Origin of the sequence: Salinirubellus salinus, from assembly GCF_025231485.1 — an archaeon.
Lineage (GTDB): Archaea > Halobacteriota > Halobacteria > Halobacteriales > Haloarculaceae > Salinirubellus > Salinirubellus salinus.
In genome coordinates, this window is record NZ_CP104003.1 from 1,365,436 (window position 1) to 1,420,788 (window position 55,353).

Consider the following 55,353-nt stretch of genomic DNA (forward strand, 5'->3'; position numbering starts at 1 on the left):
GCCGCGGGGTCGGCGTCCAGCACGGACGCCGCGCGGGCGTAGACGTCCGGGTCGGGTTTCCCCCGCTCCACGTGTTCGGCGCTCACGACGGCGTCGAAGGCCCCCCGGAGGTCGAACCGGTCGAGGACCCGGTCGATCCAGCGCACCGGCGAGGAGGAGACCAGCGCCACCCGTACGTCCGGGGCCTCCTCGAGCCTCGCCAGCAGCCCGTCGAGTCCCTCGAGCAGGGTCACCTGCTCGTCGTACACCGTCACGGCCGCCCGGTCGTACCGCTCGACGAACGCCGCCTCGTCGACCGTGGTGCCGTACTCGGCGGACAGGTGGTGGTAGAGGTCGTTGACGTTCATCCCCGTGACCTCCTCCGGGTCGACGTCGGTCGCGACCGTCGACGGGAATATCGACTCTCGCTCCAGTTCCAGCCAGTAGCGCTCCGAGTCGACCAGCACACCGTCCATGTCGAACGCGAGGACCCGCATCGATACCGGGGTTGGGCACCCCCGCAGGTGAATCTGGTGGGTCGCCGTCTCGCCCGGCACGCGACCGCCCGGTGGCGCCGCTCGGTGTCCCGGTGCCGTGCGGTGGAGCGTGTGGTGGAGGGCGAGTGGGGGTGCGCTGGTGTGGGGCTCTCGGTGCCGACCTCAGGCCGGGACGGGGACGCCGTCCTCGAACACAGGCTGGACGACCAGCGTGTGCCAGCAATCGGGACACTGGTAGACCCGGTGGCGGTCGCCGCCGAGTTCGTACTCCGTGACGGCCCAGTCGCCGTCGACGTGGGCCTCGCGGTCGCAGTCCCGACAGACGAGGACGGCCTTGCCGACCGGTCCGTCGTGACCGCCGCGTTTCGTCGTGCTCATCGTCTGTTCTAGGTGTTCGAGCCGAATAGCGTTGCTGGCCGTATTAGCCGGTGTGTTCAAGAGGCGGTTCGAGACCGGCGTGGGCGGGGGTCGACCCGCCCACGCTCACATGTCGGGGAACGCCTTCGCGGCCGCGACGGGGCCGGCCACGCTGTTGATCCAGCGGGCGGCGACGGTCTTCTTCAGCATCTCGGCGGCCGGGCCGCCGAACGTCTCGACGACGCTCTTCAGCCCGACGACGTTGTGCGCGACGGCGTCGTCGCCGACGGAGATGAGCGTCCCCTTGTCCTCGTGGGTCCACTCCTGCAGCGGCTGCCCGCGGATGCTGCGAGCGACGTTCTCGCCGACGACCTCGGCGGCCTGCCACGCGGCCTGCGCCGTGGGCGGGGCCATCGCGTCGTCGGGCTGTTCGACGAGCGCGGCGTCGCCGAGCGCGAAGATGCGGTCGTCGCTCGTCTGGAACGTCGACGCCGAGTTGATGCGGTGGCTCCGTTCGTCCTGCTCGACCTCGGTCTCGGCGGCGGCGTCCTGGCCGGTGATACCGCCGGTCCAGAGGAGGACGTCGTAGTCCAGTTCCGTGTCGTCGCCGATGTAGACCGTCTCCTCGTCCACCTCACCGATGAACTCGCCGGTCATGATGTTGACGCCAGCGTCCTCCAGCAGTTTCGTCAACTTCGCCTGGACGACCGGGTCGTTGTTCGGGAAGACGTTGTCCAACCCCTCGACGAGGTGGATGTCGATGGGTGCGCGGTGCTTGTCGCGGAACCTGGCGATCTCGCCAGCGCTCTGGATGCCCGAGAGGCCAGCCCCACCGACGACGACCTGCGCCGGCTCGGAGCGCGAGGCCTCGCGGGCGGCTTGCTTGACCGTGTCGTGGATCTCGAGCGCGTCCTCGAGGCTCTTGAGCGTCAGCGAGTACTCCTCGAGCCCCTCGATACCGAAGAAGGCCGTCTGCGAGCCGAAGCCGACCACCAGATAGTCGTAGGAGATCTCGCTCTCGTCCTCGAGTTCCACGACACGCTCGGCGGGGTCGACGTCGGCGACCCGACCCTGCACGAACCGGGTGTCCGGCGCCTTCACCTGTGTCGTGGGGAAGGTGATCTTCTCCTGGATGGAGGGGTCGCGGATGCAGCGGTGGGCCTCGTGGAGCACGAGGTGGTGGTCCACGTCCGAGACCCACGTGATGTCCGCCTCCCCGTTCAACTCGTCTTGCAGACTGAGTATCGCCCCGGTCCCGGCGTAGCCGGAACCGAGTACGACGACGTCCTCGGTCATTGCAGGGAGTGGGTGGGGCTCCGATACAAAGGTGTTGGAATCGCCGGCAGACGGCGGCAATGCTTGCTGATTCGGCCTGTCAAAAGCCGGCCGGCAATACAGGGCTTCGGGCCCGACCGGCGCTGGCTGCCGGCGCTACTTCGCGGGCTCGTGGCCCTCCTCGGGGGCCCGCATGTACTCGATGGTGATGATGAGCGTGTTGTTGGTGTCGTCCTTCCCCTCGAGGGTCCCCTCGATGACGAGCTTCGACAGGGGGGTCGGCCCGACGCGGATGGTGTCACCCTCGTGGAAGTCCGAGATGGACCCCTGCAGGCGTATCTCCGCCCGGCAGAGTTCGGGGTGGTGGACGCTCGTGAGGTCGATCTCCTGGACGTTCGCCCCTTCGATGGTCTCGTCGTTGTGTGCGAACGGGACGTCCGCTGCCTGCTCCATGTCCTGTATCTCCAGTGCGTCGTAGGCCGCCGCGGTCGGCTTGTACCCACCCTTCGGCCCCGGTACGCCCTCGACCAGCTGCAGCGCCTTGAGCGACTGCATCTGGTTGCGGATGGTGCCGGGGTTCCGGTCGACCTCCTGTGCGATGTCCTCGCCCTTCACCGCCCGCTCGGATTCACGGTAGAGGTTGACCAACTCCTGCAGAATGGACTTCTGGCTCGGAGTGAGTTCGATGGATGACATGGCGGAGGGTTCGGTAACGTTTCGTATAAACCCGACGGTGGTCTGCGCCCTCGGGCAGCCCTCACTGGACTCGCTTCGCTTCGTCCAGCGGCGGTGAACAGCGCCGCAGGCGCTGCGAGCGAATGTCCGACCGCCAGCGAGGACGGGAGTGCCACACCGACACCGCTTTCCCCCCTCCCCGCGGCCCCGTGAGGTATGCAGGGCAAGCGCGTACTCGTCACGGGTGGGGCGGGGTTCATCGGGTCGAACCTCGCGAACCACCTCGCGAGGGCGAACGACGTGGTGGCACTCGACGACCTCTACCTCGGTACCCCCGAGAACCTCTCGGACGACGTGACGTTCGTCGATGGGAGCGTCCTCGACGAGGACCTCCCGACCGACGTCGACGTGCTGTTTCACCTCGCGGCACTGTCCTCCCGGCCGATGCACGAGGACGACCCCGCCCACGGCGCCCGCGTCAACGTCGAGGGGTTCGTCAACACCGTCGAACAGGCCCGCCGCGACGGGTGTGAGACCGTCGTCTACGCGTCGACCTCCTCCATCTACGGCGACCAGACCGACCCCTCCCCGGAGTCGATGCCCGTCGAGGCGCGAACGGGCTACGAGGCCTCGAAACTCGCCCGCGAGCGCTACGGCGAGTACTACTCGAACTTCCACGGGCTGACGATGGCCGGGATGCGCTTCTTCTCGGTCTACCAGGGGTTCGCGGGCGCCGAGGCACACAAGGGCGAGTTCGCCAACCTCATCGCCCAGTTCGCCGACGAGGTGGCCAACGGCGAGTCGCCCGTCCTCTGGGGCGACGGCACGCAGACCCGCGATTTCACGCACGTCGACGACATCGTCCGCGGGCTCGAACTCGCCGCCGACCACGAACTCGACGGCATCTACAACCTCGGGACCGGGGAGTCCTACTCGCTGAACGAACTGGTCGAGCGACTCAACGAGGTGCTCGGGACGGACGTCGACCCCGAGTACGAACCGCTGACGATGAAGAACTACGTCCACGACACCATGGCCGAGGTCTCGAAGATGCGCGAGGCGACGGGCTGGGAGCCCGAGATACCGTTCGACGAGGGGCTCGAACGTGTCTGTGCGCCCTACCTCGACTGAGCGGGAACGACCGTGCGCCCGGCACGGAGCCGTGTCGCCGCGTCCCCGCGCTCGTAGCGCCGCTGGTCGACGAACTCCACCGTGACGCTGACCGGGCTGTTCGTCCGGGCGTCGATCCGTTCGCCCACTGTCGTCGCGAGGTCCGGATACGGCGTGTCCGCGGGGCGACTCACCACGAACGTCACGTCGGTGGGGCCGGTGGGGCGACCGAACGCCGTGAACTCCGCCCGGACCGAGATGAGCGAGAGGTCGCGGTACTCCGGCCGCTCGAGCGTGTCCTGGACGACCTCGTTGGCCGTGGTCTCGAGCGAGACGTGTTCTGCCATCGCCACACCGGGGAGTGCGAGGGCCCCGAGCAGTACGAGCAGGGTCACGAGCAGGCGGACCGTCTCGCCCTGCTTCAGCCGGGCGAGCGAGTCGCTCGTCTCCCACCCCTCCGGCCGGTAGCCGAGGTACCAGAGGGTCGCGCCCGCGGACAGCAGGATGGAGACGGTGTTGACGAACAGGAGCGTGGCGGCGCCGACGGTGACGACCGGGATGGCCCAGACCAGCCCGACGCCCACGGCGGCCGCTGCCGGGACGACGGCCGCGGCGATGGCGACGCCCACCAGCGAGAGCGGGAGGTCGGTCGCCACGCCGAAGCCGGCGGCCGACCCCGCACAGAGCCCCAGCAGCAACGAGAGCACGCCGGGCGAGATACGGGAGGACACCTGCTGGACGGTGGTCACATCCAGCGCGCTGGGGAACACCCCGCTCTGGACGAGCAGCCAGCTGACCGCCGTCGCACTCACCACCGCGAACAGGAGCCCGAGGACGAGTGTCCGCAGGCCGTCCAGTAGCATCTGTCGCTCGCCGATGACGGACCCGACGGCGGTGGTGAGCGCGGCCCCCACCTGCGGCGCGATGGCCATCGACCCGATGACGACGGCCGGTGCGTCGAGCAACAGCCCGGCGGTGGCCACGATGGCGCTCAACCCCGTCATCGCGTAGTAGGTGAACCGGTCGGGGAGGAGCGAGCGGGCGGTCGAGCGGATCTCCTCGTGCGCCACACTGTCGTCCTGTTCGGTCCCCTCGACGAACCGGGCCTCCAGGTCCTCGTAGCGCTCCGTGTTCACCGCCTCGGCACTCGTCACGACCGAGTACTGTTCGAGGTCCACGCCCGCCTCGCGCAGCTCGTCGAGGAGTTCGTCCACGGCCTGCACCGGGAGCGGGAACTCCACGAGGACCCGGTCCTCGTCGCTGTACTCCGGGGTGACGACGTGGTCGATCCCCTCCGACTCGAGGACGTCGTCGACCGTCTCGAGCCGGTCGGTGGGCACGTCGAAGCGGACGAGGCGCATGGGCGGTCTACCGGGCGCGCCCCCTTCCGCTCTGGGGTGGACGTGGTGCCGACACCTTCTAACCGGGCGACCCTGAAACGGAGCCATGAGCCGGAACGTACGCGTCGTCGGCGTCCCGATGGACCTCGGGGCTGACCGGCGTGGCGTGGACATGGGACCCTCAGCCATCCGCTACGCGGGACTGGCGGCCGCCGTCGAGGAGACGGACCGCGAGTGTATCGACGCCGGTGACCTGAACGTCCCCCGGCCGGAGACCCGCGCCTCGAAACCACGCCCGGAGGACGGCCGTGCGAAGTACCTCTCGGAGACCCGTGAGGTCTGTGCCTCGCTCGCCGACGTGGTCGGTGACACGCTCGCGGCCGGGGAGTTCCCCCTCGTCCTCGGCGGCGACCACTCCATCGCCATCGGGACGGTCAACGGGGCCGCTCGCGCCGCCGACGTGGGTGTCGTCTGGTTCGACGCCCACGGGGACTTCAACACGCCCAGTACCTCGCCCTCGGGGAACGTCCACGGGATGAGCCTCGCCGCACTCCTCGGCGTGGGGGAGTTCGCAGACACGAGCTGGGCAGCGGCGGGCGTCGACCCCGAGAACGTCGCGCTCGTCGGCATCCGTGACCTCGACCCCGAGGAACGGGTCGCCGTCCGCGAGTCACCGGCGACGGTCTACACCATGAGCGACGTGGACGAGCGGGGCCTCCCGGCCGTCGTCGAGGACGCACTCGCGATCGCCGGCGACGGCACCGACGGTGTCCACGTCTCGCTCGACATGGACTTCCTCGACCCGAACGAGGCCCCCGGCGTCGGGACGCCGGTCCGTGGCGGGGCGACCTACCGCGAGGCCCACGCCGCGATGGAACGGGTCGCCGACCTCGGCGACGACCTCCGGACGATGGAGGTCGTCGAGGTCAACCCCATCCTCGACTCACTCAACGGGACCTCCGAACTCGCCGTCGAACTGGTGGCGAGCGCGCTCGGCAAGCGAATCCTCCGCTGAGCGGCTCAGTCCGACGTCTCCGCCACGCTCACGAACGTCGTCCCGCCGAGGAACACCTCGGTGTCGACGGCGTCGAACGACGACTCCAGCGCCCCCAGTACGTCCGCGTCGGGGTGCCAGTCGGTCGCCCACGACGAGACGCGGTTCGTGACGGGGTTCAGCAGCGTCCCCGGCCCCGACTGGAACGGCCGCGTGTCGAACACGACGAACCGCCCGTCTGGTCCGAGGACGCGCTCGACCTCCGCGACGGCCGCCGCCGCGTCGGCCACGGCACTCAGCGCGAGCGTGCTGTACGCCCGGTCGAACGACCCGTCCGGGAACGGCAGGGTCGCGGCGTCGGCACGGACCGCCTCGCAATCCACGGTGAGGGTCCGGGCACGCGCACCCGCCCTTCGGACCATCCCGGCGCTGTGGTCGACGCCGACGACCCGGCCGTCCGGGCCGACGTCGACCGCCAGCGGTTTGAACGACCGGCCCGGCCCACACCCGACCTCGAGGACCCGGTCGCCCGGTCCGGCGAGGAGTCGGGCGCGAGCGAGCGACCGGAGTTCGGCCTCACGCCCCCCGAAGACGAGCCACGAGAGCGCACGGAACAGCCGCTGGTGCCCGCTCCACCAGTCGTAGACGCTGCCGTCATCGTTCACACCTCGGCTTCGACCGGTCCCCACCTCGGTGTTTCGACCGACGGCACCTCGCGGCCGCCCCCGACGGACCTTTCAGGGACTACCCCTAACCGCCGCTCGTGACGCGAGACGCGAGACTCCCGCTGGGCAAGCGCACGATCGCGGCGCTCTTCCTCGTCGCAGTAGCGGTCACGCTGGCGGGATTCTGGGCGCTCGCTGCGGGCTACGGCACCTCCACGCTGGTGCTGGTGGCGCTCGTCGTACCGCTGCTCGTCGTCCTCGGACCGCTGTTCTACATCGGGACGAAGGTGGCCTCGCAGGCCGACGATCCCGACGAGGTAGAGGCACGGCTGGCGGAGTCGCTGGGCATGTCGAAGACGGAGTTCGACCGGCGACGCGAAGGGGACGGTCGCTACGCACACCCTGCCGAGGAGCAGTTCGACGAGGAGTGACTCAGGCCGGCCGGGGGGCGGGCCGGGCGGTCCAGACGAGTTCGACGAGCAACCAGAGCGCCGCCCACGACGCGGCGAACAGGAACACCATCGCCGTCGTCGAGAGGAGACCCATCGGCCGCGTGGTCGCCACCACCGTCGCGTAGGTGAGGCCCATCGACAGCAGGACGAACGCGAACGTCGCGACGGCCACGGTCACGTGCCCCTGCGTGTCGGTGGTCCGGGTGAGTGCTGCGTGGTTCATACCAGCGTTACGCCGTCGTCGAACGTATATCGTGGGACTGGTTCTCACTCGGAGAGAACGAGCGACTGGACCGCCTCGACCGGCCCCCGGAGCCGGCTCAGGCGAGGTCGAACAGCTCCGCCGCCTGCTCCATGTCCTTGTCGCCACGGCCGGAGAGGTTGACGAGGATGGAGTCGTGCTCGCCCTCCTCGGCCAGCTGCCGGGCCAGCGCCAGCCCGTGACTCGTCTCCAGCGCGGGGATGATGCCCTCGGCCTCCGAGAGGTCGCGGAACGCGGCCATCGCCTCCTCGTCGGTGATGCCCCGGTACTCGGCCCGGCCGAGTTCGCGGAACATCGCGTGTTCCGGGCCGACGCCGGGGTAGTCGAGGCCCGCCGAGACGCTGTGGACCTCCACGTCGTCGTCGATGACGCGGGTCTTCATCCCGTGGATGACGCCCTCGTGGCCCTCGTCCAGCGGGGCGGCGTGGCGCGTCGAGTCCGCCCCCTCGCCGCCCCCCTCGCCGCCGTAGAACGCCACGTCGTCGTCGCGGAAGGCGTGGAACAGGCCGATGGCGTTCGACCCACCGCCGACGCAGGCGACGCAGGCGTCCGGCAGCTCGCCAGTGGCCTCGAGGAACTGCTCGCGGGCCTCGTGGCCGATGACCGACTGGAACTCGCGGACCATCCGCGGGAACGGGTCCGGGCCGACGACGCTCCCGACGAGGTAGTGGGTGTCCTCCATGTTGGCGGCGAAGTCCTCCAGCGCCACGTCGACGGCGTCCGCGAGGCCGGCGCCGCCCTGCGTCACCTCGTTCACCTCGGCGCCCATCAGCCGCATCCTGAACACGTTCATCCGCTGGCGCTCGACGTCCTTCTTGCCCATGTAGATCTCCGTGGGGATGCCGAACAGCGCACCGACCATCGCCGTCGCCGTCCCGTGCTGGCCCGCCCCCGTCTCGGCGATGAGGCGCTCCTTGCCCGCCTTCTCCGCGAGCAGCGCCTGTCCGACGCAGTTGTTTATTTTGTGTGCCCCGCCGTGGAGCAGGTCCTCCCGCTTGAGGTAGATGTCCGCACCCCACGCCTCGCTCAGGTTCTCGGCGTGGTACAGCGGCGTCGGGCGGCCGGCGTAGGACTCGAGGATGCCGCGGAACTCCTCGTGGAAGGCCTCGGACTTCGCAATCTCGTCGAACGCGTCGGCGAGGTCGTCGAGCGGCTCCAGCAACGGCTCGGGAACGTGTCGGCCGCCGAATCCCCCGAACTCGCCGTCGTCACCCGACGGGAGTTCGGACTCCTGCGAATCTGACATAGCAATCCTTCGCTAGACAGACCCGTACAAGAGTGTACCGGCGTGGGTGAGGACGAAGGGTCGGGAGCGTGGACAGGACCGGCGGTTACTCCGCCGTGGCCGCCGTGTCCTCCAGTTCCGGCTCGTCCTCGGCGGCCGGGACGACGTCGACGCTGGCGACCCAGTCCTCGTCGAGACGCATCACGACGACACCCTTCGTGTTGCGACCCACCTCGCTCACCTCGGCGACCTCGGTCCGCATGATCTGCCCCTTGTCGGACATGATGACGAGGCCGTCGTCCTCGCCCACGGCGTTGATGGCGACCACCTCGCCGTTTCGCTCGTCGGTCTTGATGTCGATGAGACCCTTGCCGTACCGCGACTGCCGGCGGTACTTCGTCAGTGGGGTGCGCTTGCCGTAGCCGTTGCGCGTCACCGTCAGGAGGTCGCGGTCGTCGCCGCCGTGGGTCGCGACGAGCCCGGCGACCCGGTCGTCGCCCTGGAGTTTGATGCCGTTGACCCCGCGAGCGGTCCGCCCCATCGACCGGGCTTCGTTCTCGTCGAAGCGGATGGTCATCCCCTGACGGGTGCCGATGACGAGGTCCATCTCGCCGTCGGTCAGCTCGACGTCGGCGAGGGCGTCACCATCCTCCAGCCTGATGGCGCGGATGCCACCGGAGTGGATGTTCTCGAACGCGTCGACGGCCGTCCGCTTGACGTAGCCACCGCGGGTGGCCATCGCGAGGTAGCGGTCCCCCTCGAGTTCCTCGCAGTTGACGACGGCCGTGATCTCCTCGCCGTCGTCGAGGTCGAGGACGTTCACCGCCGAGGTCCCGCGGGCCGTCCGGCCCATCTCGGGGATCTCGAACACCTTCAGGCGGTAGACCTGCCCGTGGTTGGTGAAACACATGAGGTAGTCGTGGGTGTTGGCCTGGAACGCCGTGGACACCCGGTCTCCCTCCTTCGGTCGGACGCCGATGATTCCCTTGCCGCCACGGTGTTGCGGGTCGAACGCCGAGAGCGGCATCCGCTTGACGTAGTCCGACTCCGTGACGACGACGACCACGTCCTCCTCGGGGATGAGGTCCTCGCGGGTGACGTGGCCGGTGTTCTCGACGAACGAGGTCCGGCGGTCGTCGCCGTACGTCTCCTTCATCTCCTCCAGTTCGGAGACGATGACCCCGTCCAGTCTCTCGGCGCTGTCGAGGATGGCGGTGAGGCGTTCGATCTCGGCCTGCACGTCCTCGTACTCGTCCTCGACCTCCGCCGACTCCATGGAGGTGAGCGAGCCGAGCTGCATCCGGACGATGTGTTCGGACTGCGCCTCGCTCATCTCGAAGCGCGACTGGAGGCCGGCCTTCGCGGCGTCCCGGTCCTCGCTGTCGCGGATGAGCTCGACCACCTCGTCGACGTTCTGGAGCGCCTGCAGCCGCCCCTCGAGGATGTGGGCGCGGTCCTCGGCCTCGTCGAGGTCGTACTGGGTCCGTCGGCGCACCACCTCGCGGCGGTGCTCGACGTACTCCTCCAGCAGTTCCTTGAGGTTCAGGACGCGCGGTTCGCCGTCCACGAGGGCGAGCGAGATGACGCCGAACGTGTTCTCGAGGTGCCGCTCGATGAGCTGGTTCTCGACGACGTCGACGTTCGCACCCCGCTTCATCTCGATGACGACGCGGATGCCGTCGCGGTCGGACTCGTCGCGGATGTCGGAGATGCCCTCGATGCGACCGTCGTTCACGTCGTCGGCGATGCGCTGGATGCGGCGGGCCTTGTTCTCCTGATAGGGCAGTTCCGTGACGACGATACGGGCGTCGTCCGTGCCGCGGTTCTCCACCTCGTACTCGGCCCGGACGCGGAGCTTCCCACGCCCGGTGGTGTAGGCGTCGTAGACGCCCTCGCGGCCGACGATGTTCGCTCCGGTGGGGAAGTCGGGACCCTTGACCGGCCCGTCCCCGTCCGGTCCGTGGATGAGGTCGCGGACCGTACACTCCGGGTTCTCGATGACGTGGATGGCCGCGTCGACGATCTCTCGGAGGTTGTGCGGCGGGATGTTCGTCGACATCCCGACCGCGATACCCGAGGCGCCGTTGAGCAGGAGGTTCGGGACCGCCGCGGGCAGGACGCTCGGCTCGGTCAGGCGGTCGTCGTAGTTTGCCTCGAAGTCGACCGTGTCCTTCCCGATGTCCGACAGCATCTCCTCGGCGATGGACGCCATCCGCGCCTCCGTGTACCGCATCGCGGCCGGCGGGTCCCCGTCGACGCTCCCGAAGTTCCCCTGGCCGTCCACCAGCGGGTAGCGCAGGGAGAAGTCCTGTGCCATCCGCGCCAGCGCGTCGTAGATGGAGGCGTCACCGTGGGGGTGGTAGTTACCCATCGTCTCGCCGACGATGTTCGAGGACTTGCGGTGGCCCGCGTTGGAGGTGACGCCCATGTCGTGCATCGCGTAGAGCAGGCGACGCTGGACCGGCTTCAGCCCGTCACGCGCGTCCGGCAGCGCCCGGCCCACGATGACCGACATCGCGTAGTCGATGTACGACTGCTCCATCTCGTCCTCGATGCGGACGTTCCGGACTCGCTGGGCCACCTCGTCGGGCGTCGGCTCCGGCTCCGAACTCATATGTCCACCCACTCGGCGTCCTCGGCGTGGTCCTTGATGAACTGCTTTCGCGGGCCGACGGCGTCACCCATCAGCACGGAGAACATCCGGTCGGCCGCGGCGGCGTCCTCGACACCGATGCGCTTGAGGATGCGGTTCTCCGGGTTCATCGTCGTCTCCCAGAGCTGTTCCGGGTTCATCTCGCCGAGCCCCTTGAACCGCTGGACCTGGTCGGGCTTGCCGTCACAGACCTCCTCGATGATCTCCTCGCGCTCGGCTTCGGTCATCGCGTCGTACGTCTCGCCCTTGTGCCGGATGCGGTAGAGCGGCGGCTGGGCGGCGTAGACGAACCCGTTCTCCAGCAGCGCGGGCATGTGCCGGTAGAGGAACGTGAGGTAGAGCGTCCGGATGTGCGCGCCGTCGACGTCGGCGTCGGTCATCAGGATGATCTTGTGGTAGCGCGCGTCCTCGATGTCGAACTCCTCGCCGATGCCCGTGCCGATGGCGGTGATGAGGTTGCGGATCTTCTCGTTCTCCAGCACCCGGTCCAGCCGGTGTTTCTCCGCGTTCAGCACCTTGCCGAACAGCGGGAGGATAGCCTGGAACTCGGGGTTTCGGGCCTGTTTGGCGCTTCCCCCCGCGGAGTCTCCCTCCACGATGAACAGCTCTGCCTTCTCGGGGTCGCGGGTCTGACAGTCGGCCAGTTTGCCCGGCAGCGAGGTGGAGTCGAGCGCCGACTTCCGGCGCGTGAGCTCCTCGGCCTTCTTCGCGGCGAGGCGGGCCTTCGCGGCCTCGACGGCCTTCGAGACGAGCGCCTCGGCCGTGTCCGGGTGCTCCTCCATGAACGTCGAGAGCTCCTCGTGCATCGCACTCTCGACGATGCCGCGCACCTCGCTGTTGCCGAGTTTCGTCTTGGTCTGGCCCTCGAACTGCGGGTCGGGGTGCTTGATCGAGATGACCGCGGTCAGCCCCTCGCGGATGTCCTCGCCCTTCAGCGTCCCGTCGATGTCCTTCAGGAGGCCGTGGGAGGTGGCGTAGTCGTTGACGACCCGCGTGAGCGCGGTCTTGAACCCGGTCATGTGGGTGCCGCCCTCGCGGGTGTTGATGTTGTTGGCGAACGCGTGGATGGAGCCCTGCACGCCCGCGGTGGCCTGCATCGCCACCTCGACCTGTACGAGGCCGTCGCCGACCTCCGCCTCGTCGGCGAAGTAGACGACCTCGTCGTGCAGCGGCGTCTTCGTCTCGTTCAGGTACTCGACGAACTCCCTGATACCGCCGTCGTAGCGGTAGGTCTCGTGCTCGTCGGTCCGCTCGTCGGTGATGGTGATGGCGACACCGGGGTTGAGGAAGGCCAGCTCTCGGAGCCGAGACTGGAGCGTGGAGTAGACGAACTCCGTGGTCTCGAAGATGTCCGCGTTGGGCCAGAAACGGATGTTCGTGCCGGTCTCCTCGTCGGATTCGAGGTCGCGGACGCGCTCGAGGCCCTCGGGTTCGCCGTGGTCGAAGCGCTCCTGGAAGACGCCGCCGTCGCGCTTGACCGTGACCTCGAGCCAGTGACTCAGGGCGTTGACGACGCTGACGCCGACCCCGTGGAGGCCGCCGGAGACCTGGTAGGACTTGTTGTCGAACTTCCCACCGGCGTGGAGGACGGTCATGATGACCTCGACGGCCGGGCGGTCGGACTCGCGGTGGGTGTCGACCGGGATACCACGGCCGTCGTCGGAGACGGAGACCGAGTCGTCCTCGTGGATGGTCACCTCGATCGTGTCGCAGTACCCCGCGAGGGCCTCGTCGATGGCGTTGTCGACGACCTCGTAGACGAGGTGGTGGAGGCCACGGGCGTCCGTCGACCCGATGTACATCGCGGGTCGTTTCCGGACCGCCTCCAACCCCTCCAGAGTCTGGATAGAGTCGGCGCTGTAATCACTACCCTGAGACATATGATTCTACCACGTTTAGGCCCCACCCCTTCTTAAAACCTCGTACGCGCGCGCGATGCAGAATGCGGACAGCCTGAGAGTTCGGAGGGCGACGCCTGCCACCGATTGTCGCACGCTCTTGTCACGGCGCTGAAAGTGGCGTCCACGGCCCGTCGGACGCTTCACTTTCACCGAGGTGACGGCAGGGTTTTAGGGTGCCGGGTATCTCCTACCCACACGGATGCCATCGTACCAGTCGCAACTCGGCGAGGGCGAGGGAATCGCCGAGGAGTTGGCCGCCTCCCAGCGGTCCATCTCCATCGCCGAGTTCTTCGAGAAGAACAAGCACATGCTCGGCTTCGACTCGGGAGCCAGAGCGCTCGTCACGGCCGTCAAGGAGGCCGTCGACAACGCGCTCGACGCCACCGAGGAGGCCGGCATCCTCCCGGACATCTACGTCGAGATCCAGGAGGCCGGTGACTACTACCGCCTCGTCGTCGAGGACAACGGTCCCGGTATCACGAAAGAACAGGTCCCGAAGGTGTTCGGGAAACTGCTCTACGGCTCGCGGTTCCACGCCCGCGAACAGAGTCGTGGTCAGCAGGGTATCGGTATCTCGGCCGCCGTCCTCTACTCGCAGCTCACGAGCGGCAAGCCCGCGAAGATCACGTCGAAGACCGAGGGCAAGCCCGCCCAGTACTTCGAACTCATCGTCGACACCGACACGAACGAGCCGGAGATCGACGTCGACCGTGAGACCGAGTGGGAGCGCCCGCACGGCACGCGCATCGAACTCGAGATGGAGGCGAACATGCGGGCCCGGTCGCAGTTGCTCGACTACATCAAGTACACCGCCGTCGTCAACCCCCACGCCCGACTGGAGTTCCACGAGCCCGACTCCTCACAGAAGTTCGAGCGAGCGACCGACCAGCTCCCCGCGGAGACGACGGAGATCCGCCCGCACCCGCACGGCGTCGAACTCGGCACCCTGCTGAAGATGCTGGAGGCCACCGACTCCTACTCGCTCTCGGGGTTCCTCCAGGAGGAGTTCACCCGCGTCGGACAGAAGACCGCACGGAGCGTCGTCGACGCCTTCCGTGACCGACAGTTCGGCCGCGAGATCGGCTGGCGACCACCGCAGGCCCACCGCCGTGACGACGTCGTCGAGGCCATCGCGGCCGCCGTCTCGAACAAGGGCGCCGCGGCGACGGAGGCGTTCGCCGACTACGTGCTCGACGGGGTCGCCGACGAGGCCGGCCTCCTCGAACGCGACGCCGTCACGCACGGTGCCCTCGTCCGCCTCGTCGCCGCCGCGGCCGAGGCCATCGAGGAGGAACACGACCGGCGCTTCGGCGCCACCGTCCGCGAGAACGCCGTCGAGGCCGTCTGGAGCGAGGTCGTCGCCGACCGCGAGGCCGACCTCTACGCACTCGTCGACACCGCCACGACCGACCGGAAGGACGACGCGGCCGTCGAGGCGATAGCTCGCCGACTGGCCACCAAGTTCGCGGGCGAGGAGGACCCCCGCTCCCGGGTCACCCAGGACACGCTCGTCGAGTGGCTCGAGTGGGCCGCAGCGCGCACGAAGGAACGGGAGGGCGAGTCCTTCGGCGAGACGTCCCGGCAGAAGATATTCGACGCGCTCTGGGCACGTGCCGAGACCGTCGCCGACGACCCGCCGAAGGTCAAGGACGTGTTCTCGGACCGCGACACCGCCGCCCGCTTCCTCGAGGCGATGCGCGAGACGGACATCCTCGCACCCCCGACGGACTGTCTGGCCCCCATCACCAGCGACCTCGTCCGGGCGGGCCTCGAGAAGGAGTACGACGCGGAGTTCTACGCCGCGGCCACCCGCGACGCGGAGGTCCACGGCGGTGACCCGTTCATCGTCGAGGCCGGCATCGCCTACGGCGGCGACATCCCCGCCGAGGGGCAGGCCGAGATCCTCCGGTTCGCCAACCGCGTCCCCCTCGTGTACCAGCGTGGCGCGTGTGCGACCGTCGACGTCATCAAGCGCATCAACTGGCGCAACTACAACCTCGACCAGCCCGGTGGGAGCGGCATCCCGAACGGCCCGGCGGTGCTGATGGTCCACGTCGCCTCCACGAACGTCCCGTTCACGAGCGAGTCGAAGGACGCGCTGGCGAACATCCCGGCCATCGAGGACGAGGTGGAGTTGGCGCTGCGCGAGGCCGCCCGGGAGCTGAAGTCCTACACCAACAAGAAGCGCTCGCTGGCGAAGCGACAGGAGAAGCAGAACGTCATCGCCACCATCCTGCCCGAGATGGCCGAGAAGGTGGCCGAGGTGACCGGGCGCGAAGCGCTGAACGTGGAGGACTCGCTGGCCCGCATCATGAACAACGTCCTCGTCGAGCGCCAGCGCGAGAACGGCACCGTCTCGCTCGTGGTCTCGAACCACGACGACCGCAACGCCTCGCTCGAGATCACGGACATCCTCTCGGCCGACCCCGGTGACGTGGAGGGCGCGAGCGTCGTCGAGATGGACGGCGAGTGGTTCGTGAAGTGGAAACCCACCGTGGGCAGCGGCGAAGAAGCGAGCCTGAACTACACGGTCCCCGACGACACCGAGTTCGACGTGAACGTCGACGGCGTCGAACGGGAGCGACTCACCATCGACGCAGAATGAGCACAGACGACACCGCCGAGACCGTCCGCGACGACGCGGCGCGCGAACGGCTCATCGACCTCGCCGCACAGTTCTACGACCAGTTCGCGCTGGGTGACATCCCCCACATGGAGGTCCCCACCCGCACGAAGTCCAACATCGAGTACGACCCCGAGAAGAAGGTCTGGGTCTACGGCGACCGCACCTCGACGCGTACCGCCAACACCGTCGGTGGCGCCCAGAAACTCCTGAAGGCGGTCTACACCATCGACTTCCTCGCCCAGCAACTGGAGGAGGACCGCTCGTCGACCCTGCGTGAACTCTACTACCTCAGCGAGTCCTGGGACAACGAGAACGCCCAGTTCAAGAGTCAGGACGAGTCGAACCAGCTCGTCGAGGACCTCGAGATCGTCTCGGAGGTCACCCGCGAGGACTTCCACATGCGTCCGGAGGAGTCCGGCGCGACCGTCATCGGGCCGCTGTTCCTCCGCGAGCAGACCCGCCGGGGCGAACGCGAGATCCACTGCCAGGAGGACGTCGGCGAGGGGGGCTACCAGATCCCCAACAACCCCGACACCATCGAGTTCCTCGACCACGACGCCGACTTCGTCCTCTGCGTCGAGACCGGTGGCATGCGGGACCGGCTCGTCGAGAACGGCTTCGACACGGACTACAACTGCATCGTGGTCCACCTGAAGGGCCAGCCGGCGCGGGCGACCCGGCGCATCACCAAGCGACTCCACGACGAACTCGACCTGCCCGTCGTGGTGTTCACGGACGGCGACCCGTGGAGTTACCGCATCTACGGCTCGGTGGCCTACGGCTCCATCAAGTCCGCACACCTCTCCGAGTACCTCGCCACGCCGGAGGCGAAGTTCGTCGGTATCCGCCCGCAGGACATCCAGGAGTACGACCTGCCCGCGGACCCACTCTCGGACTCCGACGTGAACGCGCTCGAGTCCGAACTCGAGGACCCGCGCTACCAGACGGCGTTCTGGGAGGAGCAGATCGGGCTGCAACTGGACATCGGCAAGAAGTCCGAACAGCAGGCGCTCGCGAGTCGGGGTCTCGACTTCGTGACCGAGACGTACCTCCCCGAGCGGCTGACCGAGATGGGCATCATCTGAGTTTCCCGGCTACTTTCCCAACGTTCGAACGGTTCGGCTCGGTTCCATAACGAACGTTTCGCCGTTCCGAGCCCCTTTTGCGGACGGAGACCCAATAGTCACTGTGTCAGAGGAAACCCTCCAGTCCGGCGCGGACGTGGTCCCCAAGGGGACCCTGTTCTGTCCAGAGTGCGAGTACAGCGACCGGTACGACGGCGCGTGGCAGGTGGTGACGACGGGTCGGACGGCCCGCTATCGGTGTCCGGAGTGCGACGCGGTGGTGACCTCGCGGTCGAGCGAGCGGTCAGAGCGGCTCGGGCCGCTCGCACAGTGGCGCGCCGTCTGGGACGCGTGGCGGGCCGGCGTCCGGCGCTGGAGCCGTCTGCCGAACCGGTCGGCGAGCGACTCAGTACGTCGGTGACTCCTCGGGGACGCCGTCGCGCTGGTTCACCACCCGCGCGAACACGAACAGCGCGTCCGAGAGCCGGTTCAGATAGGCGACGGCGAGTTCGTTGACCGGGTCGCCCGAAGCCAGTTCCACAGCTCGGCGCTCGGCCCGGCGGACCACGGCCCGCGCGTGGTGGAGGTGCGCGCCCGCCTCGCTCCCGCCGGGGAGGATGAAGTTCTGTAACGGCTCCAGTTCCTCGTCGTAGGCGTCCATCCACGCCTCCAGTTCGTCGACGTGAGCCTCGGTGACGTGCGGGGCGTCCGCGTCCTCGGCGTCGGGGTTGGCGAAGTCCGCCTGCACGATGTGGAGGACGTTCTGGATGGCCTCGAGTTTCTCGTCGACGTCGTCGTGCCCCGAGGGACGGACCATCCCGACGACGGTGTTCGCCTCGTCGACGGTGCCGTAGGCCTCGATCCGTGGGCTGGTCTTGGAGACGCGGGACATGTCCCGGAGGTCCGTCATCCCCTCGTCGCCGCGGCCGGTGTATATTTTCATCGTCGGGTGGAGGGCGGCCGACGACTTATAGCCGCCCGCCGCGGCCAGCGTGGCCGCCGCTCGGGGGCGTGGCGACCGAAGAACGTCGGTGGTCGGTGGCGCGGGGTTACTCGACGCGCTCGATGATGGTGGCGATCCCCTGCCCGAATCCGATGCACATCGTGCAGAGGCCGTACTGCTCGTCGTGCTCCTCGAGCTGCCACGCGAGCTTCGACATCAGGGCCGCACCGGTCGCGCCGAGCGGGTGGCCGTGGGCGATGGCGCCGCCCCAGGAGTTGACGCGGTCCCAGTCCGCGCCCGTCTCCTCCAGCCACGCCGTGATGACCGAGGCGAACGCCTCGTTGACCTCGAAGCGGTCGATGTCGTCGATGGACATGTCGTTCTGCTCGAGGATATCCTGCGTGGCGGGGATGGGGCCGGTGAGCATCGTGATGGGGTCGACACCGACGACGTGGGTGTCGACGATGCGGGCCATCGGGTCCCAGCCGTGCGCTTCCACCGCCTCGCCGGACGCCACGAGGAGCGCCGAGGAGCCGTCGACGATGCCCGAGGAGTTACCGGCGTGGATGACGCCGTCACCCTCGCCGCGGAACGCGAGCGGCAGGCCCGCGAGCGTCTCCTCGTCCGTCCCCGGCCGGGGGTGTTCGTCCTGTTCGACGGTGACCGACTCGCCCTCGAGTTCGACCTCGACGGGTTCGACGTGCGTGTCGTAGTAGCCGGCTTCGCTCGCCTCGCCCCAGCGGGACTGGGAGTCGACGGCGATCTGGTCGACGTCGTCGCGGCTGAAGCCCCACTGCTCGGCGATGCGCTCGGCGCCCTCGCCCTGCGTGGTGAGCTCGTCGAACTCCTCGAAGTAGGTGTCCGTGATGGAACTGCCGGCGGAGCCCATCGGGACGCGGCTCATGTGTTCGACACCGCCCGCGACGAGGACGTCGTGGAAGCCTGCGCGGATCTGGCCGGCCGCGAAGTTGACGGCCTGCTGGCCCGAGCCACACATCCGGTCGAGCTGGACACCCGGCACGTCGTCACCCCAGCCGGCCACCATCGGCGCGAGGCGCGCGATGTTGTTCGCCTGCTCGTCGGTCGGCGTGACACAGCCGTAGATGACGTCCTCGACGTCCTCCTGGCCGACGAAACCGTTGCGCTCTTCGAGCGCCAGCAGCGGCTTGGCCGCCAGGTCCTGCGGGTGGGTGTCGCGGAACGAGCCGTCTCGCTTGCCGAACGGCGTGCGGACGCCGTCTACGATGTACGCTTCCTTCATGTGTGGAGTTAACAATGGTAAGGCGGAACTTGTCCCTTGTGGTTCCCACAAACGAACAACGCACGGAGAGTTTGTTTCGGCACCCCGGGCGCTTCCCCCGTCTCACCCCCGAACTGATAGGCAGGGGCGTCGAACACGTCCGGCATGACCACGGACGACGGGGGCGAGCGGCCGTGACTGGACTGTTCGAGCGGGCGCTCGGCGAGACGTGGGCCGACCTCCACCCGAAGTTGCGCGAGCGGTACTCGCTGACGAGCGACGACGACGCCTCGTTGCTCGGGAGCGGGCGCATCGACCTCTCGCGGAACCTGCTCGCCTACCCCATCCTCTGGCTCGGGACGAGCGAGGACTTCCTCTTCCCGGAGGCGGGGTTCGACGTCCCGTTCACCATCCGTGCCGACGCGTGGGTGGACGACGCGGGCTACGAGGCGCTGACGTTCCGCCGGGAGTTCGACACGGAGCCGCGCCGGACGTTCGTCGACACGTTCCGCTGGAACCCCGACCGCGAGTGCGTGTGCAACCTCTTCGGCCGCGAGGGCCGCGTGGTGGCCGACCTCTACCCGACCGTCGAGGACGGCGGGCTCAGGCTGGAGGTGGGCGACCAGTGGCTCCGGACCTGGGAGTACCTCTCGCTCCCCGAACCCCTGTGGGTCGACGCCGTCGCCCGTGACTGGTACGACGAGGCGGCCGAGCGTTACCGCATCGGGGCGACCATCACGAACCCACTGGTGGGCCACGTCTTCGGCTACACGGGGGTGTTCGACCTGGAACGGGAGCCACCCAGCGACCGGCGGGTGAGTCACCCCTCCCTGCGCTCGGTCGACCTCCCGGCCGAGGACCGTTGAGAGCCGGCGAGGACGGGGCGCGCTGTCGGTGTGTTTATACGCGCGGCGCGTGGGTCTCCCGGTATGGCAGGGAGACCGCTCGACGTGCTGGAGGAGACGCTCGGTGACACCGTGACGGTACTGTTGAAAGGCGGCGAGCAGTACGAGGGCGTGCTTGCGGGCTACGACCAGCACATGAACCTCGTCGTCGAGGAAGGTGAGAACACAACGATTATCCGCGGAGATAACGTCGTCAGCATACAACCATGACCGGAGCAGGTACTCCATCGCAGGGGAAGAAGAACAAGACGACGCACGTCAAGTGCCGACGCTGCGGCGAGAAGTCCTACCACAGCCGGAAGAAGGTCTGTGCCTCGTGCGGGTTCGGCAAGACGGCCAAGCAGCGCAGCTACGCCTGGCAGTCGAAGACCGGCGACAACTGAGACGCACGGCGGACGACGGGCGAGCGGTCCTCCACTCTCGCGTTCCAGCCCCCGAGCGACGGCGCCGGCCGGCGGGCCACGACGCGCCCCGGCCTACTCCGGTGAACGACCACCTCCGCCGGATAGCCGAGGTTTTTACCCCTGCACCGTAAGCCCCACTCGATGACAGACGGGCGGGACCTCGCGGACGGGCCGACCGAGAAGTGTGGCGTGGTGGGCGTCTCACTCGACGGGCGGGCCGCCGCGCGACCCCTGTACTACGCACTGTACGCGCTCCAGCACCGCGGGCAGGAGTCGGCCGGCATCGTCACCCACGACGGGTTCCAACAGCACTCCCACGTCGAGATGGGGCTCGTCGGCGACGCGTTCGACGAGGGCGACCTCGACCAGCTCAACGGGCCGACCGGTATCGGCCACGTCCGATACCCGACCGCGGGGAGCGTGGACAACTCCTGTGCCCAGCCGTTCTCGGTCTCGTTCAAGTCGGGCTCGCTCGGGATGAGCCACAACGGGAACCTCGTCAACGCCGACGAGATCCGGGACGAACTCGCGGGCTTGGGCCACGCGTTCACCTCCGACGGGGACACCGAGGTCATCGCCCACGACCTCGCACGCAACCTGCTGGAGGAGGACCTCGTCCGCGCGGTGAAACACACGATGAAGCGCATCCACGGCTCCTACTCGCTGACGATCATGCACGACGACACCGTTCTCGGCGTGCGCGACCCCGAGGGAAACCGCCCGCTCTGTATCGGGAAGCTCGACGACGGTTACATCCTCGCCAGCGAGTCCGCCGCCATCGACGTGCTCGACGGCGAACTCGTCCGCGACGTCCGCCCGGGCGAGCTCGTCATCCTCCAGCCCGACGGCGGCGGGTTCGACGCCTACCAGCTGTTCGAGCGCGAGAACACCGCCCACTGCTTCTTCGAGCACGTCTACTTCGCCCGCCCGGACTCGGAGATCGACGGCAACCTCGTCTACGAGGTCCGCCGCGAACTCGGCCGACGGATATGGGAGGAGAGCGGCGTCGAGAGCGACGTGGTGATGCCGGTCCCCGACTCGGGCCGCGCGTTCGCCTCGGGGTACGCCGAGGCCGCACAGGAGGAGGGCGCCGACGTCGAGTTCGCAGAGGGGCTCATGAAGAACCGCTACGTGGGCCGAACCTTCATCATGCCGACACAGGACGCCCGCGAGCGCGCGGTCCGCCTGAAGCTCAACCCCATCCGTGACGTGGTCGAGGGGCGCTCCGTGACCGTCATCGACGACTCCATCGTCCGCGGGACCACCTCGAACCAGCTCGTCCAGCTCCTGCGCGACGTGGGTGCCGAGGAGGTCCACGTCCGCATCGGGGCGCCCGCCATCGTCGCGCCCTGCTACATGGGCATCGACATGGCCACCCGTGAGGAACTCATCGCGGCCGACCGGAGCACCGAGGACATCCGCGAGGAGATCGGCGCCGACTCGCTCGCCTACCTCTCCATCGACGCCGTCGCCGGGGCGCTCGGTCAGTCCCGCGCCGACCTCTGTCTCGGCTGTGTCACCGGGGAGTACCCCTACGACATCGACGGCGAGGCGACGGACCGCGACGTGGAGCGGCCGGTCATCGGGGGGGAGCCGGAGGACGAGCGGACGGCGCCTGCCGACGACTAATCACGAAGCTTCTCCGCTCGGGTCGGCAGAGCCGACCGCTCGCGGAAAAGTTTCGATTCAAAAGCGCGGCTCGCTGGCGCTCGTCGCGGGTGGGGTGCTGGCCCGCCCGCGCCACTACCGCACAGCCCAGCCACCGCCGTGGTTTGTTTCACACCCTGATACCACGGGCCGGCACTCATTGCCATCTCGTGGCGTTTGCTGGCACGAATATATGAACCCACCGGCGATGAGCGGAGCCAAGGCTATCGTGTCGGAGAGCCTGTACACTACTATGAGCAACAGAACCGCTCCCGTCGACGCGATGTTCGCCATCCAGCGCAGCGCCATCGAGAACACCCGCGACGCCGTGCTCTCGGGCATCCAGTTCCAGCGTGACGTCAACGAACAGCTCGGTATCGACCTCGACCTCGCCCGCGACCTGAACGAACTCGAGGCCGACGCCGTCCGCAACGGTGCCGACGCGTTCTTCGGCACCCTCGCGGCCGCCCTGCCCGCGCAGGCCGGGGGCGTGAAGGACCTCCTCGAGGAGATCGCCGACCAGGTCAAGGAGCTCGAGGACCAGGAGACCGAGTTCCTCGCCGACGCCATCGACTCCACCGAGGAGGCACTCGGCGACGGCTCGGCGTCCGTCGACGAGCTGCTGGCCGATCTCGTCGAGAACGTCGAGGAGGCCGCCGACCAGCTCCTCGAGACCAGCGAGGACCTGAACGAGTCCACCTCGGAGCAGGTCGAGCAGCTCCGTGACCAGCTCGACGAACTGAACGAGCGCCTCGAAGAGCGCAGCGACGACCTGCAGGAGCAGGTCGGCTCCGTCTCCGAGGACATCGAGTCCGCCGTCGACGGCGCCGCGACGGACGAGAACGCGGCGTAAGCCCGGTCCCGCGGTCCCGACACGGTCCTCACACCTCACTCCCTCAGTCTTCGCAGGCTTCGAGCGGCGGCTCCGCGCCGACCGACGCCGAGCCACGGGCGACGGTCGGGACGGGCGCGAGGACCGAGAGGGCGTTCAGTAGACGACGTACAGCAGCAGGTACACCACGTTCCCAAGGAGGAACGAGACGAGCCACAGCGAGGCGGCGACGCGGGCGACGCGTTTGTGCTGCGTGTCGAACACCTCCGCGAGCGGCCGGGTCAGGGCGAGGAGCAGCACGTAGTAGAGTAGCGGCACGCAGATCACCGCGAGCAGGATGTGTATCGCCAGCACCGGGAAGTAGACGAACCGCTCGACGACCGCGGGCCCCTCGGCCGGGAACCCGGCGGGTCCCTGTATCGACACCTTGTAGAGGTAGAGCACCAGGAAGACGGCGAACAGGACGAGTGAGACCAGCATCAGCGCCCGGTGACGGTCGTACTCACCGCGACGGGCGAACGCCACGCCGGCGGCGATGGTCCCGATGGCGAGCGTGCTGACGACAGCGTTGACGTGCGGGATCACGGCGAGCAGGCCCTCCGGGGCGGGGAGCGACCCCGTCGGCAGGACCTGAAGCGCCGCACCGAACACCAGCGCGAGTGACACCGCAGAGAGCACCCCGGTCAACGCCGGGACGTGCTCGCGTGTCCACGACTCCATACCCAGACGTACGTCGGGAGGGGGTATGAAACGACCACGAGCCACCGTCACGCGAGGCGCGATAACATTTAACACACTTCGAGAGTCTACCACCGGTATGCCACATATCGACCCATACGCGGGCGGCCAGCAGTCCCTGTACGAGTGTCTCGACTGCGGCCGGCGGGTGGAGGACGTGAGCGACGGTAGGCTCTGTCGCTGTGGGGGCTATCTCCAGAACATCGGACAGGCGCGCGGCGAGTAGTCGGGGCGCGACGCCCGCCACCCGGGTTCGGTGTAGCCGTCGCTCTCGGGTGTGTAGTGATGCGTGGGTGCTGTCTGCGAGCACCCGCACTGGGGGCCGATGAACGACCCCGGGACCCCGTCAGGGGTGAGCAGTGCGTGGGACCGGATTTGAACCGGCGGACCTCTACAGGACAGCGCCCTCAACGCTGCGCCGTTGGCCTGGCTTGGCTACCCACGCACGCTTCGTCGTGCATCATCGTGTACTTGGGTACTTCATATAAGCCCGACGGTTCGGCCTCGCTCTCGGGTGCTTTCGTGACAGTCGGACACGCGGGAAGTCGGCGCACGGGGAGACCACGGCGTGCGAGCCCACGAGCATAAGACTCCTGTCACGTCCGCCCGCCTGTCGCGTATGCGCAGTGCCCTCCCCGTCGCCGTGCTCCTCCTCTGTGCGGTGCTCGCGGGGTGTTCGTTCGCCGACACGGGCGGGCCGCCAACTCCGGCCGAGACCCTGACTCCGGTCCCCATCGACGAGTCCACGCCGACGGCGGCTCCCGACCGCCCGACCAGACAGCCACGGACGGCGACCCGGACGCCCGCCGCGCGGCCGTTCGACCTGCCGAACGGCTACGGCGTGTCGGGCGTGACCGACGTCCGGGTGGCGGCTCAGGGCCACCGACTCTCCCTCGACAACCGGTCGAACTACCGACTCGACGCCGAGGCCGTCGTGATCGAGGCCGACGGTCCGCGCCGGACCACCTCGACGCGACGGCTGGTCTCGCAGGACGCGACGCTGGTTCAGATCCGGGAGAACGGGTCGCTCACGCTCGCGGTGTACGAGACGGACGAGGCGATCTACGCCCTGCGGCTCGACCCCAGCGACGCCCGGTTCCGACTGCAGTCCCAGTACGTCACGATCGCGGGTCCGACGGTGGACCGGCAGTTCTCGGACGTGGTCACGGCGTTGCGGTACCGGCGGGGGGCCGCCACCAGCATCGTCTCGAACGCCGACTGGGGCGCGATGGGGGTCGTGGAGACGGAGAACGAGACCGTCCTCGAGTACCGCGCGACCCGACCCGCCCGGCCGCTGTCGGGGGACGCCGGGATGACACAGTACGAGGCGCGCCTGCTGGTCGACGAGTCGGGGCTCGTCCGGTTCGCTGGCGTCCGAGGAGTCGCCGAGTCCGAGGACGGCTGGGGCCAGCGCCGCTACACCACCCGAGTCTCGGATATCGGGACGACCACCGTGGAACCCCCGGCGTGGCTCGGGGGCGTGGCCGAGGCGAACGCGACGATCGAGGACGGCTACGTCGTCGTCGAGAACACCGGGGACCGTGCCATCCCACTCTCGACGGTCGAAGTGGACCGCGTTGACTCCGGCTAAGGCACCACGCTGAACGGAACTCTGGCGCCGGGCGAGCGGCTCTACGTCGGTGCGGAGCGGAGCCTGAGCAGCTACCGGGTCGCCCGCTCGCCGCCCGAGGCGGGTACCTACGACCCCATGGACGGCACGGTCACGGTCACGCTGGGCGACGAGTCCGTGGCCGTGGTACTCGGCGTGAAGGCCGAGTCGTGAGGACGGAAGCGGGGGAGAGAGTGAAGCGAGCGGCCGCTCAGTCCGCGGGCCGGAACAGCGGGGCCGGGTCGTCGCCCTCGCCCTTGATGTAGCCGGTCAGTTCGACGCTGTCGCCGATGTCGACGTGGACCTCGCCGCCGTTGCCGTCGACGCGACCCATCACGCGTGCCTCGCCGACCTGCACGACAGCGACCTGGTAGCCACGCTCCTCGACGCCCTCCGGCGGGACCATCACCGTCGTCTCGGTGTAGACCTCGCCGCTCGTCGGGAGTTCGACCGTCTCGAGGTCGCGGGTGCCGCAGTGGGGGCAGGCCCCCTTCGGCGTCCCGAGGACGTTGGCACACGCGCCGCAGGCCTGCCCGAGCAATCGGCCCTCCTTCAGCGCACGAGTCCACTCGCCGTAGGTCAGCCGCTCGGGGAGGTCGGAGCTCATCGGCGGCCCTCCATGACCGTCACCAGCGTGGTCGCGGCGTCGCCACCCAGGTTGTGCGCGACGCCGTACTCGGCCTCGTCCAGTTGCCGGGCGCCCGCCTCACCGCGAATCTGCTCGGTCAACTCGACGATCTGTGCGGCACCCGTCGCGCCGATGGGGTGCCCCTTCGCCTTCAGACCGCCCGAGGCGTTGATGGGGATGTCGCCGTCGTACGAGGTCCGGCCCTCGGCCGCGGCGGGGCCGCCCTGCCCGTCCTCGATCAGACCGATGGCCTCGCTCGCCATCACCTCGGCACCGGTGAAGCAGTCGTGGACCTCCGCGAAGTCCACGTCGGCGGCGGTGATGCCGGCCTGTTCGTACGCCTGCGCGCTCGCGTCGCGGGCCGCCTGTGTGACGTGCGGCGTGAGCTTGTCGCCGATGGGGACGACGTCGGTGGCGTGGCCGATGCCCGTCACGTCGACGGGAGCGTCGTAGGAGTCGGCCACCTCGTCGCTGACGAGGACGACCGCCGCCGCACCGTCCGAGAACGGACAGCAGTCCATCAGCCGGAACGGGTCGGCGACGATAGGTCCCTCCAGCACCGCCTCGACGGTGGTCTCCTTGCCGAAGTGGGCCCGCGGGTTCCGCGTCCCGTGTTCGTGGTTCTTCACCGCGACGTGCGCGAGGTGTTCCGGGGTCGTCCCGTGCTCGTGCATGTGGCGCTTCGTGAGCAGGGCGAACACGCCGGGGAACGTGAGTCCGGTCGGCTGTTCGTACTGCCGGTGGGAGGCCGAGGCGAAGATCCGGGTCATCTCGGCCGTGTCGAGGCCCGTCTGTGGCGTACAGCGCTCGACACCGCCGACGAGGACCACGTCGTGGATACCTGCTTCGACGGCCTGCACGGCGTTCTTGAACGCGTTGGCGGAGGTGGCACACGCGTCCTCGTAGCGCTGGGCCGGGACGCCCGCGATGCCGACGTGCGAGGCGAGTTTCGGCGCGAGGTGAGTGTCGTTCTCCGTCTGGCCACCCATCGCGTTCCCGAAGTAGAACGACTCGACGTCGGCGGGTTCGACGCCCGCGTCGTCGAAGGCCTCGAACGCGGCCTCGCCGAACAGTTCCTGCAGTGGTCTGTCGTGGACGCCGAACTTCGTCATGCCGGCACCCACCACGCTGGCCCGTGTCATACCGGAGAGGTAGGGTCGGGTGTGGTTAAGAGTGACCCGTTTCCGGCCGGACCTGCGCGGGCGTGCCGTCGAGTCGTCCAGTACCGGCACGAACCGGCGGACTCCACGGGGTGGTACATCCTGCACCGAGACTCTCGAGCGAGGGACGGCCCCGGGGACCGTCCCTGCGGCCGAACCGTTCTCACCGGACGGGAACCGACGGCCGAATGATACGTAGCCTGACGGTAGTCAGCCCCATGAGCGAAACCTCCCGGGAGCCCAGTTGGCTCGGTGGACACCACTCGCCGTGGCCACTCGTTGGCGCCCTCTCGCTGGCCACACTCGTGGTCACAGCAGGGAACGCAATCACGGCTCCGTGGGGCCTCGGGCTCACGCCAGGGCCGGTCGGCTACCTCGCTGTCGGCGTCACCACCTACCTCCTGCTGGCGCTCGTCGTCTTCGTGACCCTCCGGGCGAGGGACGTGGGGCGAGCGTCTCTCGACGCGCGCTGGCCGACCCGCCGCGACTGGGGCTACATTGTGGGCGGGTTCGTCGGGCTGTTCGCCGTGTCGATCGCAGCCGAGACGGCTGTCAGGACCCTCGGCCTCCCCGTCGCCCAGCTCCAGATGACCGAGTACGTCGTCACGGGACCACTCGCCGGCCAGGCGTGGGTCGTTCTGGCGCTGATTCCGGTCACGCTGCTCTTGATCGGCCCAGTCGAAGAGCTCCTCTTCCGGAACCTCCTCCAGAAGACGCTTTACGAGTGGCTCTCGCCGACGGGAGCCATCGTCCTCGCCAGTGTCGTCTTCGCCCTCTGGCACCTGCCGGCGCTATACGGCGCCTCGGCGACCGCGGTCGGAGTCACGCTCGGGCTCGTCACCCTGAACGGGCTCGTCCTGGGCTGGCTCTACCTCCGGACGCGATCTGTCGTGGTGCCAGCCGCCGTCCACGGGCTCTCGAACGCGGTCGGTGTGGCGTTCCTGTACCTGTCGCTGTCGGCGGCCGTCTGACGCCCAGGGGCACCCCGGCCTACCGGCGCCGCCCCGCCCTCGACTGCACCTCGCCCGTCCCCGGAAAGACGAACCAGACCAGCGCCGCGCCCACCACCAGCCCCGCCAGCACCGCCACGCCGGTCACCCAGAGCGGGACGTCCCCCTGCAGGGTGATGAGACCCATCGAGGCCCCGACGATGAGGGTGCCGGCGAGTTTTATCTTCAGGGCACCCTCCGAGCGCTCCTCGCTCGACATCGGGCCGACCATCAGCGGCGTCCCCCGTTCATATCCGTCCCTGCACGCTCGTGGAGACGTGCATCCCGGCGAATCGCCACGGCGTCTCGGCGAGCGGGTCGATCTCGCGCTCGCGTTCCTCCTCGTCCAGTTCCACCAAGGTCCCCGACCACCGGGTGTCGAACTCGTAGCGGACGTTCGCGTCGGTGTCGGTCCAGCCCATGAACACGAGATCCGAGAACCACGCGTGGTCCCCGCGGTGCTCACAGAGGAGGTTCGACGAGCGCACCTCCCAGCCCTCGGTCGTCCGGGTCTGGTCGCGCAGCCCCTCGGCGACGGCGTCGTACCCCTCCAGTCGCTCGCCGACGCCGAACTTCACGGTCCGGGCGGACTCCAGGAAGTACGGGTGGAGGGGGTCGCCCGTCCGGAGCGAATCGTAGTAGGACTCGACGGTCCCGACTGCGTCCATACCGCGAGGAGGGCACGGGGCGACTTACCGGTACTGGATGGCAGACGGGCCGACCCAGCCCACTACATGGTGAGCCGCCGTAGACACGCTCGAGGACGATGACCGACGCCGAGGACCCACACGACCTGCGGCGGTTCGTCGAGGCACAGGACGAAGCGGCCGAGCCGGTCGCTGCCGAGCTGCGTGATGGCCGGAAGCGAACCCACTGGATGTGGTTCGTCTTCCCCCAGATGGAGGGGCTGGGCAGCAGCCGGATGGCCCAGCGGTACGCCATCTCCTCGCGTGCGGAGGCCGAGGCGTACCTCGAGCACCCGACGCTGGGGCCGCGGCTCCGCGAGTGGACGGCGCTCGTGAACGACGTCGAGGGGCGCACGGCGAACGAGATATTCGGGTCGCCGGACGACCTGAAGTTCCGGTCGTCGATGACGCTGTTCGCCGCCGTCGCGGACGACCCCGAGCCGTTCGAGACGGCGCTCGAGCGGTACTACGACGGCGACCGGGACGAGCGGACCCTGCGACTGCTGGACGGGTGAGTGGGCCACCTCGAAGCGAGGACTCTTGCCGTCGGCGACCCAACGGAATCGCAGGATGGGAGGATTCGACGAGGCCGCCGCCCGCGAGCTGCTCGCGGGACACGACGACCTCGAGTTCGACCCCGAGACGGTACCCATCGACGACGCCGAGGTCCTCGCGCGGCTGGAGCCCGCGGTTCGGGAGTGGTGGGTCGAGGAGTTCGGCCAGTTCGTCGGGGGCAACGAGGGGTTCTTCACGCCCCCACAGAAGGGGGCCATCCCCCTCATCGACGACCGGGAGAACGCCCTCGTCTGCGCCCCGACGGGGTCCGGCAAGACCCTCGCCTCGTTCACCGCCATCGTGAACGACCTGTTCCGCCGTGAGACCGAGGCGGGCCTCGAGAACTCGGTGTACTGTCTCTACGTCTCGCCGCTGAAGTCGCTAGCCAACGACATCCACCGGAACCTCGAACGCCCGCTGGAGGGAGTGACAGAGCGCCTCGCCGAGGACGGCGAGGAGCCCGCGGTGCGCCACGCCATCCGGCACGGCGACACCTCCAGCCACGAGCGCCAGCAGATGCTGGAGACGACGCCGCACATCCTCAACACGACACCGGAGACTCTCGCGATACTGCTCAACTCCCCGAAGTTCCAGCAGAAACTGGAGACGGTGGAGTACGTCGTGGTCGACGAGGTGCACGCGCTCGCGGAGAACAAGCGCGGGACCCACCTCTCGGTCTCGCTCGAACGGCTGGAGGCGATGTGCGACACCTCGCCCACGCGTATCGGCTGTTCGGCCACCGTCGAACCCCTCGAGGCCGTCGGGGAGTTCCTCGTCGGGCGAGAGGAGCCGGGCGGCGACTCGCGGCCGTTCGAGGTCGTCGACGCGCGGTTCGTCCGGGAGTTCGACGTGGAACTGCACTGCCCGACGGACGACCTCATCGGCACGCGCTACGACGTGGTGTCGGACCGGTTCTACCGGCAGTTGGACGAGTGGGTGCAGGACGCGACGAACACCATCGTGTTCACGAACACGCGCTCGGGGGCCGAGCGGGTACTGGCGAACCTCCGCGAGCGCAACCCCGACTACACCGAGGAGAACTCCGGGTGTCACCACGGCTCGCTCTCGAAGGAGAAGCGCCAGTCCGTCGAGGAACGCCTGAAATCGGGCGAGATGGACGTGGTGACCACCTCCACGTCGCTGGAACTGGGTATCGACATGCCACACGTCGACCTCGTGGTGCAGGTCGGCTCGCCCAAGAGCGTGGCCTCGCTCCTCCAGCGGGTCGGCCGTGCGGGCCACCAGGTCGGCGAGACCGTGACCGGCCGGGTGGTGGCACTCGACCGCGACGAACTCGTGGAGTGTGCCACGATGCTGAAGAAGGCCGAGGAGGGGTTCGTCGACCGAGTGTTCGTCCCCGAGCGGGCACAGGACGTCGCGGCCCAGCAGGTGTACGGGATGTGCATCAACGGGGTCCGACCCGAAGCCGAGGTGAAGGACATCCTCCGGCGGGCCTACCCGTACCGCGACTACGGCGAGGGCGAGTGGGAACAGCTCTGCCGGTACCTGACCGCCGACTACGGCGGGATGGAGGACCGGAACGTCTACGCGAAGGTGTGGCGCGACGCGAACGACCCGCCCGCGGGCGAGCACCACTACGAGGAGTACGAGGTCGGCGAGCATCTGATGGGCAAGCGGGGCCGGCTGGCGCGGGTCATCTACATGACCAACGTCGGCACCATCCCCGACTCGTTCACCATCGACGTGTTCGTCCGCGGGGGCGACGAGTGGGTCGGCCAACTGGACGAGTCCTACCTCGACACCATCGAGTCCGGCGACGTGTTCGTCCTCGGCGGGTCCAACTACGAGTACCGCTACCGGAGAGGGTCGAAGGCGTACGTCGACCCGACCAGCGCCCGCGCGACCGTTCCCTCGTGGTTCTCCGAGCGCCTGCCGCTCTCGTACGACCTCGGGCGCGAGATACTCGCGTTCCAGTCGACGCTGTGCGAGAAGTTGGAGTCGGGTGGGCCACCCGCCGTCCGCCGGTGGCTCCGCGAGTTCCCGCTGGACGAGAACTCCGTGCGGGCTGTCACCCGGATGTTCGACGAGCAGGTTCGGTACGCCGGCATCGAGTCGGTCTCGACGAGCGAGCGCCTCTTCGTCGAGGAGGAGCGCGACCACGACGAGTACCGGCGGAACTACTACGTCCACTCGAACTACGGCCGGCAGTTCAACGACGGGCTCTCGCGGCTGCTGGCCTACCGGTGTGCGCAGGCCGCGAACACGAACGTGCAGGTGGCCGTCGCCGACCACGGGTTCACGCTCTCGATGCCGCTGAACCGCAAGGTGGACCTCACCGGTATCCTCGCGGACCTCGACCCCACGACGGTGCGCTCGGACCTCCGGGCGGCGCTCGACGGGACGGACCTCCTGCAGCGGTACTTCCGTATCGACGCCACCCGGTCGCTGATGATACTCAAGCGGTACAAGGGCTACGAGAAGAGCGCGGCCCAGCAGCAGGTGTCCAGCGAGATGCTGCTCTCGTGGGCACAGGAGCTGGAGGAGTTCGCGGTGATGGAGGAGACCTACCGCGAGATACTGGAGGACAAGCTCGACGTGGACGCTGTCGAGCGGTTCGTGGCCGCGCTCGGTGAAGACGTCGAGGTGGTCCACCGCCAGACGGACTCGCCGACACCCCGGGCGTTCGGCCTCGCCACGCTGATGGCCAGCGACGTGGTGCTCGCCGAGGACGAGTCGGCCGTGTTACAGGAGTTCCACCGTCGCGTGATGGAGGAGATCGGCGACGAGGAGCGCGCGGCGTACGCGACGACGGACGACTGAACGAGCGAGCGGCTCACACCAGCAGCGTGTGCAACGCCTCCGGGACGACGAGCACCCGACTCCCCGGCTCGACAGCGTCCTCGACCCGGTCCCGGTGGTGCATCAGGCAGTCCTCGACCACTTCCGCCGCGTGGGAACTAGTTATATACAACGACCGTTCGCGGAGCGCCCGCGCGACGACGAACGCCCGCTGGGCCCCCGGTTCGTACCCCTCGCGCATCTCCTCGTAGAGCGCCTCGGCGGAGTCGGCCTCCGAGAGGTAGCGGTAGAACCGCCGTTCGCCGGTCCCCTCGCCCGGACCCTCGGGGAGTGCGGCAGGGACGACCACCCGGCCTCCCTCCCCGAGCGGGTCGTGTGCCCCGAGGACGACGTAGGTGAACGCCCGGGTCGTCTGGTAGAGGTTCGCGTCCTTGGGGGCGCCGACGCCCGCGACGACGGCGTCGTAGTCGTCCTCGACGGGGACCGAGAGCGCCTCGCGTGCCGTCTCGGCGAGGTCGGCGACGACCGCTCGGGGCTCGCCAGCCGCCGCGCCGAGACAGCCCTGCGGCCCGTAGGTGACGTTCAGACAGAACTCGAGGCCGACCACGTCGCCCGCCCGGTCGACGGCGTCGCGGAAGGGGTTGGCGTCGACCCGGCCCAGCCGGACCCCCTCGCGGGCGAGCATCTCGGGGCCGTGCGTGTACCGGATGAGCGGCTCGCCACCGGCGCCGATGGCGACGGTCTTGGCCCCGCCCGAGAACCCGGCGTACTGGTGGGGTTCGACCATCCCCGTCGAGAGGACGCGGTCGGCCTCGTGCACGCGGCGGTTCAGTTCGACGGGCGTCCCGTCGACGTAGCCCGCGACGACGGTGTCCTCGGGGTCGTGGTTCACCGCGAGGTCGGCGTGTTCGCCGAGCATCCCGCGGAGTTCCGCGTCGGTCATCGGGCGGTGGAGTCCGAGCCCGACCACGACGGTCACCTCCTCGCGCGAGACGCCGGCGGCCGTGAGGTCGGAGAGCAGACAGTCCACGAGGACGCCGTCGGGGGTCGCCCGGGTCACGTCGGTCACGACGATGGCGACGCTGTCGCCGGCGTCGACGAGCGAATCGAGGGCTGGGCCGTGCGGGGCCGCGATCGCAGCGGTGGCGGCCGAACGGGGGTCGACCGCCTCGGCGCCGGGCGCGCGAGCCACGTCCACCTCGCAGTCCGGGAGTTCGAACCGGACGGTCCCGTCGCCGAGTGGGAGTTCCATACCCGTGACTCGCGGGGCGCCGCCGTGGCCGTTACGGTCGTGGTTACTGCCCCATCCGGACCACGTACCGGTGGTCGGCGTCGCAAGAGGGACACCGGTGACTGAACGTCACCCGTCGCCCGTCGGTGGTGGCGTTCCACGACCCCGTCGTGTCCTCGTACCCGCACTCGCGGCAGGTCAGGTCGGTGGCGTCGAAGCGCGCTCGCAGGCGGTCCAGCGCCGTCGTGCCGAGGGGGCTTCCGAGTGCCATGCTAGCACTCAACAGCTGCCGTGGCTAAATCGTTGTCGCCGAGCGGTCGGAATTCGGGACGCTCCGGCCTCGCGGAGTCAGACCAGCGTCTCCTCGCGGCCACCGAGGTAGTCGAAGATGGCCCCGAGCGCGAAGCCGTAGCCGACGTGGGCGAGGAGCGTGGCGACGACGTAGACGGCCAGCGCGGTGCCGGTGTAGCCGTCGTAGAACGCCAGTACGAACCCCGTCCAGAGGACGAATCCGTAGAACAGGCCCTTGTGGGCGTACTTCCGCCCCGGCAGGTACTCGCCCATCGAGGCGAACAGGAGCGGCCACGTCGTCATCCCGCCGCCGAGGAAGATGACGTAGCCGACGGGGACGAGCAGGTCGGTCCCGAACACCGCCTCGGCCCCGATCAGTTCGGCCGTGGTGGCGAACGACGACAGTTCGAACCCGCCGAGCGAGGACGCGACGAGCAGCACCACCGTCATCAGTGCCGTCCCGACGAACCCACCGACAGCGCCGATGACGCCGTCCGTGACGATGCCGGCGAGCGTCCCCAGTTCCGGCTCCGTCTCGGTGGTCGCGATACCGCTGTCGACAGCGTCACCAGTGTCGGCATCAGCCATGATAGTGCGTTACACACTGACACGACAAAAGCGTTTGCGCGGCCCACGAGTGAGACCGCTCGTCTCGGGCCGAGACCTCGTTCAGCCCCGTGCCCACCGCAGGAGCCGCTCGTAGAACGGCTCCGAGGAGAGCGCCGCCTCGTCACCGACCACCACGAGCGCCCGCTTGGCTCGCGTCAGCGCCACGTTCATCCGCCGGTGGTCCTCGAAGATGGGGCTCTCCACGTCGCCCGTCGTCGTCACCGAGAGGACGACGACCTCCTTCGCGGAGCCCTGGAACCGGTCGACGGTGTCGACGGCCACCTCGGGGAGCCGGCGCGAGATCTCGGAGACCTGTGCCCGGAACGGGGCGATGACCCCCACGTCGTCGGGGGCGACCCCCGCGTCGAGGAACGACTGGACCGTCTCGGCGACCGCCTCGGCCTCTGTCGGGTTCGTGTTCCCCACCTGCCGCCCGTCGGGGTCGAGGTACGTGACGCGGTCCCGCAGGTGTGCCGGGAGGGCCGAGGGGTCGACGCCGCGCAGGTCCGCGAGCGACCGCCCCGCGACCTCGGGAGTCGCCGGCCGGAGTTTCCCGTCGTAGAACTCCTGCGAGGAGAACCACTGGATGCGCTGGGCCATCCGGTACTGGCGGTCCAGCAGGACGCTCGCGTCCGGGTAGCGCTCGATGAGCCGCTGGAACAGCGAACCGTGCAGTTCGCTCTCGTCGGCCTGCACCACGGGCGGCAACTGCTCGTGGTCGCCGACGAGCACGAACCGCTCGGCGAGGTTGGTGGCGAGGAACGTGCCCGGTTCCGTCAACTGGCCCGCCTCGTCGACGACGGCCACGTCGAACTCCTGCTCGCGCAGCATCCGCGACCCGCAGGAGGCGGTGGTCGCCGCGACGACCGGTGCCTCGCGGAGTTCGTTCGCCCGCTCGACCGGGTCGCCCCGCTTCTCGAACAGGTACTCGTGCATGTCGTCTCGCACCCCCGACTCGCTCCCCACGCGGACGACGTCGTCGAACCCCTGGTCGATCAGCGCCTCCATCGCGTTGTCCACCGCGCGGTTCGTGAACGCCGAGAGGAGGACGCGGTCGCCGCGCTCGACGAACTCACGGAGGATGGTCGCCAGCGTGTAGGTCTTCCCGGTTCCAGGCGGCCCGTGGACGAGCGCGACGTCCTCGGCGTTCAGCGCGAGGTTCACCGCCTCGTTCTGGGCCTCGTTGTTGCCGATGTACGTCTCGTGGGAGCCGGCGAACTCCGGGGCGCGCCGGCCGAACAGGAGGTCCTTGCGCTCGGGCGAGCCCTTGAGGATGGCGTCGTGGAGCGCCGTCAGGAGTCGGTCGACGGTGAGTTCGGAGGGGTAGACGTCGACCCGCCGGAGGGCCAGCGGTTCGTCGGTGGTGACGACGATCTCCTCGCCGTCCAGTCGCTCCACACGCCCCAGTTCGGCCCGTTCGCGCGTCGGGTGGCCCTCGCTCGCGAGGACGAGGTTCCCCTCGCGTATCTTCGAGACCGCCTCGGGCTGCTTGCGGGCGGTGAGTCGCCAGCGGCCGGCCGATATCTCCTCGCGTCCGGTGGGTTCGAGGCCGATGAGTGCCCGGTCGTCGTCGGCCCGCTCCTCGGCGGTCTGCTCCCAGAGCTTCCGGTACTCGCGGTGGACCGCCCGGCGCTCGGCCTCGACGGCGGTGTAGTAGGTGTCGAAGTACGCGCGCTCCTCGTCGGGCACGGGGGTGCCGACCGTGCCCGCTTTCGACTCCTGGCCGAGTCGACCGGAGACGACCATGCAGGTGTCCTGTTCGAAGCAGTACTCGCACTTCGCGTCGGCCTCGTAACCGGTCGGGACGTCGCCGCGGAACTCCGTCGCGGCGATCTGGTTGCGCTGACGGACGACGTACTTCAGGAACCCCCCGCTCACCGAGAAGTCCTTGGCCGGCGAGAGGTCGCCGCTCTCCTCGATGCGTTCGAGCGTCGTGTTCTTCGTGTAGATGAGGGTGCCCGTGTCGGGGTACTCGGCCTCGCGCTCGCCGAGGACGAGCGCGTAGCAGGCCGCCTGCACCTTGTCCTGGAATCGCGGCTCCGAGCGCGTGTTCTTCCCCGTCTTGAGTTCGACCGGGATACCACGCCGGACTGCGTCGGCCCGCCCCTTGATGCCGAACGTCTCCGAGACGAGCGTCTGCTCGGAGCGCCACTCGTCCTCCTCGGTCAGGAGTCCCTGATTCAGCCAGCCCTCGATGGCCGCCGCGTTCTTGCGCACCTCGTCGGCCACCTCCGTCGGGTCGCGTCCGAGGAGGCCGAGGTCGACGGCTCGCTCCTCGACGCGGTCCTCGATGCTCTCCTCGATGTCGCGGCCACGAAGCAGGTCACCGAACACCTCGTGGACGAGCGTCCCCTTCACGACGGGGTAGTTCAGCGGGATGCCGCCGAGCTTGTTCAGGTAGTACATCCGGGGACACTGGACCCACGAGCGGACGTCGGTCACGTCGACGAGGAAGTCGGGTTCGACGACAACGAACGAGTCGCCCGTCGTGGATAACTGCACCTCGCCCCGATACTCGTCGGCCTCGGCGTCGGTGACGAGCAGTTCCATCCCCTCGTCGATCCAGTCTGCGAGTTCGGCCCACTTGCCCCACAGCGTGACGCGGGTCGGTTCCATCGCGCCGCGTTCGGGCCGCACGGTCACCTCGAACAGGTCTGACTGGCCGTAACTGGTGTTGACCGACCGCACCTCTCCGGCGTCGACGACGGGACCGCGGACGTTCACACCCGAGACAGCGGCGAGGGGAGAAAGAGGTTGTCGGTAGCGAGGAACCGACCGCAGGGAGGTTCCTCGATGATGCGAGCGGGAGGGAGCGCCAGCGACCGACACGCGAGCCGCGTGGGCGACTCCCACGTCGACACCCTCTTGCTCCGGGCGCCCGGAGTTCCGCTATGCGCGTCCGTGACTGGCAGGACATCCTCGAGGACGTGGTCGAGTCGAACGCAGACCCGCGGGGGTGGCGGGCCGTCTCCGGCACCCGGAGCCGTGGCGTCGGCGAGGACATGTACCTCGGCCACCCGCGCGCTGGCGTCTTCCAGATAAAGACCTACGCGAAGAACCCGTTCGAGGTGAAGGGCGTCGGCGCCGAGGTAGCCCGGCGTATCGACGACGACCTGGACCCGCTGTTCCCGGAGCAGGGGAGCGGCCGGTTCGGCGTCCAGCCGGCCATCACGGACGAGGACCAGGCGAAGGACACGGCCCGGCGCGTGACCGAAGTCCTCCGGACCCACGCCGATACGGAGGGTGCCAGTTCCGGCGACGCTCTGTTCGACGACGTGATGGAGGCGATGGACTCGCCCGCGTTCGGGCCGATGGACCACGACCAGTACGGCCGGCCCGACGGGATGGACGAACTGGGAGACACCTTCGAGGAGGCCGAGGAACTGCTGGAGGCGGAGTTCGACGACCTCGTGCGCGACGACGGCGTCGACCGCGGATTCCAGTAGGGACACGCTCTTTTGCGCGGCCGCCCGTCTCTCGGCCATGCGACTCACGTTCCTCGGCACCGGGAGCGCGATGCCGACTGGCGAGCGGATGCAGACGGGCTTACTGGTCGAGAGCGAGGCGGCCGACCCACTCCTCGTCGACTGCGGGAGCGGGAGCCTGCACCGACTGGCCGCCACCGAGACGGGCTACGAGGGGGTCGAACACGTCCTCCTGACCCACCACCACCTCGACCACGTCGCGGACCTCTTGCCGCTGATGAAGGCGAAGTGGCTGGCGGGGAGCGAGACCCTCACCGTCGCCGGGCCGCCCGGCACAGAGGCACTGGTCGACGGCCTGCTGGACGTCCACGAGTACATGCAGGGCCGACTCGACCTCACCGTCCGCGAGGTCGACGTCGGTGAGTTCTCGTTCGCCGGGTACGACGTCGCAGCCCACGAGACGGTCCACTCGATGTACTGTCTCGCGTACCGGTTCGAGGCGGACGGCGCGACGCTCACCGTCTCGGGCGACAGCGAGGCCACCGAGGACCTAGCGGCGTTCGCCGACGGCTCTGACCTGCTGGTCCACGACTGTTCGTTCCCCGATAGCGTGGACGTCTCGAACCACCCGACGCCGTCGCAACTGGGCGCGGCACTCGCGGACCAGGAGTACGGGACGGTCTACCTCTCGCACCTCTACCCGCACACGGACGGGAACCACGAGGGGATGCTGGCGTCGCTCGGCGAGTACTACGACGGCGCGGTGGCGTTCGCCCCCGAAGGTGAGACGGTCGACGTCGGGCGCGGAGACTGAGGTTCAAGTAGCAGGCCGGGACCACCCCGCCGCGTGACCTGAGCACCGTCGCGGGTCGGTCTCGCGGGAGTGCAGCACCCGTCCCGCGTTCCGAGGGCCAGCGCCGGTGGCCCTCGCTCGCTGCCTGACAGCCCTCAATCGAGTCGATAGCGGAGGATGGCGGCGACGCCGCCGAGGTTCCGCAACTGCTGGCCGGGGTCGAACTCGCCGGAGAACACCGTCACCTCGCCCCCCTGCCGCTCGACGGTCTTCACGAGTTCGTTGGCGTCCACGTCCCAGTCGCCTTCGCCGGCCCGCTCCTTCCGGAGCCGCTCGTCGAGCACCAGCAGGGTCTCGACGGCGCCGAAGTCGGCGGCCTGCTGTACCTCCTCGATGCCGTAGGCCGCCTTGGCGCCCGTGGCGATCTGCTCCATCAACTCGTCGACGAGCTCGGCCTCGCGAGCGATGCGTGTCTCGGCCTGCACCCGGTCGACGGCACCACGCTTGAGCACCTCGTGGACCCCACGGTCACCGACGCTCGCGGTGTCGACGGTCTGGATCTTGCCGGCGAGGTCGGGGTACTCCTCGGTGATGTAGTCCAGCGCGTCCTGCTTGGTGAACCCCGGTCCGGCGAGCAGGATGGCCTCCACGCCCATCCGGTTCAGGACGGCGCCGAGCTCCGCGAACAGCTCCGAGCGCGGCCGGGCGAACTCCCCCTTCCCGGTCGGGCCGGTGATGGCGGCGCGTTCCTCGACGCCGTACTGCGCGACGGTGTGGACGTACGCCTCGCCCTCCTCGACGGTGGCGATGGCGACGTCGGGGTTCTCACTCGCCTCGACGGCCTCCTGCAGCCGTTCGAGCTGGTCGGTCTGCCAGACCTTCGTGATGGAGATCTCGGTGCGCTCCTCCACGTTGAGCGTGTGGTGAAAGCCGAGCTGGTCCTCGCGAGAGCAGTCGACGATCTCCCCGCCGACCCGGAGTCGGTTGGCGAACTTCGCGAACTCCACGTCCTCGACGGCGATCTCGACCCACATGTGCTCGCGCTCGCCGCCGGTATCGCGCATCTGGTCGTCGTTGCGCTGGATACGGCGGGTGGTGTCGCCCGAGACCCGGTCACCCGGTTCGAGGACGTACTGGAGGTGCCAGAGGTCGTCGAGGCTCTCGGGGACCACGTCGATGCGCTCTCCCTCGCCCTCGACGCGCGTCCGGTCGGCGATTCGCATGGGCGTGACGAGGAGACGACCAGTAAAGGAGCCTGCTATCTAGGTGAGCGGGTCCGGGTCGGGGATGCGGTCGTCACCCGTCTCCTCGTCCCCCTCGCCGGTGTCGTCCCCGGTCCCGCCGAAGCCGTCGTCACCCGTGGGTTCGACACCGAGCCCCTCGCCGAAGCCACGCCCGAACAGGTAGTAGGTCACCACCTGGACGTAGAACAGGACGAAGATACCGACGAGGAGCACGGTCAGCAGGGCGCCGACGAATCCCAGCACCAGCGAGACGACGATGGCGAGGACGACGGCCACGAAGTAGTCGCCGGTGAACGCACCCTTCCGGACCGTCGAGAGGTCGAACGCCGCGCCGAGATCACCCTCGTGGGCGAAGTTCGCCGTGGCGGCGGGGATGAGGTAACTCGCCACCAGCACGAGGAGGATACCCACGAGGAAGACGAGGCCACCGACGATGCCGAGGCCCGTTCCCGCGCCGCCCGCGCCGCTCTCCGCGGCGAAGGCACCCGTCCCGACGACGAACACCCCGAAGAGGATGACGAGGATGGGGACGATGGCGTACGCGAGCTGGACGACGAACAGGAGGATGCCGTCCACGAACAGTTCACCCCAGTCCTCGAACACCGGCGCTCTGTCCTCCCCGCGGACGCCAGCACGGAGCACCCGGACGAGGTACCCCTGGACCGGCAGGATGGGCACGAACAGGACCGACCCGAGTATCGTCAGGACACCACCGATGAGCACCGTCTTCAACCAGTCGTCGTGCTGCTGCGGGAACGAGAGGGCTTCGCTCAACATACGGACGACCGTTCAGAACTCCGATACAAATAGGTTCTGCAGGTGTGGGGTGGTTACCGGGTGTGAGTGCCTGTTCAGGCGACGGCCGTGCCGACGTCCTCGCGGGACTCCATCTCCATCTGGGTCGCGTCCTCGAAGCCACGGCCGTAGAGGTTGAACGCGACGACGGCGGCGTAGAAGTTCACCGGGATGGCCAGGATGAACCCCAGGACGGGGACGGCGTTCAGGACGCCGACGACGATGCCGGCGACGATGCCGACACCCAGGGCCATCAGCCACGGGGTCGCGTACTTGCCGCTGACGAGCGCGGGGCGGAGTTCGCCGAAGGCGAACCCCGATCCGATGTTGCCAGTCCGGGCGTAGTTGGCCAGCGCCGCGGGCGTGACGTACCACACGGCGAGGAACAGGATACTCGAGACGGTGAACCCGAGCAGGGAGCCGAAGATCGCGCCGGCACCCACGTCACCGCCGGTCAGCGCGCCGAGGACGACGCCACCGACGCTGATGCCGAACACGATACCCGGTATCAGGAGGTAGACGAAGGCCACGACGAACGCCTTCAGTCCGTCGACCAGCATCTCGCCGTACTCGTCGAACACCGGGGGCTGGTCGTCGCCGTCCATGCTCCCGCGGAGCACGCGCATGTAGTAGCCGAGCACGACGAGCACGGGCAGGAACAGGAAGCCCAGCAACAGCATGACCGAGCCGATGGCGATGGTCTTGATCCAGTTCTCCTCGTCGTTCCGCGGGTAGTTGATGGCTTCTTCGAACATGGTGAGCGCCGACGGGTGCCCCGTCGAACGATAGAACCACTCCCTCCGCGAAATTAAGGCTGGAGTCGGCGCAGGGCAACTCCCGTTTCCCGGACTGTACCCGCAGACGACACGACCGCGTCAGTCGACGATACGGCTCCCGCCCGCCGGGCAGAACTCCTGGATGAGGTCCGGGGAGGCAACCTTCCGAACGAACGACCCGTCGGCGAACCGGTCGCGGAACTGGCGATAGACCATCTTCGCGATGTCGTTCTGGGCGTACTGTCCGGGCTCGAGGCGGACGAGCGTCTCGGCCTGCCCCTCGATCGCCGACGGCGGCCCCCCGACGACGCGCGAGTAGGGCTCGACCTGGATACCGACGGCCACGCCGACCGGCGTGTCCTCGTAGTACGTCCGGTCGCCGCGGACGACGAACGACCCCTTCTCGACGTACTCGCCGGACTCGGGGGTCTTCGAGACCTGGTCCGGAGCCACCTCGTAGACGTCGCCGGTGAACTGACCGTCCTTCCAGATGGAGGAGTAGGAGACGGCGAACTGGGCGGCCTCCTCGCGTGACTGCTGGGGGATGTCCACGTCGCGGGCGGCCTCGCTCGGCCCGGTCGCCTTCAGGATCGTGGCGGGGGCCCCGTGGGCCTGCGTGTGGAAGAACCGGTCGCCCTTGTCCATGTACTTCTTGACGAGTTCCTCGTTCTGGTCGGCGTTTCGCCCACCGATGACGAGGAAGCCGTCGCTCGTGTGGAACCACCGGAACCGCTCGTACCACTGCTCGTCGCGGCGGATCGGGACCGACGAGCGGGTGAGCCAGTCGACGTCCTCGGACTCCTCCTCGTCGTCCTCCTCCGCCTGCTCGTCGGCCGACCAGTTCGCCTTGCGTTCCTCGAGTTCCGCCAGTTCCTCGCGGGTGTCCTCGATGGCCGCGAGCGCGCCCTCTTTCTTCTCGGCGACGCGCTTGGCCTCGGTGTAGAGGCGGTCGGCGTTCTTCTCGACGCCCTCGCGGACCCGGACGGTGACACGGGTCTGGTCGTCACCGAGTTCGAGCGTGACGGTGCCCTCGCTCCCGTCGACGTCGACGACGGCCTCGGCCGCGGGGATACCGCGTTCGGCTGCCTCCCGAAGCGTCTCGGCGATGTCGTCCCACGGCACGTCCTCCTCGCGGGCCGACCGCACCGTCCGGACGACCTCGTCCACCGTGTCGTAGTGTGCGTACAGCAGTTCGGCCTTCTCCCGTTCGGCCTCGGCCTGCTCCTCGAAGTTCTGGATGGCCCCCTCCTGCTGCTCGATGATGCGTTGCTTGCGGGCGATCTCCTCCTCGAAGTCCGGCCGGTCGCTCGTCGGGTCGGCCGGCTGTTCGGTCTCGCGCTCGAGTTCGTGGAAGTAGACGTCGAGCGCCTCGTTGAACGTCTCGAACGCCTCGCTCTGGAGGTGTTCGTGCTCCTCGAGCGGGACGGGCGTGGCGTCGACGACCTCGCCGTCGTCGTCCCGGTAGAGTCGCGGGTCGAGGTCCCCCTCCTTCAGGGTGGTCCGGAGGGTCTCGATGACGCGCCAGAGGTCGTCGTACGCGTCGTCGGTGGCGTCAGCGATGTCGAGCGTCTTCTCGACCCCGGCCCGGGTGCAGAGCTCCTCGCCCCAGAGGCCACCGAAGTTGAGCTGGGTGGCGATGGTCCGGACCACGTCGGTGTCGGAGTCGTCCATCACGGCGCCGAACTGCTCGCGCGTGGCAGTGAGCGGGTCGAACCGCGAGGCCGGGTAGCCGTACTGACTGCCGGGCGCGACGGTCCTCGATTTGAGGCGGACCGTGTCGAGACAGGAGACGACCTCGCGATCCTCGTTCAGGACGGCGACGTTCCCGTCGCCGAACAGTTCGACGACGACGAGCGTGGCCGCGTCACCGCGCTCGAAGCGGAAGGTGAGGATGCGGTCGAACTCGTACTGTTCCACGTCCGCGAAGTCCGCGCCAGAGACGCGGTTCCGGAGCATCATCGCGAAGTTCGGCGGGCGGCCGGGGGCGTCGGGCACACGCTCCTGTGCGGCGAGGTGGACGCGTTTCGGGTCGCGGACCTCCGCCAGCAGGTCGAGTCGGCCCGCGTCGAAGTCGCGCATCTTCAGCCGCAGGAGGTCGTCCGGATAGAGGTAGGCCTTGTCGACCTTCGCGCCCGCGTGCCGCCGGAGTTCCGTGACGAGCGCCGCGAGGTCCACGCTCGTCAGGGCACGCTTCTGATCCATGGCGGTGCGACTCGGGGCGCGAGGAAAGGCCCGTCGGTTCCCGACGCCACCTCAGGCCACGGCCGCGAACTCCTCGCCGAACGCGAGGAACAGCCCCACCCCCACGAGGCCGACGGCGCTCGCCACGCCGAACGAGAGCACCGGGTCGATACCGTACAGGTAGCCACCGAGGACGCCCGCCGGCACGACGAGCGTGTTCCGGACGAGGTAGTAGGTGCCCGTGACGCGGCCCCCCGCGTTCGCCTCGGCCGGACCGACGATGAGCGCCTTGTGGGAGGGGAGGCCCGCGAACCGGAGCCCCGAGAACGCGAACAGTGCGACGAGCACCCACTGGTCGGGCGGCGCGAGTATCAGGAGAATCGGGAACGTGGCGTAGACGAGGAAGCCCGTGGCGACGACGGGCTTGAGGCCGACTCGCTCTGCCACCTTCGAGACGGGCACCATCGTCAGCAGCGCGACAGTCATCTCGACGCCGAGCAGGACGCCGAAGAACGCGGCCGGCGAGATGGCGACGCCGAACCCCTCGAAGCCGACACCGAGGCGCTTCGCGACGACGATGGAGAAGAACACGTAGACCATCCCGTTGGCGAACCGGACGAGCGTGTCGCCCAGGAGGAGCGGCCGGAGCGGGTCCGGCATCCCGAGCAGGTCGTCCCGTATCGTCCGCAGGCCCGCGAACGACTTCCCGAAGGAGTCCCCGGCCGGGTCGTAGAGGCGGTGCTGCGCGAACGTAGCGAGCAGGCCGAACGCGACGGCGAGCAGCAGGACCGCCTGGAACCCCTCGACGAACGGGGTGACCCGTTCGACGACGAACGCGGCCAGCAGGGGCCCGAGCAGGAACCCCACCCGCCGGAACACCTCCGTCGAGGCGAAGCCGCTGGCGAGGCGCTCGGGCGGCACCGACTGCTTGACGATGGCGAACGTCGCACCCAGCCCGAAGGACTTCCACGCCTGCGCGAGCAGGAGGCCGAGGAAGAGGAACGCCCACGCCGGCAGGCCGAACACGGCGAGGTCGGGCGCGAGTGCCCAGACGAGGAAGCCGGCCGAGGAGGCGAGCCCGAACGCCGTGAGCGCGGTCCGCGAGCCGATGCGGTCGGAGACCAGCCCACCGGCGTAGGGGTAGACGGCCCCTACGAGGTCGGAGAACGATCGGTAGAGTCCCACGACCAGCGCGCTCGCTCCGAGCGCGTCGAGGTAGAGCCCGAAGTACTGGTTCGTCATCTGGAAACCGAGCGAGAACGCCAGCATCGCCACCGAGAGGACGAGGACGTCGCGTTCGAGCGAGAGGAACTGGCGGAACGGGCCGAGCGTGTCCGCGGCCTCCTCGTCCCTTGCCATCGGACTGGAGGTAGGGAGCACCGAGCATAAAACCGACCGACGGAGGCCCGACAGTCGGCGTATCTACCCCTACATATAGTGGCGTCTCACACTGGCCAAGACCTCACCCTCTTTTTCACGGTAGGGGTGGCGCATGAGCAGCGGAGTCCTCGTCCGACAGGCGCTCGCGCGTGGCGAGAGCCACCGCACCGCGAGCGTCCTGACGAGGATGGAGCAGGTCGCCGACGTGGTGACCGCGTTCGACCACCTCACGGTCGGGGCTCCCGAGTCGGCCGAGTTCGGACCCCGGGGGACCGAGTGGAGGGATCCGACCGGGGACTCGTCCACCGGGCGGGGCTCCTCGGAGCACTCCCGGCCGACGGAGGACTAGCCGAGACGTTCGGAGGGCCACTCAGAGCCGGGCAGCCAGCCCCGTCAGGGCCTCGCGGCCACCCTCGGTCAGCGGGCGGCCGTGGCCAGGGCAGGCCACCTCGAACGGCGGTGCGCGCTCGGCGAACGAGCGGATGGACTCGCGGAGCTGGTACATGTCGTAGGAGTCGAGCCAGAACGGCGGGGTCAGCGTCCCGCCCTCGACCCAGACGAGGTCACCGAGGAACGCCACGCCGAGGCCGTCGTGGACGTAGACCGTGTGGCCGGGGTTGTGGCCGGGGGTGTGGTAGGCGGTGAAGCCGCCGACGCGGTCGCCGTCGCGGACCCGCTCGGCGTCCGCCGGGAGCGAGAAGAACGGTCGGACGACGCGGTGGAACAGCCCCTTCGGGTGGGCCGTGGGCGGGTGGTCCTCGCCTCGCGCGAGACGGGCGTCGGCCTCGCCGACGTGGACAGTCCCCTCGAACCCCGACCCGCGGAGGCCCGGGAGCCCCCCGGTGTGGTCGAGGTCGTAGTGCGTGACCAGGACGCGGTCGAGGTCGGCGGGGGCGTAGCCGTCACCCGCCGCCCGGAGTTCCGCCCTGAGCGACGGGCGGTTGTAGGGGAGGCCGGTGTCGAGCAGCGTCACCTCGTCGCCCTCGTCGACGAGGTAGGCGTTCGAGGCCAGCGGCGGGAACAGGCCGACGCCGAGTTCCCAGACGCCGTCTGCGAGCCGAGTAGGCATACCCTCGTTAGGGCCTCACGGATTATGAACCCGCGCCCCGAGTCGGCGCCAGCGTGCTTCCCGCGCCCGTGTGGCACGGATTGGCCCCGGACAACCACGGGACTTTGCCCCCGCGGACCGTTCAGTGGCCCGAAATGTCCTCCCCACCCCGCTCCGGACGCGGCGCGCGCATCGGCCGCCGGAGCCTCCTCGCGCTGGCCCTCGCGGTGCTCACCGTCACCGCCGGGTGTACGCTCCCGTTCTTCGGCCCCGAACCCGACAGTTTCGACGCCACCTACGACTACCGCTTCGGCATCGACGTCTACGGCAACCTCACGGACGTGACCGTCCGGGCGCCGCTCCCGGTCGGACCGAACGGGACGCCGCTCGATGCCGAGGTGCTCCTCCCCGACGGCGCGGTCCGTGACCGTGACGACCAGCAGGTGTTCGACGCGCGCATCGTCGACACGGAGTTCGGACCGATGCTCGAACTGACCGCCGACCGCGTCGAGGTGGTCCCGCGTTACTTCGCCACCGTCGAGGAGGACGGCGTCGGCCGGCAGGTGGAGATCTCCGCCGACGAGTACGACCCGGAGAACCCCGACCACCGGACGGTCGACTTCCGGTCCGCCAGCGTCTCGGTCACCATCAGGGGTGAGTACCCCATCGACACCCGGACGCCCGTCGGCTCCGAACCGGTGTTCCACAACCTGAGCGACCGGACGGTCGTCGAGTGCCCCACCCCGACGACCGACGGGGCGACCTGCTACGCGTACACCGGCCCGTACTACGTCTCGTACGACGCCGACCCCGAGACGCGCGTCCAGACGTTCGCCGCCTTCGAGGGGTACAACGAGTGGTTCGCCGGCGGCTGGACCGGCAACAGCTACCGTGACTCCGTGAGCGTGAACGTCACTGGCCCGCAGGACAGCTGGGTCGACGCCGAGGGCGAGCTGCTGACCGGGAACGGCAACTACCGTGACTGACCCCGTTCCGGTGAGAACCGGTGGCGTCGCGTGACGCTGGACTCATATTTACCCCCCGGGTACGCGACGTATGGAACCCGTCCCCGACGTGACGACACACGGGCCCGGCGAGCCCGAGGTGGCCGTGGTCGGGGGCGTCCACGGCGACGAACCCTCCGGGGTCCGCGCCGTCGAACGCCTCCGCCGGGCCATCGAGCGCGACGAACTCGACCTGCAGCGCGGACTGGGGCTGGTCGTGGCGAACCCGCCGGCCGTCGAGGCCGGCACCCGGTACCTCGACTCGGACCTGAACCGCTCGTTCCCGGGCGACCCGGACGGTGACCGCGAGCAGCGACTCGCCGCCCGACTGGTCGACGAGACCCGCGACCTGCTGACGCTCTCGTTGCACGCGACCCACTCCGAGGCGGACCCCATCGCCCTGTTCGACTCGTCGCAGGCCGGGATGCTGGAGTACGCCAGCGACCTGCCCGTCCCGTACGTGGTGGACCACCGGCAGGCCACCTCGGGGTCCTACGCCGAGGTGAACGACGTGCTCACCGTCGAGGCGGGCAGTCAGGGGACCGAGGCGGCCGCGGTCACCGCGGAGAAACTCGCGGTCGACTTCCTCCGGTCGACGGACGTGCTGGAGGGGTCGCCGGACGCGAGGGACTCGTCGTACTTCGCGATGAACGAGCAGGTGGCGAAACCGCCCTCCGAGGAGTACGAACTGCTGGTCGAGAACTTCCACCTCGTCGAGCGCGGGCAGGCGTTCGCGCGAGCGGACGGGGAGCCGCTGCACGCCGACGACCCGTTCTACCCCATCCTGATGAGCGCGTGGGGGTACAGCGAGGTGTTCGGCTTCAAGGGGCACAAGATCGGCGAGAGCGCCGAGGAGGCGCGGGCGGCACTGGCGGCCGACCCCACGGCGGCCGGCGGGGCGGCGGGCGACGACTGACCGGCCGTTCACCGCCGACCGTGAGTCGGTCGGACCGACACGCGGATTCCGACAACCGTTTAGGGGCCGGTCCGTCACGTCACGGTAATGGGTGAATGTATCATCTGCGGCACCTCCACGGAGGGCCACGTCTGTGAGACCCACCAGGAGGACGTCGCGTTCGAGTTCCGAGGCAACCGACCCGGCCAGCTGAAACCCGGCCGATTCTACCGAGGCACCGTCGACGGCTACGCCGAGTTCGGCGTCTTCGTCGACCTGAGCGACCGCGTGACGGGGTTGCTCCACCGCTCCAAACTGGACAAGCGCCTCGAGTCCCTCGACTGGGAGGTCGGCGACTCGGTGTACGTACAGGTCACGAACATCCGCGACAACGGCGACGTGGACCTCGGCTGGTCCATCCGCCAGTCCGAGCGCGACTTCCGCGGGTTCCTCATCCAGGACCCGGAGGGAGACGTGCTCGCCGAGGAGGAGGACGAGTCGGGAAACGGGACTGAGGCCGAGACCGACTCGGCGCCGGAACCGGAGCCCGAACCGGAACCCGAACCGGAACCCGAGGTCGAGGCCGAACCCGACCGCGGTGCGAAGACGCCCAGCGAGGACGAAGCCGAGGCGGAGGAGGCCTCCGAGGCGGAACCCGAACCCGAACCCGAACCCGAACCCGAACCCGAGACGCAGGCCGACGCGGAGGTCGAGGACGCCGCCGAGGTCGCCCGCGTGGTCGTCGACGACCTGCGCGAGCGGGTCGGCGAGGACGTCCGCATCGAGGGCGAGATCGTCAGCGTGCGACAGACCTCCGGTCCGACCGTGTTCGAACTCCGCGACGAGACCGGCGTGGTCGACTGCGCGGCGTTCGTCGAGGCCGGCGTGCGTGCCTACCCCGAGGTGGAGGTGGGCGACGTCGTCCGACTCGTGGGCGAGATCCGCGTCCGCCGCGACGAACTGCAGGTCGAGACCGAGGCGCTCGCCGTCCTCGAGGGCGAGGAGCGCGAGACGGTCGCGAACCGGATGGAGGAGGCGCTGGACGCCGCGGCCGACCCCGGCGAGGTCGAACCCCTCGCCGAGGACGAGGCCGTCGCCGCCGTCACCGACGCCTCCCGCGAGGCAGGCCGGACCATCCGCCGCGCCGTGAAGGAGTCCCGACCCATCGTGGTCCGTCACTCCGCCGACACGGACGGCTACGTCGCCGGTGCCGCCATCGAGCGTGCCGTCCTCCCGCTCGTCCGTGAGGAGCACGCCGGTTCCGACGCCGTCTACCACTACTTCGACCGCCGCCCGCTCGAGGGGACGGTGTACGACCTCGACGACGCGACGAACGACGTGACCCGGATGCTCGGGGACCGCGAGCGCCACGACGAGAAGATCCCACTGTTCGTGTTCGCCGGCGCCGGCGGCACGCGCGACTCGCTCGACGGCCTCGAACTGCTCGGGGTCTACGGTGCGGACCGCGTCGTCGTCGACGGCACCCCGGTCGAGAGCGAGGTCTCCGACCTCGTCGAGACCACGGTCGCCACCGAGGAGACCCGCACCGCGGGTACCGTCGCCGCGACGCTCGCGGCCGGCGTGAACCCCGACGTGCGTGACGACCTCGGGCACCTCCCCGCCGTCACCTACTGGGACGACCTCCCCGAGGCGTACGCCGAGGCCGCCGAGGCCGCTGGCGTCGACGAGGAGGCCGCGACCCGACTCCGCGAGGCCATCGCACTGGAGGCCTACTACCAGTCCTACGAGGACAAGCGCGAACTCATCATCGACCTGCTGTTCGAACAGCAACACGGGCTGGCCGAGCAGGTGTCGACGCAGTTCCGCACGAAGCTCGAGGCGGAGATGGACACCGCGCTCGCCAACCTCGAGACCCGCGAGGCCGGTGGCGTCGAGTTCACCGTCCTCGACACGGACTCGTACACCCACCGCTTCGACTTCCCGCCGACGGGGCTCCTGCTGGACGAGCTCCACCGACGCGACGGGCAGGGCACCGCCGTGACCGTCGGCGTCGGCCGGGACGAACTGCAGGTCCGCACCTCCGAGAACGTGGACCTCCGCGCCGTCGTGGACCGCGTGGCCGAGGCCGTCCCGCAGGGCGGCGTCTCCGCCCGCGGCACGCGCGAGGGCGTCGTCGAGTTCCTCGCCGGCGAGCGCGACGCCGTCGTGGACGCCGTGCTGGAGGAAGTCGCGGCCGAACTGTCGGCCGCGCCCGCGGCGTAGCCCCGGAGTAACGCGTTTTCCGGTTCGATCTGTCTCGGTTTCGTGTTCCAGACCAGTCTCCCGACTGGGTCGCTCCTGTGGGGGGCTGTTCCTCCTCGTGTCCGCGTTGGTCCAGTACGACGGCTGTGACCGGCTCGGTCGGCGCGAGGCCCGACTGTGGGCTGTCACGGTGGCTGTCCCGCCCACCGTCACGCAGTTCACGTCGTTCGCGGTCCTGTTCCCGCACCTCTCGGCCGAACTCACGACGTTCGCGCCGCCGGGGTTCGGCCCCGTGCTCGGAGGGATAGCGCTCGCGGGGGACGTCGGTCGTCGGGTGACGAGCGACGGCCGGCTAACAGAGCCCACGGCCTGATCGGTCCGCGCCGCACAGCGGCCCGAGACCGCTCGGCGGTTCGGAGCGGGGCTGGCTCAGTGGTCCCGTGAGTCCCACGCCGCCCCGCGACACACCACGGCGCACCGCACCCAACCGACACCGGACCACCGACCCACGACCGCAAGGCACGTATCCCGTGGCCCCGGACACGTCGTAAGCGGATGAGTTCCGAAGCCGAGACCGAGAGCGCGTTCGACCGGGTCTGCCGAACCCTCGCCGAGCGACTGCTCGACGGCGAACTGGACCCCGACGACGTCGAGAACGCCAAGACCGACGCCTGCTCGGAGTTCGGCGCGGCCACGGTCCCCAAGCACTCGGACATCGTGGACCACGCCCCGGACGGTGAGCGCGAGGAACTCCAGAAGCTCCTCCAGCGCAAGCCGGTGCGGACGGCCTCTGGCGTCTCGCCCGTCGCCATCATGACCTCGCCCCACACCTGCCCGCACGGGAAGTGTCTCTACTGTCCCGGCGGGCCGGCGAGCGAGTTCTCCTCCTCGCAGTCCTACACGGGCGAGGAGCCAGCGGCGGCGAGGGGGGTGCAGAACGACTACGACCCGTACGGGCAGGTGACGCTGCGGCTCGAGCAGTTGCGGCGCATCGGCCACCCGGTCGACAAGATAGAGCTCATCCTGATGGGCGGGACGATGACCGCCCGGAGCCACGACTACCAGGAGTGGTTCGTCAAGCGGGCCTACGAGGCGATGAACGACTACGACCCGTCCGGCGAACCGAACCCGAGCGAGACCGAGTCGTTCAAGCCGGACCCCGACTCGGTCGAGTTCCGGTATCTGGAGGACGTCGTCGCCGAGAACGAGGTCTCGGACGTCCGGGCAATCGGCACGACGTTCGAGACCAAGCCGGACTGGTGTGACCCCGAGCAGATCGACCGGATGTTGCGCCTCGGCGGGACGAAGGTGGAGGTGGGGGTCCAGACCACCTACGAGCGCGTGAACCGCGAGATGCACCGCGGCCACGGCGTCCAGGCGAGCATCGACGCGAACCGCCGCCTGCGCGACGCCGCGTTCAAGGTGGGGTTCCACATGATGCCCGGGCAGCCGGGGATGAGCAAGGCGATGTGTCTGGAGGACTTCCACGAACTGTTCGAGAACCCCGACTGGCGACCGGACTACCTCAAGATATACCCGACGCTCGTGGTCCGGGACACGCTCACCTACGACATGTGGCGCCGGGGGGAGTACGAACCCCTGACGAACGAGGAGGCCGCCGAACTGGTCGCGGAGATCAAGAAGGATATCCCGCGGTACGTCCGCCTCCAGCGGGTACAGCGTGACATCCCGGCCGACCACATCGACGCCGGCGTCTGGAAGTCGAACCTCCGGCAGCTGGCGCGAAAGCGGATGGCCGAGCACGGCTGGACGTGCGACTGCATCCGCTGTCGCGAGGTCGGGATGAACGACGAGGACCCCGAATACGTCGAACTGGACACGCTCACCTACGAGGCCGGCGGCGGCACGGAGCACTACATCTCGTTCGAGGACTTCGAGAAGGACCTCCTCGTGGGGTTCTGTCGGCTCCGCTTCCCGAGCGAGGACCGCGCGGCGAGCGACGACGACCCGGTCCGCCGCGAACTCGAGGACGCCGCACTCGTCCGCGAGCTCCACGTCTACGGCAACGAGGTGGGCGTGGGGCAGGACTCGGACGGCGACTACCAGCACGAGGGGTACGGCCGCCGACTGCTGGCCGAGGCCGAGCGTCGCGCCCGCGAGGCCGGTTACTCGAAGCTCGCGGTCATCTCGGGCATCGGCGTGCGCGAGTACTACCGCGAGAAACTCGGCTACGTGCAGGACGGCCCGTACGTGAGCAAGCGGTTGTAGGGTGGGAGTCCGGGTGTGTGATGAGTCACTGTCGGCGAGAGCGAGAGGCGAACAGCGAAGGTACAGCCAGCAACAGCGCGAATCACGGTGCAAAGTAACCCGCACAGCACCGCCCAGCACAGCCCTCGTGCCTCCCCTACTGACTCGCTCCGCTCGTCCCTCGCGCGGAATCGTTCGCGGACCTCGCTATCGCTCGGCACCGCTCACCGCACGCGCCGGGGTTTTCGCTCGACCGAGCAAACGACACGGCCTGCGCGGGTGCGCGAACGAACGTGAGCGGGCCCGTACCCGGGGCGTGTGGGTGGGGCAGCCGTGTCACTGCGACAGCAGCGACCGGCCGCTTCGCTGGGCTGTCGCCGTGCGGTTGCTGTTTAGTACGTACCGCGCTAGTCGGTCCGATCACCGAGGAAACACGCACCGACGAACTGTACCACAGAGACGAACGCTACCTCGCGAGGACGTCACGTCCAGCGAACCCGCTCCAATCGAAGACGCGAACCCAGACACCAGACCGAACGAGTCCTACCGACCGAGGAAGCGCGAGAGCCTGTCCCGGATGCCCCCCTCACCGAGTTTCAGGTAGTAGGCGTCGCCGTGGTCCTCGTAGTAGTTGTCGACGCGGCGCTTGATCTCGAAGCCGACGTGCTGGTAGAACTCGACCGCAGCGCGGTTCGTGGTCCGGGCGTGGCAGGTGACCGTGTTGTACTCCTCGGCGACGCGGGCGACGAGTCGTTTGCCGAACCCCTCGCCACGGTAGTCGGGGTGGACGGCGAGAAAGAGGATGTACCCGTCGCGGCGGGTGGCGGCGAAACCGACGAGGTGGTCCTCGACGCCGCGCTCGACGAGGGCGTAGACCGTCGAACGGCGGTAGGCATCGAGGAAGAACCCCCGTCGCTGCTTGAGGACGCCCTCCCGTTCGCGGATGGCCTCCTTGAGCTCCCAGGCGTCCTCGGCCAGCGTGTCGTCGCCGGGGCCGAAGACGCGCGTCTCGATGTTGACACTCACTACCATGTCGTACTACGTGGGCGGATATAGTTCCACCGCCAGCGGCCACGAGGAACCGCCAGCGGCCGCGAGGAACCGCCTGCGGCCCCGAGGGGCCGCAAGGCTTTCGGACGCGCCACGAGACTCGCGAGTATATGGCACCACGGACCTCCGGAGAGGAGGCCGACCAGCCCACCCGCCGACGCCCGTCCTCCAGGGAACTGTTGCGCCGCTCGTTCGTCTCCGGCGTCGGTCTCGCCCTCCCGTTGCTGGTCACGCTCGCCATCCTCTCGTTCGCGCTCAACTTCATCTCGGGCCAACTGGACCCCGTCGTCGACGTCGTCCAGCAGGCCACCCCGAACCAGCAGTTACAGGCGTTCCTCATCGAGGTGACGACGCTCGTGGTGCTGCTCGTCCTCGTGTTCGTCGTCGGGTTCCTCGCCGAGTTCGGGCCCGGCGACGGACAGATCGGCGACGGGTTCGACTACGTGATGGAGTCCATCCCGGGCGTCGGTTCCGTCTACACCTCGTTCAACGAGATGAGCGAACTCCTGCTCGACTCCGACACCGAGAGTTTCCAGGAGGTGAAACTGGTCGAGTATCCCCGCGACGGCTCGTACACGGTGGCGTTCAAGACGGCCACGACCCCGGACGTCATCGGCGACGCGACCGGCCACGAGGAGATGGTCACCCTGTTCATGCCGATGGCGCCGAACCCCGTGATGGGCGGGTTCGTCATCCACGTCTCGTCCGACCGGGTCGTGGACGTGGACATGACCGTCGAGCAGGGGATCCGGAGCATCGTCACCTCGGGCGTCGCCATCGGCGAGGACGACCCGCAGATGCGGGGACTGACCGAGGCCCAGTTGCGCGAACTGAGTCAGGTCCAGCGCATCGACAACCAGGTCGGTGGGGCGGACCCGGAGGATGTCGGTCGGGACACCGGGATGGCCGAGCGGCGTGAACAGTACGACGAGAACGTCTCGCCCGAGCACTCCGACACCCCCACGGGAATCGAGAGTCGCACCGACGACGGCACGGTCGGGGAGTCGATGGACGACCACGACCGGCCGGGCGACGTGACGAGCGAGGCCGTCATCGGCGAGACGAGTGAGAGGACCCCCGCCGAGCGTGCCGGGCGGATGCCGGACCGGGCCGAGCAGACGAGCGAGAAGCCCCCCGCGGAGATGGCCGACCGCGACCCCGCACGACGCGACGGGACGGACGGCCCGCCCGCCGACGCCACGGATGCCGACGCCGAGGCGGACGCGGACGTGGACCCGAGCGGTGAAGCCGACGGGTCACGAGACACAGAGTCGTGAGCTTCGAACTGCGCGAGCACACGGCGGACGTGGCCGTGGCCGCCCGTGGCGAGACGCTGGGGGAACTGTACGCGGCCGTGGCCGACGGGCTGGCGGCCGCGATGTGCGACGAGGTGCCCGAACACGGTGGCGAGACGTTCGAGGTGACCGTCCACGCCGAGAGCCGCGAGGCACTCCTGTTCGACTACCTCGACGAGCTCGTCTACCGGCGGGACGTGGAGGCGGTGCTCCCCGTCGACAACGAGGCGAGCGTCGAACCCGACACCGAGTGGGACCTCTCGGGGTCGTTCCGTGGCGTGCCGCTGGCCGACGTGACCGCCCGCGAAGTGAAGGCCGTCACGTACTCTGACATGGCGGTCGAACGCGACGGCGAGGAGTGGACGGCCTACGTCGTCTTCGACGTCTGAGTCGTCGTCACGGCAGCCCGTCGGGCGGCTGTCGCTGGCCGGTTACGTGCGGGTTATGCGGCGTCGGCGCCTCGGTAGCGTATGGACTGGTCCCCCCTCCCCTTCCACGTCGACTACGTGACCGACGGGCCCGGCGACGCGCGCGAGGCGTTCGCGTTCGTGCTGGAGACGCTCGCGGACCCCCCGACCGCCGCCCTGTTCCTCGTGGGCGGACTGGGCGCGGCCCTGTTCGTCGGGGGCTGGCTCCGCGCGCGGCCGACGGTCCCCGACCTCGTGGTGTTGCGCGAGACGCTCGTCGGCTACCGCGACCTGGTGCCGTGGATGCTGCGGCTCGCGATGGGTCTCCCGCTGGTGGGCGCGGGCTTC

The 55,353-nt window shown here is 69.0% G+C and carries 55 protein-coding genes and 1 tRNA gene (2 of these 56 cut by a window edge); 27 read left to right on the forward strand and 29 right to left on the reverse strand.

Annotated features, from left to right (window positions below; translation table 11 throughout):
• The 4 genes from N0B31_RS07600 to N0B31_RS07615 all read right to left on the reverse strand — a co-directional run.
• Positions 1-476 carry the 5' portion of an HAD family hydrolase gene (locus N0B31_RS07600; protein WP_260595267.1) on the reverse strand. It extends 175 nt beyond the left edge of the window, so 476 of the gene's 651 nt are visible here — the first part of the coding sequence; its start codon is at positions 474-476; the stop codon falls past the left edge of the window.
• A gap of 162 nt (positions 477-638) precedes the next feature.
• Positions 639-854 (reverse strand): DUF8106 domain-containing protein, encoded by a 216-nt coding sequence (locus tag N0B31_RS07605; RefSeq protein ID WP_260595268.1) that lies wholly within the window; start codon positions 852-854, stop codon positions 639-641.
• 105 nt (positions 855-959) lie between these two features.
• Positions 960-2,129, reverse strand: a complete 1,170-nt coding sequence (locus tag N0B31_RS07610) for an NAD(P)/FAD-dependent oxidoreductase (protein ID WP_260595269.1) — start codon at positions 2,127-2,129, stop codon at positions 960-962.
• Positions 2,130-2,264: 135 nt separating this feature from the next.
• Positions 2,265-2,804: an Rrf2 family transcriptional regulator gene (locus N0B31_RS07615; RefSeq protein ID WP_260595270.1), complete on the reverse strand. Its 540-nt coding sequence runs from the start codon at positions 2,802-2,804 to the stop codon at positions 2,265-2,267.
• Positions 2,805-2,999: 195 nt separating this feature from the next.
• On the opposite strand from N0B31_RS07615, the gene N0B31_RS07620 reads away from it, so the two are divergent.
• Complete coding sequence (locus N0B31_RS07620) at positions 3,000-3,914, forward strand: NAD-dependent epimerase/dehydratase family protein (RefSeq protein ID WP_260595271.1); 915 nt, start codon at positions 3,000-3,002, stop codon at positions 3,912-3,914.
• Here N0B31_RS07620 and N0B31_RS07625 read toward each other — a convergent pair.
• Positions 3,902-5,254, reverse strand: coding sequence for a TIGR00341 family protein (locus N0B31_RS07625; protein ID WP_260595272.1), 1,353 nt, complete (start codon positions 5,252-5,254; stop codon positions 3,902-3,904). The two genes, N0B31_RS07620 and N0B31_RS07625, sit on opposite strands and share 13 nt — an antisense overlap.
• Before the next feature lie 85 nt (positions 5,255-5,339).
• On the opposite strand from N0B31_RS07625, the gene rocF reads away from it, so the two are divergent.
• A complete protein-coding gene (gene rocF / locus N0B31_RS07630; RefSeq protein WP_260595273.1) occupies positions 5,340-6,248 on the forward strand; it encodes an arginase in 909 nt (302 codons plus the stop codon).
• Between the two features lie 5 nt (positions 6,249-6,253).
• Here the strand turns inward: rocF and N0B31_RS07635 are convergent, their stop codons facing one another.
• Positions 6,254-6,892, reverse strand: coding sequence for a methyltransferase domain-containing protein (locus tag N0B31_RS07635; protein ID WP_260595274.1), 639 nt, complete (start codon positions 6,890-6,892; stop codon positions 6,254-6,256).
• Positions 6,893-6,990: 98 nt separating this feature from the next.
• Here N0B31_RS07635 and N0B31_RS07640 point away from each other — a divergent pair, with 98 nt between their 5' ends.
• Complete coding sequence (locus N0B31_RS07640; RefSeq protein WP_260595275.1) at positions 6,991-7,323, forward strand: hypothetical protein; 333 nt, start codon at positions 6,991-6,993, stop codon at positions 7,321-7,323.
• A 1-nt stretch (position 7,324) separates the two neighbouring features.
• On the opposite strand, the gene N0B31_RS07645 is transcribed toward N0B31_RS07640, so the two are convergent.
• The 4 genes from N0B31_RS07645 to gyrB all read right to left on the reverse strand — a co-directional run bounded on the left by N0B31_RS07645 (position 7,325) and on the right by gyrB (position 13,364).
• Positions 7,325-7,567 (reverse strand): hypothetical protein, encoded by a 243-nt coding sequence (locus tag N0B31_RS07645; RefSeq protein WP_260595276.1) that lies wholly within the window; start codon positions 7,565-7,567, stop codon positions 7,325-7,327.
• A gap of 97 nt (positions 7,568-7,664) precedes the next feature.
• Positions 7,665-8,852, reverse strand: coding sequence for a tryptophan synthase subunit beta (gene trpB, locus N0B31_RS07650; RefSeq protein WP_260595277.1), 1,188 nt, complete (start codon positions 8,850-8,852; stop codon positions 7,665-7,667).
• Positions 8,853-8,937: 85 nt separating this feature from the next.
• Positions 8,938-11,445: a DNA gyrase subunit A gene (gyrA, locus tag N0B31_RS07655; protein ID WP_260595278.1), complete on the reverse strand. Its 2,508-nt coding sequence runs from the start codon at positions 11,443-11,445 to the stop codon at positions 8,938-8,940.
• Positions 11,442-13,364: a DNA topoisomerase (ATP-hydrolyzing) subunit B gene (gyrB, locus tag N0B31_RS07660; RefSeq protein ID WP_260595279.1), complete on the reverse strand. Its 1,923-nt coding sequence runs from the start codon at positions 13,362-13,364 to the stop codon at positions 11,442-11,444. The genes gyrA and gyrB overlap by 4 nt, the downstream gene beginning before the upstream one ends.
• A gap of 220 nt (positions 13,365-13,584) precedes the next feature.
• Between gyrB and N0B31_RS07665 the strand changes: the two genes are divergently transcribed.
• The 3 genes from N0B31_RS07665 (at position 13,585) to N0B31_RS07675 (ending at position 17,496) form a co-directional block, all read left to right on the forward strand.
• Positions 13,585-15,990 carry a DNA topoisomerase VI subunit B gene (locus tag N0B31_RS07665; RefSeq protein WP_260595280.1) on the forward strand — a complete coding sequence of 802 codons (2,406 nt, stop codon included), beginning with the start codon at positions 13,585-13,587 and terminating at the stop codon, positions 15,988-15,990.
• On the forward strand, positions 15,987-17,096 hold the full coding sequence (locus tag N0B31_RS07670; protein ID WP_260595281.1) for a DNA topoisomerase IV subunit A: 1,110 nt from the start codon (positions 15,987-15,989) through the stop codon (positions 17,094-17,096). Before N0B31_RS07665 ends, N0B31_RS07670 begins: the two co-directional genes overlap by 4 nt.
• 103 nt (positions 17,097-17,199) lie before the next feature.
• On the forward strand, positions 17,200-17,496 hold the full coding sequence (locus tag N0B31_RS07675) for a DUF8106 domain-containing protein (protein ID WP_260595282.1): 297 nt from the start codon (positions 17,200-17,202) through the stop codon (positions 17,494-17,496).
• On the opposite strand, the gene N0B31_RS07680 is transcribed toward N0B31_RS07675, so the two are convergent.
• A complete protein-coding gene (locus N0B31_RS07680; protein WP_260595283.1) occupies positions 17,482-18,018 on the reverse strand; it encodes a cob(I)yrinic acid a,c-diamide adenosyltransferase in 537 nt (178 codons plus the stop codon). The genes N0B31_RS07675 and N0B31_RS07680 overlap by 15 nt on opposite strands.
• Positions 18,019-18,124: 106 nt before the next feature.
• Entirely contained in the window at positions 18,125-19,279 is a 1,155-nt protein-coding gene (locus N0B31_RS07685; RefSeq protein ID WP_260595284.1) for a thiolase family protein, read from the reverse strand.
• 173 nt (positions 19,280-19,452) lie between these two features.
• Here N0B31_RS07685 and N0B31_RS07690 point away from each other — a divergent pair, with 173 nt between their 5' ends.
• The 5 genes from N0B31_RS07690 (at position 19,453) to N0B31_RS07710 (ending at position 23,067) form a co-directional block, all read left to right on the forward strand.
• Positions 19,453-20,124, forward strand: coding sequence for a DUF4166 domain-containing protein (locus tag N0B31_RS07690; protein WP_260595285.1), 672 nt, complete (start codon positions 19,453-19,455; stop codon positions 20,122-20,124).
• A 63-nt stretch (positions 20,125-20,187) separates the two neighbouring features.
• Complete coding sequence (locus N0B31_RS07695) at positions 20,188-20,373, forward strand: LSM domain-containing protein (RefSeq protein WP_260595286.1); 186 nt, start codon at positions 20,188-20,190, stop codon at positions 20,371-20,373.
• On the forward strand, positions 20,370-20,546 hold the full coding sequence (locus N0B31_RS07700) for a 50S ribosomal protein L37e (protein ID WP_260595287.1): 177 nt from the start codon (positions 20,370-20,372) through the stop codon (positions 20,544-20,546). The genes N0B31_RS07695 and N0B31_RS07700 overlap by 4 nt, the downstream gene beginning before the upstream one ends.
• A 162-nt stretch (positions 20,547-20,708) precedes the next feature.
• Positions 20,709-22,196, forward strand: coding sequence for an amidophosphoribosyltransferase (purF, locus tag N0B31_RS07705; RefSeq protein ID WP_260595288.1), 1,488 nt, complete (start codon positions 20,709-20,711; stop codon positions 22,194-22,196).
• 271 nt (positions 22,197-22,467) lie between these two features.
• Positions 22,468-23,067: an apolipoprotein A1/A4/E family protein gene (locus tag N0B31_RS07710; protein ID WP_260595289.1), complete on the forward strand. Its 600-nt coding sequence runs from the start codon at positions 22,468-22,470 to the stop codon at positions 23,065-23,067.
• Positions 23,068-23,202: 135 nt separating this feature from the next.
• Here the strand turns inward: N0B31_RS07710 and N0B31_RS07715 are convergent, their stop codons facing one another.
• The gene (locus N0B31_RS07715) at positions 23,203-23,766 is read right to left on the reverse strand and encodes a DUF420 domain-containing protein (RefSeq protein ID WP_260595290.1); all 564 of its coding nucleotides are present in this window, start codon (positions 23,764-23,766) and stop codon (positions 23,203-23,205) included.
• 97 nt (positions 23,767-23,863) lie between these two features.
• On the opposite strand from N0B31_RS07715, the gene N0B31_RS07720 reads away from it, so the two are divergent.
• Positions 23,864-24,010 (forward strand): rubrerythrin-like domain-containing protein, encoded by a 147-nt coding sequence (locus N0B31_RS07720; RefSeq protein ID WP_260595291.1) that lies wholly within the window; start codon positions 23,864-23,866, stop codon positions 24,008-24,010.
• Between the two features lie 134 nt (positions 24,011-24,144).
• Here the strand turns inward: N0B31_RS07720 and N0B31_RS07725 are convergent.
• A tRNA-Leu gene (locus N0B31_RS07725) sits at positions 24,145-24,229 on the reverse strand.
• A 174-nt stretch (positions 24,230-24,403) separates the two neighbouring features.
• On the opposite strand from N0B31_RS07725, the gene N0B31_RS07730 reads away from it, so the two are divergent.
• Positions 24,404-25,375 (forward strand): hypothetical protein, encoded by a 972-nt coding sequence (locus tag N0B31_RS07730; RefSeq protein WP_260595292.1) that lies wholly within the window; start codon positions 24,404-24,406, stop codon positions 25,373-25,375.
• A gap of 229 nt (positions 25,376-25,604) precedes the next feature.
• On the opposite strand, the gene N0B31_RS07735 is transcribed toward N0B31_RS07730, so the two are convergent.
• Together N0B31_RS07735 and N0B31_RS07740 are read right to left on the reverse strand one after the other, a co-directional pair.
• Positions 25,605-26,000, reverse strand: a complete 396-nt coding sequence (locus N0B31_RS07735) for a Zn-ribbon domain-containing OB-fold protein (protein ID WP_260595293.1) — start codon at positions 25,998-26,000, stop codon at positions 25,605-25,607.
• Positions 25,997-27,163, reverse strand: coding sequence for a thiolase C-terminal domain-containing protein (locus N0B31_RS07740; RefSeq protein WP_260595294.1), 1,167 nt, complete (start codon positions 27,161-27,163; stop codon positions 25,997-25,999). The genes N0B31_RS07735 and N0B31_RS07740 overlap by 4 nt, the downstream gene beginning before the upstream one ends.
• 236 nt (positions 27,164-27,399) lie before the next feature.
• Here N0B31_RS07740 and N0B31_RS07745 point away from each other — a divergent pair, with 236 nt between their 5' ends.
• Positions 27,400-28,152: a CPBP family intramembrane glutamic endopeptidase gene (locus N0B31_RS07745; protein WP_260595295.1), complete on the forward strand. Its 753-nt coding sequence runs from the start codon at positions 27,400-27,402 to the stop codon at positions 28,150-28,152.
• A gap of 19 nt (positions 28,153-28,171) precedes the next feature.
• Here the strand turns inward: N0B31_RS07745 and N0B31_RS07750 are convergent, their stop codons facing one another.
• Together N0B31_RS07750 and N0B31_RS07755 are read right to left on the reverse strand one after the other, a co-directional pair.
• The gene (locus tag N0B31_RS07750; RefSeq protein ID WP_260595296.1) at positions 28,172-28,390 is read right to left on the reverse strand and encodes a DUF8527 family protein; all 219 of its coding nucleotides are present in this window, start codon (positions 28,388-28,390) and stop codon (positions 28,172-28,174) included.
• 28 nt (positions 28,391-28,418) lie between these two features.
• Entirely contained in the window at positions 28,419-28,838 is a 420-nt protein-coding gene (locus tag N0B31_RS07755) for a nuclear transport factor 2 family protein (protein WP_260595297.1), read from the reverse strand.
• A gap of 98 nt (positions 28,839-28,936) precedes the next feature.
• Between N0B31_RS07755 and N0B31_RS07760 the strand changes: the two genes are divergently transcribed.
• Positions 28,937-29,371 carry a DUF1810 domain-containing protein gene (locus N0B31_RS07760; RefSeq protein WP_260595298.1) on the forward strand — a complete coding sequence of 145 codons (435 nt, stop codon included), beginning with the start codon at positions 28,937-28,939 and terminating at the stop codon, positions 29,369-29,371.
• 55 nt (positions 29,372-29,426) lie between these two features.
• Positions 29,427-32,192: an ATP-dependent helicase gene (locus N0B31_RS07765; RefSeq protein WP_260595299.1), complete on the forward strand. Its 2,766-nt coding sequence runs from the start codon at positions 29,427-29,429 to the stop codon at positions 32,190-32,192.
• 13 nt (positions 32,193-32,205) lie between these two features.
• Here N0B31_RS07765 and N0B31_RS07770 read toward each other — a convergent pair whose 3' ends face one another.
• The 4 genes from N0B31_RS07770 to N0B31_RS07785 form a co-directional block, all read right to left on the reverse strand.
• Positions 32,206-33,423, reverse strand: coding sequence for a lactate racemase domain-containing protein (locus N0B31_RS07770; protein WP_260595300.1), 1,218 nt, complete (start codon positions 33,421-33,423; stop codon positions 32,206-32,208).
• A gap of 43 nt (positions 33,424-33,466) precedes the next feature.
• Positions 33,467-33,673, reverse strand: a complete 207-nt coding sequence (locus tag N0B31_RS07775; protein WP_260595301.1) for an HVO_0649 family zinc finger protein — start codon at positions 33,671-33,673, stop codon at positions 33,467-33,469.
• Positions 33,674-33,750: 77 nt separating this feature from the next.
• The gene (locus N0B31_RS07780; RefSeq protein ID WP_260595302.1) at positions 33,751-34,281 is read right to left on the reverse strand and encodes a DUF6789 family protein; all 531 of its coding nucleotides are present in this window, start codon (positions 34,279-34,281) and stop codon (positions 33,751-33,753) included.
• 81 nt (positions 34,282-34,362) lie between these two features.
• Positions 34,363-37,026 carry an AAA domain-containing protein gene (locus N0B31_RS07785; RefSeq protein ID WP_260595303.1) on the reverse strand — a complete coding sequence of 888 codons (2,664 nt, stop codon included), beginning with the start codon at positions 37,024-37,026 and terminating at the stop codon, positions 34,363-34,365.
• Positions 37,027-37,193: 167 nt separating this feature from the next.
• On the opposite strand from N0B31_RS07785, the gene N0B31_RS07790 reads away from it, so the two are divergent.
• The gene (locus N0B31_RS07790; protein WP_260595304.1) at positions 37,194-37,748 is read left to right on the forward strand and encodes a hypothetical protein; all 555 of its coding nucleotides are present in this window, start codon (positions 37,194-37,196) and stop codon (positions 37,746-37,748) included.
• Between the two features lie 37 nt (positions 37,749-37,785).
• Complete coding sequence (locus N0B31_RS07795; protein ID WP_260595305.1) at positions 37,786-38,541, forward strand: MBL fold metallo-hydrolase; 756 nt, start codon at positions 37,786-37,788, stop codon at positions 38,539-38,541.
• Between the two features lie 134 nt (positions 38,542-38,675).
• Here N0B31_RS07795 and N0B31_RS07800 read toward each other — a convergent pair whose 3' ends face one another.
• The 5 genes from N0B31_RS07800 to N0B31_RS07820 all read right to left on the reverse strand — a co-directional run bounded on the left by N0B31_RS07800 (position 38,676) and on the right by N0B31_RS07820 (position 44,875).
• Positions 38,676-39,743 carry an mRNA surveillance protein pelota gene (locus N0B31_RS07800; protein WP_260595306.1) on the reverse strand — a complete coding sequence of 356 codons (1,068 nt, stop codon included), beginning with the start codon at positions 39,741-39,743 and terminating at the stop codon, positions 38,676-38,678.
• A gap of 39 nt (positions 39,744-39,782) precedes the next feature.
• Complete coding sequence (locus N0B31_RS07805; protein WP_260595307.1) at positions 39,783-40,541, reverse strand: DUF4013 domain-containing protein; 759 nt, start codon at positions 40,539-40,541, stop codon at positions 39,783-39,785.
• Positions 40,542-40,615: 74 nt separating this feature from the next.
• On the reverse strand, positions 40,616-41,314 hold the full coding sequence (locus tag N0B31_RS07810) for a DUF4013 domain-containing protein (RefSeq protein ID WP_260595308.1): 699 nt from the start codon (positions 41,312-41,314) through the stop codon (positions 40,616-40,618).
• A 120-nt stretch (positions 41,315-41,434) separates the two neighbouring features.
• On the reverse strand, positions 41,435-43,537 hold the full coding sequence (gene rqcH, locus N0B31_RS07815) for a ribosome rescue protein RqcH (RefSeq protein WP_260595309.1): 2,103 nt from the start codon (positions 43,535-43,537) through the stop codon (positions 41,435-41,437).
• A 51-nt stretch (positions 43,538-43,588) separates the two neighbouring features.
• Positions 43,589-44,875: an MFS transporter gene (locus N0B31_RS07820; RefSeq protein ID WP_260595310.1), complete on the reverse strand. Its 1,287-nt coding sequence runs from the start codon at positions 44,873-44,875 to the stop codon at positions 43,589-43,591.
• A 133-nt stretch (positions 44,876-45,008) separates the two neighbouring features.
• Between N0B31_RS07820 and N0B31_RS07825 the strand changes: the two genes are divergently transcribed.
• Complete coding sequence (locus N0B31_RS07825) at positions 45,009-45,245, forward strand: hypothetical protein (protein ID WP_260595311.1); 237 nt, start codon at positions 45,009-45,011, stop codon at positions 45,243-45,245.
• Between the two features lie 21 nt (positions 45,246-45,266).
• Here the strand turns inward: N0B31_RS07825 and N0B31_RS07830 are convergent, their stop codons facing one another.
• Positions 45,267-45,965, reverse strand: a complete 699-nt coding sequence (locus N0B31_RS07830) for an MBL fold metallo-hydrolase (protein WP_260595312.1) — start codon at positions 45,963-45,965, stop codon at positions 45,267-45,269.
• Positions 45,966-46,099: 134 nt separating this feature from the next.
• Between N0B31_RS07830 and N0B31_RS07835 the strand changes: the two genes are divergently transcribed.
• The 5 genes from N0B31_RS07835 (at position 46,100) to N0B31_RS07855 (ending at position 52,274) form a co-directional block, all read left to right on the forward strand.
• Complete coding sequence (locus N0B31_RS07835) at positions 46,100-46,930, forward strand: hypothetical protein (protein ID WP_260595313.1); 831 nt, start codon at positions 46,100-46,102, stop codon at positions 46,928-46,930.
• Between the two features lie 70 nt (positions 46,931-47,000).
• Positions 47,001-47,864 carry a M14 family metallopeptidase gene (locus N0B31_RS07840; RefSeq protein ID WP_260595314.1) on the forward strand — a complete coding sequence of 288 codons (864 nt, stop codon included), beginning with the start codon at positions 47,001-47,003 and terminating at the stop codon, positions 47,862-47,864.
• A gap of 87 nt (positions 47,865-47,951) precedes the next feature.
• Positions 47,952-50,066: a DHH family phosphoesterase gene (locus tag N0B31_RS07845; RefSeq protein WP_260595315.1), complete on the forward strand. Its 2,115-nt coding sequence runs from the start codon at positions 47,952-47,954 to the stop codon at positions 50,064-50,066.
• 97 nt (positions 50,067-50,163) lie between these two features.
• The gene (locus tag N0B31_RS07850) at positions 50,164-50,418 is read left to right on the forward strand and encodes a hypothetical protein (RefSeq protein ID WP_260595316.1); all 255 of its coding nucleotides are present in this window, start codon (positions 50,164-50,166) and stop codon (positions 50,416-50,418) included.
• Between the two features lie 182 nt (positions 50,419-50,600).
• Complete coding sequence (locus N0B31_RS07855; protein WP_260595317.1) at positions 50,601-52,274, forward strand: tRNA uridine(34) 5-carboxymethylaminomethyl modification radical SAM/GNAT enzyme Elp3; 1,674 nt, start codon at positions 50,601-50,603, stop codon at positions 52,272-52,274.
• A gap of 522 nt (positions 52,275-52,796) precedes the next feature.
• On the opposite strand, the gene N0B31_RS07860 is transcribed toward N0B31_RS07855, so the two are convergent.
• A complete protein-coding gene (locus N0B31_RS07860; protein ID WP_260595318.1) occupies positions 52,797-53,279 on the reverse strand; it encodes a GNAT family N-acetyltransferase in 483 nt (160 codons plus the stop codon).
• A 134-nt stretch (positions 53,280-53,413) separates the two neighbouring features.
• Here N0B31_RS07860 and N0B31_RS07865 point away from each other — a divergent pair, with 134 nt between their 5' ends.
• The 3 genes from N0B31_RS07865 to N0B31_RS07875 form a co-directional block, all read left to right on the forward strand.
• A complete protein-coding gene (locus tag N0B31_RS07865) occupies positions 53,414-54,580 on the forward strand; it encodes a DUF502 domain-containing protein (RefSeq protein ID WP_260595319.1) in 1,167 nt (388 codons plus the stop codon).
• Positions 54,577-54,987, forward strand: coding sequence for an archease (locus N0B31_RS07870; RefSeq protein ID WP_260595320.1), 411 nt, complete (start codon positions 54,577-54,579; stop codon positions 54,985-54,987). Before N0B31_RS07865 ends, N0B31_RS07870 begins: the two co-directional genes overlap by 4 nt.
• Before the next feature lie 81 nt (positions 54,988-55,068).
• A protein-coding gene (locus N0B31_RS07875) for a DoxX family protein (RefSeq protein ID WP_260595321.1) crosses the window boundary here: on the forward strand, positions 55,069-55,353 show its start. It continues 747 nt past the right edge of the window; only the first 285 of its 1,032 coding nucleotides appear in the window; it begins with the start codon at positions 55,069-55,071; its stop codon lies off the right edge, out of view.

Bases quoted from the DNA above. Each gene is read 5' to 3' on its own strand.
- N0B31_RS07780 (WP_260595302.1), bottom strand. From the start codon at position 34,281: ATGGCTGATGCCGACACTGGTGACGCTGTCGACAGCGGTATCGCGACC.
- N0B31_RS07865 (WP_260595319.1), top strand. From the start codon at position 53,414: ATGGCACCACGGACCTCCGGAGAGGAGGCCGACCAGCCCACCCGCCGA.
- N0B31_RS07710 (WP_260595289.1), top strand. From the start codon at position 22,468: ATGAGCAACAGAACCGCTCCCGTCGACGCGATGTTCGCCATCCAGCGC.
- N0B31_RS07620 (WP_260595271.1), top strand. From the start codon at position 3,000: ATGCAGGGCAAGCGCGTACTCGTCACGGGTGGGGCGGGGTTCATCGGG.
- gyrB (WP_260595279.1), bottom strand. From the start codon at position 13,364: ATGTCTCAGGGTAGTGATTACAGCGCCGACTCTATCCAGACTCTGGAG.
- N0B31_RS07720 (WP_260595291.1), top strand. From the start codon at position 23,864: ATGCCACATATCGACCCATACGCGGGCGGCCAGCAGTCCCTGTACGAG.
- N0B31_RS07700 (WP_260595287.1), top strand. From the start codon at position 20,370: ATGACCGGAGCAGGTACTCCATCGCAGGGGAAGAAGAACAAGACGACG.
- N0B31_RS07855 (WP_260595317.1), top strand. From the start codon at position 50,601: ATGAGTTCCGAAGCCGAGACCGAGAGCGCGTTCGACCGGGTCTGCCGA.
- N0B31_RS07770 (WP_260595300.1), bottom strand. From the start codon at position 33,423: ATGGAACTCCCACTCGGCGACGGGACCGTCCGGTTCGAACTCCCGGAC.
- N0B31_RS07790 (WP_260595304.1), top strand. From the start codon at position 37,194: ATGCGCGTCCGTGACTGGCAGGACATCCTCGAGGACGTGGTCGAGTCG.
- N0B31_RS07625 (WP_260595272.1), bottom strand. From the start codon at position 5,254: ATGCGCCTCGTCCGCTTCGACGTGCCCACCGACCGGCTCGAGACGGTC.
- N0B31_RS07715 (WP_260595290.1), bottom strand. From the start codon at position 23,766: ATGGAGTCGTGGACACGCGAGCACGTCCCGGCGTTGACCGGGGTGCTC.
- rocF (WP_260595273.1), top strand. From the start codon at position 5,340: ATGAGCCGGAACGTACGCGTCGTCGGCGTCCCGATGGACCTCGGGGCT.
- trpB (WP_260595277.1), bottom strand. From the start codon at position 8,852: ATGTCAGATTCGCAGGAGTCCGAACTCCCGTCGGGTGACGACGGCGAG.
- N0B31_RS07845 (WP_260595315.1), top strand. From the start codon at position 47,952: ATGGGTGAATGTATCATCTGCGGCACCTCCACGGAGGGCCACGTCTGT.
- N0B31_RS07750 (WP_260595296.1), bottom strand. From the start codon at position 28,390: ATGTCGAGCGAGGAGCGCTCGGAGGGTGCCCTGAAGATAAAACTCGCC.
- N0B31_RS07775 (WP_260595301.1), bottom strand. From the start codon at position 33,673: ATGGCACTCGGAAGCCCCCTCGGCACGACGGCGCTGGACCGCCTGCGA.
- N0B31_RS07685 (WP_260595284.1), bottom strand. From the start codon at position 19,279: ATGAAGGAAGCGTACATCGTAGACGGCGTCCGCACGCCGTTCGGCAAG.
- N0B31_RS07800 (WP_260595306.1), bottom strand. From the start codon at position 39,743: ATGCGAATCGCCGACCGGACGCGCGTCGAGGGCGAGGGAGAGCGCATC.
- N0B31_RS07765 (WP_260595299.1), top strand. From the start codon at position 29,427: ATGGGAGGATTCGACGAGGCCGCCGCCCGCGAGCTGCTCGCGGGACAC.
- gyrA (WP_260595278.1), bottom strand. From the start codon at position 11,445: ATGAGTTCGGAGCCGGAGCCGACGCCCGACGAGGTGGCCCAGCGAGTC.
- N0B31_RS07745 (WP_260595295.1), top strand. From the start codon at position 27,400: ATGAGCGAAACCTCCCGGGAGCCCAGTTGGCTCGGTGGACACCACTCG.
- N0B31_RS07610 (WP_260595269.1), bottom strand. From the start codon at position 2,129: ATGACCGAGGACGTCGTCGTACTCGGTTCCGGCTACGCCGGGACCGGG.
- N0B31_RS07755 (WP_260595297.1), bottom strand. From the start codon at position 28,838: ATGGACGCAGTCGGGACCGTCGAGTCCTACTACGATTCGCTCCGGACG.
- N0B31_RS07825 (WP_260595311.1), top strand. From the start codon at position 45,009: ATGAGCAGCGGAGTCCTCGTCCGACAGGCGCTCGCGCGTGGCGAGAGC.
- N0B31_RS07645 (WP_260595276.1), bottom strand. From the start codon at position 7,567: ATGAACCACGCAGCACTCACCCGGACCACCGACACGCAGGGGCACGTG.
- N0B31_RS07735 (WP_260595293.1), bottom strand. From the start codon at position 26,000: ATGAGCTCCGACCTCCCCGAGCGGCTGACCTACGGCGAGTGGACTCGT.
- purF (WP_260595288.1), top strand. From the start codon at position 20,709: ATGACAGACGGGCGGGACCTCGCGGACGGGCCGACCGAGAAGTGTGGC.
- N0B31_RS07740 (WP_260595294.1), bottom strand. From the start codon at position 27,163: ATGACACGGGCCAGCGTGGTGGGTGCCGGCATGACGAAGTTCGGCGTC.
- N0B31_RS07820 (WP_260595310.1), bottom strand. From the start codon at position 44,875: ATGGCAAGGGACGAGGAGGCCGCGGACACGCTCGGCCCGTTCCGCCAG.
- N0B31_RS07830 (WP_260595312.1), bottom strand. From the start codon at position 45,965: ATGCCTACTCGGCTCGCAGACGGCGTCTGGGAACTCGGCGTCGGCCTG.
- N0B31_RS07605 (WP_260595268.1), bottom strand. From the start codon at position 854: ATGAGCACGACGAAACGCGGCGGTCACGACGGACCGGTCGGCAAGGCC.
- N0B31_RS07795 (WP_260595305.1), top strand. From the start codon at position 37,786: ATGCGACTCACGTTCCTCGGCACCGGGAGCGCGATGCCGACTGGCGAG.
- N0B31_RS07810 (WP_260595308.1), bottom strand. From the start codon at position 41,314: ATGTTCGAAGAAGCCATCAACTACCCGCGGAACGACGAGGAGAACTGG.
- N0B31_RS07695 (WP_260595286.1), top strand. From the start codon at position 20,188: ATGGCAGGGAGACCGCTCGACGTGCTGGAGGAGACGCTCGGTGACACC.
- N0B31_RS07840 (WP_260595314.1), top strand. From the start codon at position 47,001: ATGGAACCCGTCCCCGACGTGACGACACACGGGCCCGGCGAGCCCGAG.
- N0B31_RS07665 (WP_260595280.1), top strand. From the start codon at position 13,585: ATGCCATCGTACCAGTCGCAACTCGGCGAGGGCGAGGGAATCGCCGAG.
- rqcH (WP_260595309.1), bottom strand. From the start codon at position 43,537: ATGGATCAGAAGCGTGCCCTGACGAGCGTGGACCTCGCGGCGCTCGTC.
- N0B31_RS07615 (WP_260595270.1), bottom strand. From the start codon at position 2,804: ATGTCATCCATCGAACTCACTCCGAGCCAGAAGTCCATTCTGCAGGAG.
- N0B31_RS07670 (WP_260595281.1), top strand. From the start codon at position 15,987: ATGAGCACAGACGACACCGCCGAGACCGTCCGCGACGACGCGGCGCGC.
- N0B31_RS07730 (WP_260595292.1), top strand. From the start codon at position 24,404: ATGCGCAGTGCCCTCCCCGTCGCCGTGCTCCTCCTCTGTGCGGTGCTC.
- N0B31_RS07805 (WP_260595307.1), bottom strand. From the start codon at position 40,541: ATGTTGAGCGAAGCCCTCTCGTTCCCGCAGCAGCACGACGACTGGTTG.
- N0B31_RS07760 (WP_260595298.1), top strand. From the start codon at position 28,937: ATGACCGACGCCGAGGACCCACACGACCTGCGGCGGTTCGTCGAGGCA.
- N0B31_RS07680 (WP_260595283.1), bottom strand. From the start codon at position 18,018: ATGAAAATATACACCGGCCGCGGCGACGAGGGGATGACGGACCTCCGG.
- N0B31_RS07835 (WP_260595313.1), top strand. From the start codon at position 46,100: ATGTCCTCCCCACCCCGCTCCGGACGCGGCGCGCGCATCGGCCGCCGG.